This is a genomic window from Thermodesulfovibrio hydrogeniphilus, assembly GCF_054657355.1.
Genome location: NZ_BAAHYW010000001.1, coordinates 1 through 57,671, shown reverse-complemented (window position 1 = coordinate 57,671; position 57,671 = coordinate 1). Strand labels below are relative to the sequence as shown.

Annotated in this window: 57 protein-coding genes, 1 tRNA gene and 2 pseudogenes; 25 read left to right on the top strand and 35 right to left on the bottom strand. The window is 35.6% G+C overall.

The window, feature by feature from the left end; genetic code table 11:
• Positions 1-170: 170 nt before the first annotated feature.
• The 3 genes and pseudogenes from ACYQ3P_RS00300 to ACYQ3P_RS00290 all read left to right on the top strand — a co-directional run bounded on the left by ACYQ3P_RS00300 (position 171) and on the right by ACYQ3P_RS00290 (position 740).
• Positions 171-323, top strand: coding sequence for a hypothetical protein (locus tag ACYQ3P_RS00300; protein WP_460175970.1), 153 nt, complete (start codon positions 171-173; stop codon positions 321-323).
• Between the two features lie 7 nt (positions 324-330).
• A pseudogene (locus ACYQ3P_RS00295) lies at positions 331-507 on the top strand (IS1634 family transposase); the annotation flags it as partial.
• Between the two features lie 98 nt (positions 508-605).
• Positions 606-740: a hypothetical protein gene (locus tag ACYQ3P_RS00290; protein WP_460175969.1), complete on the top strand. Its 135-nt coding sequence runs from the start codon at positions 606-608 to the stop codon at positions 738-740.
• Between the two features lie 295 nt (positions 741-1,035).
• Here the strand turns inward: ACYQ3P_RS00290 and ACYQ3P_RS00285 are convergent, their stop codons facing one another.
• The 3 genes from ACYQ3P_RS00285 to ACYQ3P_RS00275 form a co-directional block, all read right to left on the bottom strand.
• Positions 1,036-1,566: a hypothetical protein gene (locus tag ACYQ3P_RS00285; RefSeq protein ID WP_460175968.1), complete on the bottom strand. Its 531-nt coding sequence runs from the start codon at positions 1,564-1,566 to the stop codon at positions 1,036-1,038.
• A 117-nt stretch (positions 1,567-1,683) separates the two neighbouring features.
• Entirely contained in the window at positions 1,684-2,253 is a 570-nt protein-coding gene (locus ACYQ3P_RS00280) for a transposase (protein ID WP_460175967.1), read from the bottom strand.
• Positions 2,180-2,791 carry an IS4 family transposase gene (locus ACYQ3P_RS00275; protein ID WP_460175966.1) on the bottom strand — a complete coding sequence of 204 codons (612 nt, stop codon included), beginning with the start codon at positions 2,789-2,791 and terminating at the stop codon, positions 2,180-2,182. The genes ACYQ3P_RS00280 and ACYQ3P_RS00275 overlap by 74 nt, the downstream gene beginning before the upstream one ends.
• Before the next feature lie 413 nt (positions 2,792-3,204).
• Between ACYQ3P_RS00275 and rpsB the strand changes: the two genes are divergently transcribed.
• From rpsB to ACYQ3P_RS00250, 5 genes are read left to right on the top strand one after another with little or no spacing between them, the layout of a single operon-like run.
• On the top strand, positions 3,205-3,990 hold the full coding sequence (gene rpsB / locus ACYQ3P_RS00270) for a 30S ribosomal protein S2 (protein WP_460175965.1): 786 nt from the start codon (positions 3,205-3,207) through the stop codon (positions 3,988-3,990).
• 12 nt (positions 3,991-4,002) lie between these two features.
• The gene (gene tsf / locus ACYQ3P_RS00265; RefSeq protein WP_460175964.1) at positions 4,003-4,596 is read left to right on the top strand and encodes a translation elongation factor Ts; all 594 of its coding nucleotides are present in this window, start codon (positions 4,003-4,005) and stop codon (positions 4,594-4,596) included.
• A complete protein-coding gene (gene pyrH / locus ACYQ3P_RS00260; protein ID WP_460175963.1) occupies positions 4,589-5,341 on the top strand; it encodes a UMP kinase in 753 nt (250 codons plus the stop codon). Before tsf ends, pyrH begins: the two co-directional genes overlap by 8 nt.
• A gap of 7 nt (positions 5,342-5,348) precedes the next feature.
• A complete protein-coding gene (gene frr / locus ACYQ3P_RS00255; protein WP_460178021.1) occupies positions 5,349-5,870 on the top strand; it encodes a ribosome recycling factor in 522 nt (173 codons plus the stop codon).
• A gap of 5 nt (positions 5,871-5,875) precedes the next feature.
• Positions 5,876-6,265 carry a TraR/DksA family transcriptional regulator gene (locus ACYQ3P_RS00250; RefSeq protein ID WP_460175962.1) on the top strand — a complete coding sequence of 130 codons (390 nt, stop codon included), beginning with the start codon at positions 5,876-5,878 and terminating at the stop codon, positions 6,263-6,265.
• Here the strand turns inward: ACYQ3P_RS00250 and truA are convergent.
• From truA to ACYQ3P_RS00225, 5 genes are all read right to left on the bottom strand, one after another.
• Positions 6,262-7,026: a tRNA pseudouridine(38-40) synthase TruA gene (truA, locus tag ACYQ3P_RS00245; protein ID WP_460175961.1), complete on the bottom strand. Its 765-nt coding sequence runs from the start codon at positions 7,024-7,026 to the stop codon at positions 6,262-6,264. The genes ACYQ3P_RS00250 and truA overlap by 4 nt on opposite strands.
• A 40-nt stretch (positions 7,027-7,066) precedes the next feature.
• A complete protein-coding gene (locus ACYQ3P_RS00240; RefSeq protein WP_460175960.1) occupies positions 7,067-8,671 on the bottom strand; it encodes a (Fe-S)-binding protein in 1,605 nt (534 codons plus the stop codon).
• Between the two features lie 10 nt (positions 8,672-8,681).
• Positions 8,682-9,560, bottom strand: a complete 879-nt coding sequence (locus tag ACYQ3P_RS00235) for a respiratory nitrate reductase subunit gamma (protein WP_460175959.1) — start codon at positions 9,558-9,560, stop codon at positions 8,682-8,684.
• A gap of 565 nt (positions 9,561-10,125) precedes the next feature.
• Positions 10,126-10,296 (bottom strand): hypothetical protein, encoded by a 171-nt coding sequence (locus ACYQ3P_RS00230; RefSeq protein ID WP_460175958.1) that lies wholly within the window; start codon positions 10,294-10,296, stop codon positions 10,126-10,128.
• Positions 10,297-10,309: 13 nt separating this feature from the next.
• Entirely contained in the window at positions 10,310-12,052 is a 1,743-nt protein-coding gene (locus ACYQ3P_RS00225; protein WP_460175957.1) for a putative sulfate exporter family transporter, read from the bottom strand.
• A gap of 659 nt (positions 12,053-12,711) precedes the next feature.
• Between ACYQ3P_RS00225 and ACYQ3P_RS00220 the strand changes: the two genes are divergently transcribed.
• Positions 12,712-13,791 (top strand): IS4 family transposase, encoded by a 1,080-nt coding sequence (locus tag ACYQ3P_RS00220; RefSeq protein ID WP_460175956.1) that lies wholly within the window; start codon positions 12,712-12,714, stop codon positions 13,789-13,791.
• Between the two features lie 34 nt (positions 13,792-13,825).
• On the opposite strand, the gene ACYQ3P_RS00215 is transcribed toward ACYQ3P_RS00220, so the two are convergent.
• The gene (locus ACYQ3P_RS00215) at positions 13,826-14,569 is read right to left on the bottom strand and encodes an IS1634 family transposase (RefSeq protein WP_460175955.1); all 744 of its coding nucleotides are present in this window, start codon (positions 14,567-14,569) and stop codon (positions 13,826-13,828) included.
• 192 nt (positions 14,570-14,761) lie between these two features.
• Here ACYQ3P_RS00215 and ACYQ3P_RS00210 point away from each other — a divergent pair.
• Positions 14,762-15,743: pseudogene (locus ACYQ3P_RS00210) on the top strand (IS256 family transposase); the annotation flags it as partial.
• 40 nt (positions 15,744-15,783) lie between these two features.
• On the opposite strand, the gene ACYQ3P_RS00205 reads toward ACYQ3P_RS00210, so the two are convergent.
• Together ACYQ3P_RS00205 and ACYQ3P_RS00200 are read right to left on the bottom strand one after the other, a co-directional pair.
• Complete coding sequence (locus ACYQ3P_RS00205; protein WP_460175954.1) at positions 15,784-16,929, bottom strand: IS1634 family transposase; 1,146 nt, start codon at positions 16,927-16,929, stop codon at positions 15,784-15,786.
• 148 nt (positions 16,930-17,077) lie between these two features.
• Positions 17,078-18,235, bottom strand: a complete 1,158-nt coding sequence (locus ACYQ3P_RS00200) for an IS1380 family transposase (RefSeq protein WP_460175953.1) — start codon at positions 18,233-18,235, stop codon at positions 17,078-17,080.
• Positions 18,236-18,375: 140 nt separating this feature from the next.
• Between ACYQ3P_RS00200 and ACYQ3P_RS00195 the strand changes: the two genes are divergently transcribed.
• Positions 18,376-19,053 (top strand): ATP-binding protein, encoded by a 678-nt coding sequence (locus ACYQ3P_RS00195; protein WP_460175952.1) that lies wholly within the window; start codon positions 18,376-18,378, stop codon positions 19,051-19,053.
• A 17-nt stretch (positions 19,054-19,070) separates the two neighbouring features.
• On the opposite strand, the gene ACYQ3P_RS00190 is transcribed toward ACYQ3P_RS00195, so the two are convergent.
• From ACYQ3P_RS00190 to ACYQ3P_RS00130, 13 genes are all read right to left on the bottom strand, one after another.
• Positions 19,071-20,219 (bottom strand): MFS transporter, encoded by a 1,149-nt coding sequence (locus ACYQ3P_RS00190; RefSeq protein WP_460175951.1) that lies wholly within the window; start codon positions 20,217-20,219, stop codon positions 19,071-19,073.
• Between the two features lie 66 nt (positions 20,220-20,285).
• A complete protein-coding gene (locus ACYQ3P_RS00185; protein ID WP_460175950.1) occupies positions 20,286-22,409 on the bottom strand; it encodes a glycoside hydrolase family 57 protein in 2,124 nt (707 codons plus the stop codon).
• On the bottom strand, positions 22,406-22,735 hold the full coding sequence (locus ACYQ3P_RS00180; protein ID WP_460175949.1) for an FtsB family cell division protein: 330 nt from the start codon (positions 22,733-22,735) through the stop codon (positions 22,406-22,408). Before ACYQ3P_RS00180 ends, ACYQ3P_RS00185 begins: the two co-directional genes overlap by 4 nt.
• Before the next feature lies 1 nt (position 22,736).
• Positions 22,737-24,017, bottom strand: a complete 1,281-nt coding sequence (gene eno, locus ACYQ3P_RS00175; protein WP_460175948.1) for a phosphopyruvate hydratase — start codon at positions 24,015-24,017, stop codon at positions 22,737-22,739.
• Between the two features lie 23 nt (positions 24,018-24,040).
• On the bottom strand, positions 24,041-25,240 hold the full coding sequence (locus ACYQ3P_RS00170; protein ID WP_460175947.1) for a DUF401 family protein: 1,200 nt from the start codon (positions 25,238-25,240) through the stop codon (positions 24,041-24,043).
• A gap of 19 nt (positions 25,241-25,259) precedes the next feature.
• On the bottom strand, positions 25,260-26,624 hold the full coding sequence (lpdA, locus tag ACYQ3P_RS00165; RefSeq protein ID WP_460175946.1) for a dihydrolipoyl dehydrogenase: 1,365 nt from the start codon (positions 26,622-26,624) through the stop codon (positions 25,260-25,262).
• On the bottom strand, positions 26,621-27,013 hold the full coding sequence (gcvH, locus tag ACYQ3P_RS00160; protein ID WP_460175945.1) for a glycine cleavage system protein GcvH: 393 nt from the start codon (positions 27,011-27,013) through the stop codon (positions 26,621-26,623). Before gcvH ends, lpdA begins: the two co-directional genes overlap by 4 nt.
• Positions 27,014-27,554: 541 nt before the next feature.
• Positions 27,555-28,994 (bottom strand): GTPase HflX, encoded by a 1,440-nt coding sequence (gene hflX / locus ACYQ3P_RS00155; RefSeq protein WP_460175944.1) that lies wholly within the window; start codon positions 28,992-28,994, stop codon positions 27,555-27,557.
• A gap of 215 nt (positions 28,995-29,209) precedes the next feature.
• On the bottom strand, positions 29,210-31,123 hold the full coding sequence (feoB, locus tag ACYQ3P_RS00150; protein WP_460175943.1) for a ferrous iron transport protein B: 1,914 nt from the start codon (positions 31,121-31,123) through the stop codon (positions 29,210-29,212).
• A complete protein-coding gene (locus tag ACYQ3P_RS00145; protein ID WP_460175942.1) occupies positions 31,120-31,350 on the bottom strand; it encodes a FeoA family protein in 231 nt (76 codons plus the stop codon). Before ACYQ3P_RS00145 ends, feoB begins: the two co-directional genes overlap by 4 nt.
• A gap of 168 nt (positions 31,351-31,518) precedes the next feature.
• Positions 31,519-32,820: a B12-binding domain-containing radical SAM protein gene (locus ACYQ3P_RS00140; protein ID WP_460175941.1), complete on the bottom strand. Its 1,302-nt coding sequence runs from the start codon at positions 32,818-32,820 to the stop codon at positions 31,519-31,521.
• Positions 32,817-33,596 (bottom strand): tRNA (adenine-N1)-methyltransferase, encoded by a 780-nt coding sequence (locus ACYQ3P_RS00135; protein WP_460175940.1) that lies wholly within the window; start codon positions 33,594-33,596, stop codon positions 32,817-32,819. The genes ACYQ3P_RS00140 and ACYQ3P_RS00135 overlap by 4 nt, the downstream gene beginning before the upstream one ends.
• Before the next feature lie 19 nt (positions 33,597-33,615).
• A tRNA-Gly gene (locus tag ACYQ3P_RS00130) sits at positions 33,616-33,687 on the bottom strand.
• 156 nt (positions 33,688-33,843) lie between these two features.
• On the opposite strand from ACYQ3P_RS00130, the gene ACYQ3P_RS00125 reads away from it, so the two are divergent.
• The gene (locus tag ACYQ3P_RS00125; protein WP_460175939.1) at positions 33,844-34,143 is read left to right on the top strand and encodes a hypothetical protein; all 300 of its coding nucleotides are present in this window, start codon (positions 33,844-33,846) and stop codon (positions 34,141-34,143) included.
• 348 nt (positions 34,144-34,491) lie between these two features.
• On the opposite strand, the gene ACYQ3P_RS00120 is transcribed toward ACYQ3P_RS00125, so the two are convergent.
• Positions 34,492-35,082 carry an IS4 family transposase gene (locus tag ACYQ3P_RS00120; protein ID WP_460178020.1) on the bottom strand — a complete coding sequence of 197 codons (591 nt, stop codon included), beginning with the start codon at positions 35,080-35,082 and terminating at the stop codon, positions 34,492-34,494.
• Positions 35,063-35,593 carry a DUF4372 domain-containing protein gene (locus tag ACYQ3P_RS00115; RefSeq protein WP_460175938.1) on the bottom strand — a complete coding sequence of 177 codons (531 nt, stop codon included), beginning with the start codon at positions 35,591-35,593 and terminating at the stop codon, positions 35,063-35,065. The genes ACYQ3P_RS00120 and ACYQ3P_RS00115 overlap by 20 nt, the downstream gene beginning before the upstream one ends.
• 299 nt (positions 35,594-35,892) lie before the next feature.
• On the opposite strand from ACYQ3P_RS00115, the gene ACYQ3P_RS00110 reads away from it, so the two are divergent.
• From ACYQ3P_RS00110 to ACYQ3P_RS00100, 3 genes are read left to right on the top strand one after another with little or no spacing between them, the layout of a single operon-like run.
• The gene (locus tag ACYQ3P_RS00110; protein WP_460175937.1) at positions 35,893-36,201 is read left to right on the top strand and encodes a nucleotidyltransferase family protein; all 309 of its coding nucleotides are present in this window, start codon (positions 35,893-35,895) and stop codon (positions 36,199-36,201) included.
• Positions 36,198-36,545 carry a HepT-like ribonuclease domain-containing protein gene (locus ACYQ3P_RS00105; protein ID WP_460175936.1) on the top strand — a complete coding sequence of 116 codons (348 nt, stop codon included), beginning with the start codon at positions 36,198-36,200 and terminating at the stop codon, positions 36,543-36,545. Before ACYQ3P_RS00110 ends, ACYQ3P_RS00105 begins: the two co-directional genes overlap by 4 nt.
• Before the next feature lie 17 nt (positions 36,546-36,562).
• Positions 36,563-37,045, top strand: coding sequence for an adenosine-specific kinase (locus ACYQ3P_RS00100; protein ID WP_460175935.1), 483 nt, complete (start codon positions 36,563-36,565; stop codon positions 37,043-37,045).
• Between the two features lie 23 nt (positions 37,046-37,068).
• Here ACYQ3P_RS00100 and amrS read toward each other — a convergent pair whose 3' ends face one another.
• Both amrS and ACYQ3P_RS00090 read right to left on the bottom strand, forming a co-directional pair.
• Positions 37,069-38,079: an AmmeMemoRadiSam system radical SAM enzyme gene (gene amrS / locus ACYQ3P_RS00095; RefSeq protein ID WP_460175934.1), complete on the bottom strand. Its 1,011-nt coding sequence runs from the start codon at positions 38,077-38,079 to the stop codon at positions 37,069-37,071.
• Positions 38,076-38,351: a DUF2934 domain-containing protein gene (locus tag ACYQ3P_RS00090; RefSeq protein WP_460175933.1), complete on the bottom strand. Its 276-nt coding sequence runs from the start codon at positions 38,349-38,351 to the stop codon at positions 38,076-38,078. The genes amrS and ACYQ3P_RS00090 overlap by 4 nt, the downstream gene beginning before the upstream one ends.
• A gap of 93 nt (positions 38,352-38,444) precedes the next feature.
• On the opposite strand from ACYQ3P_RS00090, the gene ACYQ3P_RS00085 reads away from it, so the two are divergent.
• Both ACYQ3P_RS00085 and sfsA read left to right on the top strand, forming a co-directional pair.
• On the top strand, positions 38,445-39,149 hold the full coding sequence (locus tag ACYQ3P_RS00085; RefSeq protein WP_460175932.1) for a tRNA1(Val) (adenine(37)-N6)-methyltransferase: 705 nt from the start codon (positions 38,445-38,447) through the stop codon (positions 39,147-39,149).
• Positions 39,136-40,272 carry a DNA/RNA nuclease SfsA gene (gene sfsA, locus ACYQ3P_RS00080; protein WP_460175931.1) on the top strand — a complete coding sequence of 379 codons (1,137 nt, stop codon included), beginning with the start codon at positions 39,136-39,138 and terminating at the stop codon, positions 40,270-40,272. Before ACYQ3P_RS00085 ends, sfsA begins: the two co-directional genes overlap by 14 nt.
• 146 nt (positions 40,273-40,418) lie before the next feature.
• Here sfsA and ACYQ3P_RS00075 read toward each other — a convergent pair whose 3' ends face one another.
• The 5 genes from ACYQ3P_RS00075 to ACYQ3P_RS00055 all read right to left on the bottom strand — a co-directional run bounded on the left by ACYQ3P_RS00075 (position 40,419) and on the right by ACYQ3P_RS00055 (position 48,233).
• Positions 40,419-41,633 carry an ArsB/NhaD family transporter gene (locus ACYQ3P_RS00075; RefSeq protein WP_460175930.1) on the bottom strand — a complete coding sequence of 405 codons (1,215 nt, stop codon included), beginning with the start codon at positions 41,631-41,633 and terminating at the stop codon, positions 40,419-40,421.
• 497 nt (positions 41,634-42,130) lie between these two features.
• Positions 42,131-44,068 (bottom strand): hypothetical protein, encoded by a 1,938-nt coding sequence (locus ACYQ3P_RS00070; protein ID WP_460175929.1) that lies wholly within the window; start codon positions 44,066-44,068, stop codon positions 42,131-42,133.
• Between the two features lie 56 nt (positions 44,069-44,124).
• The gene (locus ACYQ3P_RS00065) at positions 44,125-45,660 is read right to left on the bottom strand and encodes a caspase family protein (protein ID WP_460175928.1); all 1,536 of its coding nucleotides are present in this window, start codon (positions 45,658-45,660) and stop codon (positions 44,125-44,127) included.
• An 82-nt stretch (positions 45,661-45,742) separates the two neighbouring features.
• Entirely contained in the window at positions 45,743-46,918 is a 1,176-nt protein-coding gene (locus ACYQ3P_RS00060; RefSeq protein WP_460175927.1) for a radical SAM protein, read from the bottom strand.
• Positions 46,905-48,233, bottom strand: a complete 1,329-nt coding sequence (locus ACYQ3P_RS00055; RefSeq protein WP_460175926.1) for an MBL fold metallo-hydrolase RNA specificity domain-containing protein — start codon at positions 48,231-48,233, stop codon at positions 46,905-46,907. Before ACYQ3P_RS00055 ends, ACYQ3P_RS00060 begins: the two co-directional genes overlap by 14 nt.
• A 35-nt stretch (positions 48,234-48,268) precedes the next feature.
• On the opposite strand from ACYQ3P_RS00055, the gene ACYQ3P_RS00050 reads away from it, so the two are divergent.
• A complete protein-coding gene (locus ACYQ3P_RS00050) occupies positions 48,269-49,384 on the top strand; it encodes a cysteine desulfurase family protein (protein WP_460175925.1) in 1,116 nt (371 codons plus the stop codon).
• Between the two features lie 22 nt (positions 49,385-49,406).
• Here the strand turns inward: ACYQ3P_RS00050 and ACYQ3P_RS00045 are convergent, their stop codons facing one another.
• Positions 49,407-49,874, bottom strand: a complete 468-nt coding sequence (locus ACYQ3P_RS00045; protein WP_460175924.1) for a rhodanese-like domain-containing protein — start codon at positions 49,872-49,874, stop codon at positions 49,407-49,409.
• 308 nt (positions 49,875-50,182) lie between these two features.
• Here ACYQ3P_RS00045 and ACYQ3P_RS00040 point away from each other — a divergent pair, with 308 nt between their 5' ends.
• Complete coding sequence (locus ACYQ3P_RS00040; protein WP_460175923.1) at positions 50,183-50,305, top strand: hypothetical protein; 123 nt, start codon at positions 50,183-50,185, stop codon at positions 50,303-50,305.
• An 11-nt stretch (positions 50,306-50,316) separates the two neighbouring features.
• On the opposite strand, the gene ACYQ3P_RS00035 is transcribed toward ACYQ3P_RS00040, so the two are convergent.
• The gene (locus tag ACYQ3P_RS00035) at positions 50,317-50,460 is read right to left on the bottom strand and encodes a hypothetical protein (RefSeq protein ID WP_460175922.1); all 144 of its coding nucleotides are present in this window, start codon (positions 50,458-50,460) and stop codon (positions 50,317-50,319) included.
• A 547-nt stretch (positions 50,461-51,007) separates the two neighbouring features.
• Between ACYQ3P_RS00035 and ACYQ3P_RS00030 the strand changes: the two genes are divergently transcribed.
• The 6 genes from ACYQ3P_RS00030 to ACYQ3P_RS00005 are packed head-to-tail and all read left to right on the top strand — an operon-like array spanning position 51,008 to position 57,471.
• Complete coding sequence (locus ACYQ3P_RS00030) at positions 51,008-51,298, top strand: hypothetical protein (RefSeq protein ID WP_460175921.1); 291 nt, start codon at positions 51,008-51,010, stop codon at positions 51,296-51,298.
• Positions 51,299-51,305: 7 nt separating this feature from the next.
• Positions 51,306-54,965: a pilus assembly protein gene (locus ACYQ3P_RS00025; RefSeq protein WP_460175920.1), complete on the top strand. Its 3,660-nt coding sequence runs from the start codon at positions 51,306-51,308 to the stop codon at positions 54,963-54,965.
• Positions 54,950-55,420, top strand: coding sequence for a prepilin-type N-terminal cleavage/methylation domain-containing protein (locus ACYQ3P_RS00020; protein WP_460175919.1), 471 nt, complete (start codon positions 54,950-54,952; stop codon positions 55,418-55,420). Before ACYQ3P_RS00025 ends, ACYQ3P_RS00020 begins: the two co-directional genes overlap by 16 nt.
• Entirely contained in the window at positions 55,398-56,042 is a 645-nt protein-coding gene (locus ACYQ3P_RS00015; protein WP_460175918.1) for a type IV pilus modification PilV family protein, read from the top strand. The genes ACYQ3P_RS00020 and ACYQ3P_RS00015 overlap by 23 nt, the downstream gene beginning before the upstream one ends.
• Complete coding sequence (locus ACYQ3P_RS00010) at positions 56,039-56,986, top strand: prepilin-type N-terminal cleavage/methylation domain-containing protein (RefSeq protein ID WP_460175917.1); 948 nt, start codon at positions 56,039-56,041, stop codon at positions 56,984-56,986. Before ACYQ3P_RS00015 ends, ACYQ3P_RS00010 begins: the two co-directional genes overlap by 4 nt.
• Complete coding sequence (locus ACYQ3P_RS00005; RefSeq protein WP_460175916.1) at positions 56,935-57,471, top strand: hypothetical protein; 537 nt, start codon at positions 56,935-56,937, stop codon at positions 57,469-57,471. Before ACYQ3P_RS00010 ends, ACYQ3P_RS00005 begins: the two co-directional genes overlap by 52 nt.
• Positions 57,472-57,671: the final 200 nt, after the last annotated feature.

The window sequence follows — 57,671 nt, the reverse complement described above, 5'->3', positions numbered from 1 at the left end:
TGCTCTCCTCAAGACTTTATCAGTTGAAGCTCAAAAAAATCGGTTTTTAATCTCATAAACCATTGAAAATATTATATCTCATTTTGTATTTCCATTTTTTGTTGTATAACTTTTTTAGTTTTATGTTATTCATATATTGACTTTTTCTGTTTATAGAGTGTAATTGAATTATGTTTCTAAAAGTTATAAAATCATCGCAAGGTATTCCCTATTTCTATGTGGTAGAGGGATATAGAGATGATTATGGGAAGGTAAAGCATAAGTATCTTTTCAGTCTTAGCAAGTTAGAGGCAAAAGATATATTACCTCAAAGGATCAAATAAATTGCAATTGGATATACACAGAATCAAGGAAGATGAAAGATTTGATGGGTACTATGCGATAAAGAGCTCTGAAAAGTGCTTGACTGCTGAGCAAGTGCTTGAGGCATATTATAATCTGTGGAAGATAGAGGACAGTTTCAGAGTAATGAAAAGCACACTTGAAGTAAGAATAGTTTTTCACTGGCTTTTTTACTTATGAGGACACTGTAGCAGTTACTTAAGGGAAGTGGAAAAGACAACATAGAAGCTGACAGAATCAGGGATAAATTGAGGGATATGGTAGTGACAGATGTCAAAATAGCGGAAAGAGATTACTATATAAGGCATAAACTCAGTGAATTACAGAAACTTATTATGAGGAAACTCAAAGCAAAAATTCCAGAGAATCTTACCGCAATAGAAGGCTTTTCCATATAAATATTTCCGTTAAATTCTCTTCACAGAAAAGTTGTTATTCAAAAAAGAGGATTTTAAAAATAAGAATGTTTATTTTTAAATGAGTTAAAAAATTAGGTGATAAAATCGGGGGGTTAATCTTTATGAAAACTTGTACTGATAATCCTATTACTCAAAAATTACGGAGATACGGTTTAACCCAAAAATAGCTCTGTAAAGGTCAAAAAATAGCAAATCATTTTTTCTTAGCTCCCAAAAATAGAGATAGAAATCCAATAATTGGTATAACCATTTGAAAATTAAGTATTTTTTGCTGTCATTGCGAGCATCCGAAGGATGCGAAGCAATCTCTTTGAAGGGGAAAAGGCAAGATTGCTTCCTCCTCGCTTCGCTCGGAGTCGCAATGACGAGTAGAGAGAGACTGCTTCGCCCCAGATTGCCACGCTATCGCTCGCAACAGGGGAGCTCGCAGTGACGAGTGTCTATCGCTATTTTTGGGTAGCTCCACTTGATTGATTTTACCCATAAAAATTTTGTTAGACTTAGCAGATTTAGCAATTTTCAATATTTGCTCAAAGTCTAAATCTTTTGAGAAATTCTCAATCTTCTGTGCATCAATCACTTCAACTGATTTTGATTTTATTAGGGCTGAGACAAACAAATCTGTAATTTCCTTTGCAGTGTCATTAGGAACTCTTGAAATACCGACTTCAAATGGAATAACAAAGATACGAGGTTTTTCATAGGCATGGAGATTTGCAGTAAAAATAAAAAACAGAAATATAAAAATTGTTATCCGTTGCATTTTTAACCTCAAATTTAATTTTGGGCTAATATTTTTTATCATTGCTGTCCAAAATAATCTAAACTCATAAAAAACATCCGCATAAAATAAGACTTTTGGACAAGAAAATTTGCTTTTTCAAAATCAGGTTACCCCCCTTTCTTTTTATTTGCTGTCCAATTAAACAAGTCTAAATTTTAACTGTTCTATTTGAGGCTCAATTTGCGGTGTCTCTGTCGGTTTATTTATCCATTCCCATAAATTCCTATATGTAAATAGGTTTAGTCTCAACAATGCAACCAGATTACTTAATGACCATCCAAATGTTGATAACTCCTTCAGATACTTCAGTATCAGTATCGCTATTAATGCCGTCCATATCTGTATCTTAAGTGCATTCGCTGATGTCCCTACAAAGGTTTTTACTCTTAGATTTTGTTTCAATGTCTTAAAAAATCTGCCCTGCCATCTGTCTTTGTATATCTCTGATATGGTCGTTGCACCAAAGTTCAGTTGGTTCGTGAGTAGCACAACTGTATCTTTTGTTTCCTTATCCATGACCTCTATCCTCCGTAGCTCATATGGACAGTCTTGCTCTGCATAAAAACCCTTAAGCTTGATTATCTCGTCCCGAATTATGTTTCTGTTCTTTGGCACTGGTAGGCTCTTTATCACTTTATAAGAGGCGTTGTCCTTTAACCTTGTTACAAAATATACCCCCCTCCTCTGTCCATCTACCAAATAAAGCATAGTCAACACACCCTCTGTCTATTACTACTATGTCACCAGAACAAAATTGAAGTCTCCTTAATATGTTTACTTCGTGCACTTTACCTTCTGTTATATGCGCATATTCAGGTAAATATCCTGAGTGGTCAAGTAGTAAATGCAACTTTACCGCACCTTTAGTCTTTCTGAATTTTGCCCAGTCAAATACTGTTGCACACAACTCTATTACAGATGCATCAAAGCTCATTAGCTTGTTCTTAAATCTGAATTTCCTCTTGCCAGTAAATTTAGACTGACATCTCTGAAGAAGCATATAAAATACTGCTTGAAAGAGTTCCCACGGTCTGTGTTCATTTGCATAGGCAAGGGTAGAGCTCTTTGGAGCTTCTTTTATACCAAGATGCCTTAACTTGCCAACGCAACTGGCAAGTCCATTACATATCTCTCTTAGAGAATGCGCCTGCCCAAGTTGACAAAATAACATAGCTACAAATTGCCCCCAACTCGTAAACCCTTTTGCTCTACGCTCAGCTTCTGTCTGCTTTGACTGACTTCTCAAATTCTAATCTTGGAAAAAGGGATAGAATTTGACTGAAAATACTGCTATACTTATTCATATACACCTCCGATCTGGGTCTTTAATTTTTAAGCTAAATGTTTATCTATTTTACCCAGATCGGAGCTTTTTAAAAAATTTATTTTGGACAAGAGTGTTAACAGTTACATTTTTAACCTCAAATTCAATTTCAGGCTTATGTTTTTTATCTAATTTAAACCATTTTTCTAACACTGTTCAAGAAATTTGATATTTTTGTTGAAATAATGTTGAAACAAATTGGTGAAATATGATAAATTTTAAACTTAATGCAGGAGGTCTTTGACCTCCTAAAACACACGCCCATAAATTTCTCCGATGGTGCCTAAAAGGTTAAGGAGAAAGGGCGGAGGAAATAACCATTTAGGGAGGAAAATATGTCAGTTATCACAATGAAAGAGCTTCTTGAAGCAGGAGCTCATTTCGGGCATCAGGTCAAACGTTGGAATCCTAAGATGAAAAAGTATATCTTCGCAGAGCGTAACGGGATTCACATCATTGACCTTCAAAAAACAGTAAAGGCAGTTGAGGAAGCCTATGAATTTCTTAAAGACATTGCCTCACGGGGCGAAGGAATTCTCTTTGTAGGAACTAAAAAGCAGGCACAAGAAGCAATAGCAGAGGAGGCAAAAAGAGCAGGAGTTTTTTATATTAATCATCGCTGGCTGGGTGGAATGTTGACAAATTTCTCTACAGTTAGAAAAAGCGTAGAAAAGTGGCAGAGAATTGAACAGATGAAAGAGGATGGAAGTATATATTATCACACTAAGAAAGAAATTACTAAGCTTGAGAAAGAAAGACAGAGACTTGAAGCTAATCTTGCTGGCATAAAAGATATGATGGAACTTCCAAATGCAATATACATGGTTGATATAAAAAAGGAGAAAATAGCTGTTGCAGAGGCAAATAAACTTGGTATTCCTATTGTGGCTATTGTAGATACTAACTGTGACCCTGATGTTGTTGATTATGTAATTCCCGGAAATGACGATGCAATAAGAGCTATAAAGCTCATAACATCAAAAATGGCAGATGCGGTTATAGAAGGGCGAGAGTTGTTTATCAAAAAATTAGAAGAGGAAGCTGAAAAATCAGCAATTAAAGAAAAAATACTCCAAGAAGAGGAGTATCAAAAATCATCTGAAGATTACATAGAACAGTAAAGGAGGAGAAAAATGGCAATAACTGCTCAAATGGTTAAGGAACTTAGAGAAAAAACAGGGGCTGGCATGATGGAATGCAAAAAAGCCCTTGAATCATCTGGTGGAGATTTTAATAAAGCAATAGAGTATTTAAGGCAGAAAGGGCTTGCAACAGCCCAGAAAAAGGCTGGAAGAACAGCTTCAGAGGGAATAATCGCTTCTTATATTCATATGGATAAAATCGGAGTTATGATTGAGCTTAATTGCGAAACAGACTTTGTTGCAAGAAATGAGGAGTTCCGTCAGCTTGCAAAGGATATAGCAATGCATATCGCAGCTGCAAATCCCCAATATGTAAGCAGAGATGATGTTCCTCAGGATGTGATTGAAAAGGAGAAAGAAATATACAAAGCCCAAATAACTGGAAATAAACCTCCACAGGTTGTTGAGAAAATTATTGAAGGAAAACTGGAAAAATTCTTTGAAGAGATGTGTCTTCTTGAACAACCTTTTATTAGGGAGACTGAAAGAAAAATAAAGGATTTGATAACTGAGAAAATCGCAAAATTTGGTGAAAACATTGTGTTGAAAAGATTTGTGCGTTTTCAGGTAGGACAGAGTGAATAAACTTTTTTACAAAAGAGTTCTTTTGAAGCTCAGTGGCGAAGCCCTGATGGGACAGAAGGGCTATGGTATTGATCCCAACACTGTTAATTACATGGCACAGGAGATTAAGAAGGCATATGATTTAGGCGTAGAAATTGCAATTGTGATTGGTGGTGGGAATATTTTCAGAGGTATTGAGGCAGCGGAGCAAGGCATAGAAAGGGCAACAGCCGATTATATGGGTATGCTTGCGACAGTAATGAATGCGTTAGCTTTGCAGAATGCCCTTGAAAAGATAGGAATGAATACAAGAGTTCAGTCAGCCATTGAGATGAGAGAACTTGCAGAGCCTTATATAAGAAGAAAAGCAATAAGGCATCTTGAGAAGGGAAGAGTTGTGATTTTTGCAGCTGGCACAGGAAATCCCTATTTTACTACTGATACAGCAGCTGCTTTAAGGGCAATTGAGATAGGTGCTGATGTAATTTTGAAAGGAACAAAGGTAGATGGTATATATTCTTCAGACCCTGTTAAAGACCCTAAGGCTAAAAAATTTGAAACCCTTACTTATATGGATGTTATAAGAAACTCTTTGAAAGTAATGGACTCTACCGCGATAACTCTTTGCATGGATAATAATCTTCCTATTGTTGTGTTCAATATCCGAAATCCAGATAGTTTACAAAAAATAATTTTGGGAGAAAAAATAGGAAGTATTGTTTTAAGAGAGGTGAAAGATGATACAGGAGTTCAAGAAGAAGGCTAATGAAAAAATGAATTTGGCGTTAGAAGTGTTTAAAAAGGACCTATCCACTTTCAGAACAGGTAGAGCCTCCCTTTCAATTCTTGACAACATCAGGGTTGAATATTATGGAAACAAAGTTCCCTTAAATCAGGTTGCAACATTAGGAATTCCAGAGCCGAGGTTAATTACTATTCAGCCGTGGGAACAAAGAATGATTGGTGAAATTGAAAAAGCCATAATGAAGTCTGACCTTGGACTAACTCCTATGAACGATGGAAAAACAATTAAGCTTAATATCCCTCCGCTCACAGAAGAAACGAGAAAGCAGCTTGTAAAAGTAGTGAGAAAAAGAGCTGAAGAGGCAAGGGTTGCTGTAAGAAACATAAGGCGTGATATTATTGAGGAAATAAAGAAAGCTGAAAAAGATAAAAAGCTAAGTGAAGATGATTCCCGCAGAGCTCAGGAAGAGATACAGAAAATAACAAATTCTTTCATTGAAAAGATAGACAAGGCACTTGAGCAAAAAGAGAAAGAAATAATGGAGGTTTAAATCTAATGAAAATTGACAGTGAAAGAAAGGACAGATTAAAAAAGATGCTCAATAAAATGAAAGAGCAGATACTGCAGGAAGCAAAAGAGGAGATGAAGAAGTTCCAGAGTGCTGAGAAAAGGCAGGTTATAGAAACAGTATTGGATGATGCCGATTTAAGTGCAATAGATATCTCTGAAGATATAAGCCTTAAGCAATTAAGCACGCACAGGGATATTCTAAAAAAAATAGAAGAGGCTTTAAGAAAGCTTGATGAAGGAACTTATGGACTCTGCGAAATGTGTGGAGAGGAGATACCTGAGGAGAGACTTAAAATACTGCCATTTGCAATTTATTGCAGGGACTGTCAAGAAAAGATTGAAATAATGGAAAAATTTGAATCAGAAGAGGGTTAATAGGTAATTTTCTCAAGAAAAAGACCTTGGGGAGGAGCTGTTCTTAAAGGGTTAGGTCTCTTCCCCGTATTTATGGCTTCTTGAATATTGTCCATTGATAGTCCGCCTCTTCCAACTTCAACTAAACATCCCACAATGTTTCTTGCCATATATTTTAAAAATCCATCAGCCTCAATCCTGAATTTTAAAAAAGAACCTCTTATTTCCATGTCGAGAAAACAAAGTGACTCAACAGGTTCTACACTTAAATCATAAATGGTTCTCACTTTATCTTTTACATCAGTGCTTCCTGAAAAGGCTGTAAAATCATGACATCCAATGAATAGCCTTGCAGCATCCTGCATGGCTGAAAGGTTTAGCTTTCTTTTGTAGTGCCATACATATCTTTGAATAAAACATGAGCATTCTTCATCATTGTAAAGATAGTATATGTAAGATTTTCTTTTTGCGGAGAATCTGGGATGGAAAGTGTCATCAACCTCTTGTATGTTTATCACCCTTATATCCGATGGAAGCAGGGAATTTACAGCCTTTTTTAGAATATAAAGGGGTAACTTTAAAGCTTCTTTAAACGATGCGACTTGAGATAGAGCATGAACGCCTGCATCAGTTCTTCCTGCTCCACGAATTTTAATTTCTTTTTTAAAAATTTCACTCAAAGCCTCTTCAATCTTAGCCTGAACAGCATTGCCCTTTTTTTGTCTTTGCCATCCCAGATAATTTGTTCCATCATACTGAATTGTCATCATAATATTTGCCATAGATTAAAATTTTAACATATTTACTAAAATTTTAACATATTTACTCTGGCAACTCCTCAAGATTTAAAAATGGTGGCAATTCAGCTATAGCATTGACAATTACCTCTGCTAACCCTGAATAGTTAATTTTAAATTTATCAAACAATCCATATGTATGAATCATATCCCTTAACGTTCCCTTACAATTAGAACAAGTAGCAACTACAAGTTTTGGAGTGTCTTTTTCCAAAACATCATTGAAAGTTTCAAGAATCTGCTTTGTTTTCATTCTTAGAGAAACTTTGTTTCTCCAAATTGGAAAATTAAGAGAACGAATTATTGCAAACCCGCTTCCTCCACCACAACAATAATTATAAGAACGATTTGGAGTCATTTCTCTGAATGTCCCAGGTGTTAAAGCTTTTAAAATTTGTCTTTGGGGATTAACAATACCCATGAGTCTAACAATATTACATGAATCATGCATTGTAATTGGGAAGTTGTTTCTATTTGGGTCAAATTTAATCTTTCCACTTTTGACTATTTCCCACATCAGAGGCAAACAAGACTCTCTTTGTATATTCCACAAAGGTGAGCTTGCAGGAAGTATCCTGTCAAAAATAACTGTATAAACTTTATGAGAGTGTCCACACTCACCAATTACAAGTTTTTTTACTCCCAAATCATGGGCAATCTGAAGATGCCTTAAACCAACTCTTGCGAGCTCTACATCATCATACCATGCACCGTAATTTACTCCATCATAACCAAGAGTTTCACTGCTTAAGGTATAATTAACTCCAGCTAAGTCAAATAGTATTGCAAAGGCTGCTATGTGGTCTGGCCATGCAAGATACTCACCACCGTTGTGAAGCAAGAGAATATCAGCTCCCTTTTTATCAACAGGAATTTTTATTTTTCTTCCTGTTTTTTCACCTATCTCTTCTTCAATGAATTTTATTATGTCCTTAAATGCATTAGGACCCATTCCAGTAGATGAACCTACTTTAAGGTGAAGTCTAGTTCCTTTCTTGTAAACCTCAACAGGAGCCATGCCAAGTTCCTGACTAAATAATTTTCTTATCTCTCTTGCTATTAAGCCATTGTCTATTCCTACTGGACAATAAAGGACGCATCTTCTACAAAGCGTGCAACGATATGCAAGCTCCAAGAGTCTCCTTATTGCTGTATATGTAGCTTCTATATCAGCACCTACAAAAGATTTCAGTAGTTTTCCGCTTGCGGTGAAATATCTTTTATATATTCTTCTTAAAATTTCAGAGCGAAAATTTGGCCTGTATATTTCCTTTTTTCCGCTTCCTACATAAACATGACAGGCTTCTGCGCAAGTATTACACTTCACGCAATACTTTAGAGAAAGAGAGAAGGGCTTTAAAAATGTCCAGTTGGATTCAGGATTTAAAAGTTTTTCTACTGCAGAGAGAAATTTTTTCACTATTTTTTCCTTTTCTTCTTCCGATGGCTCAGGAAATGGAAACCCAGAAAAACCGTCAAGGGAGAAATTATACTTTTCTTTTAACTCATTGGATAAATCTTTTAATCCGTCCTCTTCATTAATATAAGGAGATAGAGATACTAAATCCTGTAGTTTTATCTCAACTAAAGGGTCCTTTGTTTCTCGTGAAAAATCTCTTAGAGCTTTCATGGTTTCCTCCTTATTTTTCATGAAGATTTGTATTTTTTGCATTATCAAGCCATGATTGTTCTGGCAAAATATGCGGTCCTGCCCACTTTACTTTGGAATTTAGCTGCTGCATAATTTTCCTCTCTTCAGATGATGCTTTTTTCTGGTATTCATCGTTCCACAATATTTTATGAAAAGTAAAGAATTTTACAGGTCCATGAAAAAATCTTGAAAATGGGATATAAATGAGAAAAATTTCAAAGAGGACAAAATGAATTATAGTAATTATTGAAATTTCTGATAATGCAAGATTCAGATTTGCTATTCCGTTCACATAAGCAAAGTTTTCATTGACAAAATTTTCTTTAGTTGCCATTAAAAATCCTGTGCTGAAAATTGAAAGAAGGAAAAAAAGATTGAAATAATCAATTCCAGAGGTGTACAGTTTTAATTCCCTGTTTAATAGTCTTTTAAGAATAAGTCCTGTAGAGCCTATAATGCCTAAAAAGTATGCAAAATATGGCACGAAAGCAAAATTTGATAGATTAAAACTTTCAGTAAACTGAGCAATTATAATGAAGAAAATCCATAAAAACATCAACCACAATCCCCAATGAAGAGCCATTGACCAGAGCCATAAACCATAAGTATTAAACTTTTTAACTCTATGCAGGTAAAAAATTTCTTTCAATGGTTCTGTAATTTCTGCAATAGTGTTTTTTTTATGTTCCTTAGATATCCAGTCTGTTTCCTCAAGATATGAACCACCATCTTTTTTCCCGTGTGGTACAGGATAGATTTCCCAACGAACATTGAGAGGCATTTTAGAGATTTGATAGAATTTAAAAATAACTCCAGCTATCAGAATCACAGGAGAAAAAAGCGCCAATAAAATAATTAATTTTTCCATACCTGCCTCCATATGTTTTTTTTATGAATTTATAACTTAAATTAATACTAAAATAATTTTAACGAAAAAATCAATAATATATAAAAGGGTGAAAGATGCATATAGAAAGTCAATTTGACCTTTGATACGAAGTGATTGGTGGATGGTGAATTTTGGATTGTTTGTCTTTCCTATTATTGCGAATTCTTTCCTTGTAAGTGGGAAGTACTTTAGTCCCGAGGCAATCTCTTCTTTTATGAGATTGCCTCGCCTCACCTTTGGTGAGGCTCGCAATGACGGAAAAAAACAGGCGGTCAGGCTCGCAATGACACCCTCATCGTCATTGCGATAGGTCGCCACGCCTTCGGCTCTCGACAGGCTTCGCGACGAAGCAATCCCATTTTTTGATATTGCCAAGCATCACTTTCGTGAAGACCACAATGACAAAAAATAAAAGGCAAACTGATAACGAATGGATTGTAAATCAGCACTCAGGGTGTTTACAATTAAGATAAAAAGTTGCTATTTGAAGAGCAAAAGGAAAGTGTTAATAAGAGGGGGAGCGGTGTGCTCCCCCTTTTGCTTTTTATCCGTGGGATGCAGGGAAGAAAGTGTAGCTTACCCATACTAAGATGATGAGTAAGATTAAACCAAGAGCAACACTCCAAACAATGAGTTTCTTTTCAATAGGAAGCAGGGGTTCATATTCTGCTTCCATTTTTTGAAGCTCTTCTACAAGTTTTGGTTCTTCTGCCATAGTTTACCTCCTTTTATCCTGTTATTATCGGAGGTTTAACTCCGTGGAAGAATATGTAAGAAATTATCAAACCAATCCAGAGTATGAATCCGAATAGACATATCAGATAAACAACAGCAAGTCTTCCGATTCCCTCTTCCCAAAGTTTTCTGAAGTCAGACATTACTCCTATGGTAAAGAATGTTATTAAGAAGAAAAGCACTCTTAGAGCATTTGTTCCTGCTGTCGCAACTTTTGTATCGTTTGTCACTTTCTTTGAATCTTTAATGCTTGCTTCAAGTTCTTTGATTTTGGCTTTCTTTTCATCAATCTGAGCGGTTAATTGAGCTTGCTGTGCAGGTTCAGTGACTGTTGCAAGTTGTTTTTCAACGGATGTAATCTCTTTCTTAATTTTGTCTATCTGAGTTTCTACGGGCTTAACTTTAGGAGCATGTGGTGCTGAAATAAGAAGAATTACGATAAATGTTACTGCATAAGCCATGACAAATTTTGGAAATCTTCTCCAAATTTCTTTTGCAGATACCTTCTCTCCGGGTTTGCACTCAATCTTTGCACACCAGATGTAGGCAAGGATGAATGCCCAAATGCTGATGAATATATCAATAAACAGCTTTGTTGTTGATGCTGCCATCAACATCCATCCGGGCTCATATTTTATTCCTGCAGCTGTTTCAGCCTTAGCTCTTATTAATGCATCAACAACTGCACCAGATGCGAATGCTGCTCCATCTGTTTTAACTGCAAGTCCCATCCATGCACCTGCAACCATTGGCTCTTTCCATAAGAATGCCTGTGCGAAGAATGGAAGAATTATAAGCTCAACAACTGCGAATATAACAACAAGTGAGCTGACCATAATAGGAACAACCGGTCTTGCTTTTATTGCTCCACCTGTTGCAATTGCTGCTGAGACACCGCATATTGAAATTCCTGATGCAAGTGGGGCAGCCCATTCCTTGCTGAATTTAAACCACTTCCTTGCTATGAAGTAAACAAGTGCCCAGTAAATAAGATATGCTTCAATAATTGCACAAAGTCCTCTGAAGAGAACTGCTGAAGCCAATCCAAATGCTTCAGCAGATTTCAGTCCGAGTAAAGCACCCATGAGTCCGATTGCTGTTTTAATGTAAAACTCTGGCTTAAGGGCTTCACCAATGAATTTTGCAAAGGGTCTAAAGAAGTTACCAATGATAAGTCCGAGTAAGAGAGCAAAGATAAAACCACCCTCTCCTGTAAGTTTCAGAGACCAAGGAACTCCTGCCTTTTTTGCATCTGTAGCAGCAAAATAGGCATAATGACCAATGAACCAGCAGAGGTAGCTCAGCCAGAATATAAAGAAAAATCCTATGTTAAACTTCACTATATTCGCTCGCATCAAAGCCGCACCGATTGAGAATATAACTGCCATAAATATGTAGGTAAGCACTAAAGAGGCAAAACCTGAAAGACCTTTTTTCTCATAAATATCCCCAACTTTGTAGGCAGTTGGATCTTTAACTGTTACAGTCTCCTCTTTTCCATCTGCTTTTTTAATTGTGATTTTGTTGCCATCAATTTTTACAATCTCACCCTTAACACTTTGATATACCTTTCCTGTTGGAGCCATTGCTTTACTTGAATCTGTCCATTCTTTAGTGCTTACAACCCAGCCAAGAGGGTCCATGCCAGCATAGGATAGGAGAGAAATCAAAAAGATAACAATAGCAAGCCAAAACGCCAGCCAATCCTCACTTACACCCTTCTTTTTTTCCTCCATACTTCAACCTCCTTTCTTAAGATTGAATTAAGATAAAAATTCAAAAGAATCAGATATGATTTCTTCTCACCTCCTTTTTTAGGATTATTAGCTGAAAAGTCAATTTGTTATATAGCAAAAAATATACCATGATAGAAAATCAAAAAAATCAAGATTTTTATAAATTAATTTGTTACCAAAGGGTAACATTGCTGATTTTGATGTTACTAAAAGGTAACATGCAAGATTAATTTGAATTAAAGAAAAAAGGCATTTCAATGACAATTTTATCTTTCATAGTAAGCCTCACCGTTCAATTTTTTTCGTCATTGCTAACCTGTCAGGCAAGCGTGGTAATCTCTCTTTATGTAAGGAAAAAACAAGATTGCTTTATGCTCTGCGTATCCTCGAAATGACGGAAAAAAGGGGTATTGCGAGGCGTCCGTCAGAATGATTAATCTCAGGGAGTACCTTGTCTTCTTGGTGGAGTCTGTTGTGAAACGAAGATTTTTCAATTATCCACAAGCACTCTTGTCCAAAATAAATTTTTTAAAAAGCTCCGATCTGGGTAAAATAGATAAACATTTAGCTTAAAAATTAAAGACCCAGATCGGAGGTGTATATGAATAAGTATAGCAGTATTTTCAGTCAAATTCTATCCCTTTTTCCAAGATTAGAATTTGAGAAGTCAGTCAAAGCAGACAGAAGCTGAGCGTAGAGCAAAAGGGTTTACGAGTTGGGGGCAATTTGTAGCTATGTTATTTTGTCAACTTGGGCAGGCGCATTCTCTAAGAGAGATATGTAATGGACTTGCCAGTTGCGTTGGCAAGTTAAGGCATCTTGGTATAAAAGAAGCTCCAAAGAGCTCTACCCTTGCCTATGCAAATGAACACAGACCGTGGGAACTTTTTCAAGCAGTATTTTATATGCTTCTTCAGAGATGTCAGTCTAAATTTACTGGCAAGAGGAAATTCAGATTTAAGAACAAGCTAATGAGCTTTGATGCATCTGTAATAGAGTTGTGTGCAACAGTATTTGACTGGGCAAAATTCAGAAAGACTAAAGGTGCGGTAAAGTTGCATTTACTACTTGACCACTCAGGATATTTATCTGAATATGCGCATATAACAGAAGGTAAAGTGCACGAAGTAAACATATTAAGGAGACTTCAATTTTGTTCTGGTGCCATAGTAGTAATAGACAGAGGGTGTGTTGACTATGCTTTATTTGGTAGATGGACAGAGGAGGGGGTATATTTTGTAACAAGGTTAAAGGACAACGCCTCTTATAAAGTGATAAAGAGCCTACCAGTGCCAAAGAACAGAAACATAATTCGGGACGAGATAATCAAGCTTAAGGGTTTTTATGCAGAGCAAGACTGTCCATATGAGCTACGGAGGATAGAGGTCATGGATAAGGAAACAAAAGATACAGTTGTGCTACTCACGAACCAACTGAACTTTGGTGCAACGACCATATCAGAGATATACAAAGACAGATGGCAGGGCAGATTTTTTAAGACATTGAAACAAAATCTAAGAGTAAAAACCTTTGTAGGGACATCAGCGAATGCACTTAAGATACAGATATGGACGGCATTAATAGCGATACTGATACTGAAGTATCTGAAGGAGTTATCAACATTTGGATGGTCATTAAGTAATCTAGTTGCATTGTTGAGACTAAACCTATTTACATATAGGAATTTATGGGAATGGATAAATAAACCGACAGAGACACCCCACTTCATCAACTTTTGAATAAAAAAATTTTAAAATCAATGAGTTATAATTTTTAGATTAGCCTACAAAATTCTCTCGCACTTTCGTAAGTTCTGAAAATCTTATCCCCTACTCCCAATATTCTAAGTATCTTTTTATGTTCCTCCTTAGCTTTGCTCATAATCCTTATTTTCTCCCCCTCTATCTCAAAACCTCCTATCCCTATCTCATAAAATTTGTCCAAACACTTCTTCAGACTGTTTTCTTTGCTCTCCCTTAACCATCCTTTCTCCTTCAACTCATCCATTAGCCTGTTTAACACTGTCTGGGCTACCACACATAAAAATATATGCGTCCTTACTCTCCTGTCTTTATAATGATATATCGGTCTTATCTCTACAAAATCCTTTAACTGCTTGAATGCATCCTCCACTGTCTGTAATTCCTTATACTGCCTCTCTATTTCTTCATCTTCTTCCTTCATTAATGTCGTCTGCAAAATATACTTCCCACACATATCATATGCCTTCTTTATAGCTTCTTGCTTTGCTATTATCTGAAATCTGCCTTCTTTGTATCTGAAATCATAATAATTCTCAGCTCCACTTTTTGTCAGTTTCCTCTGCGCCCTCCTCAGTATTTTCTCCCTGTCTCTTAGCTTTCCTCTTTCTACCATCTGCCTTACTTTTTCCAATGCCTCCCTGCCCCTTTTAAGTATACTTTCCAATGTCTCCCTGTCATGGCTTTCTCTGTATTCAGACCCACATAGTACATATCTGCTCTTTACCCCTTCCTCTTCACTTATATAGATGGTCACTGGCAACTCCTTCTGAGGAGGTTATAATAAAATTGTGTCTATTGTGCAGATATTTTTTGGATTAGAGGAAAATGGGAACTAAAAAGAATAATAGCACAAAAAAAAACAATTTATGGAATAACCTTAAAAAAGAAGGAATGGGAAGTGATAAGGCAGTTTGGGCTTGAAAATTTTATTAAAGAAATTGCAGAGATGCCACCTCAGGAAAGCATTAAAGTTTTAGCTGAGATGCTTTTTAATTTATTGATGAAGAAAGAAAGAGATTTTTTTGTAGAGGCAGACTCTGACAACAAATCAAATGGGTTTTATCAAAGACAGCTCGGATGTATGTTTGGAAATTTAAATTTGTCAGTGCCAAGAGACAGACAGGGAAGATTTCGCTCCGCAGTGCTACCACCTCATTGGAAAAGATTTGACAAAGATTTTGAGGATTTCATCCTAAATCTGATTCTGCAGAGTTACTCTCCATCAAAAATCAAAAGTCTTCCAGAAAAGCATGAATCTTCCATATTCTCCTGAGCAAATAGAGGAGTTAAAAGAGGAGTTATACAGTAAAGCAAAAGAATTAGTAAGCCGAGAACTGCCTTCTGATTGTTTTGCCCTATTTTGTGATGCATATCATACAGAGATGAAGGATGAAAGCAGAAGAATTCGTAAAGCAGTCATCTATACGGTTTTAGGGATAGATATGCAGATGAAGAAAGATTTGTATGGGTATTATGTTTTTATTGGCTCAGAAAACAAAGGAGATTGGCTCAAGATATTTAACAATCTGATTAGCAGGGGATTGAGGAGAGTAATGATAATTGTCTCTGATGATTTTCCAGGGCTTAGTGAGGCTGTAAAGACCTTATTTCCTCAAACTGACCATCAACTTTGCCTTGTTCATATGCAAAGAAATATTTACAAAAATATGTCAAAGGCTGATGCAAGGCAGTTTAGTGAAGAGATTAACAGAATAAAACACATAGGCGATTATGAGGATACTGTCAGGGAATTTGAAGATGTGCTAAAGAGATTTGAAAAGAAATATCCTGCCTATATAAAGATGCTAAATAGCAAGAAGGAGAATTATTTTTGTTACAAGAAATATCCAGAAGAGATAAGAAAGCACATATATACAACGAATGCGGTAGAGAATATAAATAGCAGGCTGGAAGTCTTAAGGGTAAACTCTGGAGGGTATTTTCAATCTGAGAAAACTGCATCAGTGGCTATATATGTGATAGTAGATAAAATAAGAAAAGGCAGATGGAGCAAACCGATGGCTGTATCTCGTGGGGTATTGTATGAACTTCAACAAATGTTTCAGATGAGATTTGCGCATGAGACACAAAATTCTTGACAACTGTCTTAAGTATACTTTCCAATGTCTCCCTGTCATGGCTTTCTCTGTATTCAGACCCACATAGTACATATCTGCTCTTTACCCCTTCCTCTTCACTTATATAGATGGTCACTGGCAACTCCTTCTGAAATATATCTAACTGTATACCCTTCTGCACTACCATTTTCTTTGCTTCCCTAAATCTCATCGCTAATATGTAGTTTATCCCCTCTCTCTCAAGATACTCTATATTCTGTAATGTCACCATCCCCCTGTCTCCTATAAATACTGCCTCCTTGATGTCGTATCTCTTCTTTAACTGACTTATTAGTCCCTTTACTGTCTCCTTATCTGATATGTTGCCTTCTATAACATCAAAATGCACTGGAAATTTATTCTCGTTCAAACATAAACACAACAATACTTGCTTTTTATCAGGCTTCCCATCCCTTGAGTATCCATATCTTGCAAGCCCCAGAGGTCCTTGACCCTCAAAGTATACTGAGGTAATATCATAAAGCAACAACTTTGTCCCTTGTGCTCCCGTCTTATAAAAATCATCTAACACATTATCCATCTTCTCATACAACTTGTCCATTGCCCTGTATATCTCATTTACATGCATATCCTCTTCCCTTAAATCAAACAGTTCCATAAAACCACTTCTTCGTATCCATCCCACTGATGCATACTTACTCCTTGGCTCTATTATCCTGTTAAGCACTACTGCCAAAAGCAAATCTCTTACCTTCTTTGGAAAATGCCTTAACCATCCCAGAAATCCTATCTTCATCATAAATCCTAACAGTAACAGTATATGCCCTACTGAAGTTGCATCCTCAAAAAACTTGTCTTTGTCTACTACAACATTTTTCTCAGGTGACTTAAGCAGTTGCCTTATTTTGGAAATAAGAGGCTCACCTAAGTGAGTGATATTGGCAATTTTTTCATGCCTAACCTTTTTAGTTTTTTTGTCTCTGTAAGCTTTAGATATTTCGTAGGTTTTGTATTTTTTACCTTTTTTGTTGACCAAGATTCTTTTACGAACATAGTTACCTCCTTTTTTATATTAGTATACAAAAATTAGACAAAAAAGTCAATATTTAAGGGAATAAATAGGCAAAAATAATAAAATTAAGTTAGACTACAAAATTGAATGAAAAAAGATATAACTTATTGAATTATAAAGCTTTTGATATTTTTAAAGGCTGAAAATTGATGAAGTTGGGAATAAGCTCCCTCTTCAAAACAAAAACATTATATGCAAGCACTCCAAGACAAAACCACATCGCATTTCCCCCAAATTCTCCGCTGGGTAAACTCTCCATCCCTATCCCGTTCTTTAATTCCTTAATAATATTCTCCATCTGCCCCCGCTTGTTATACTCCCATACAACTTCTTCTGCTGAACTTTCTCTGTCAGTTGCTATCACATGGTAACAATAAGGCTCGCTATCAAATAAATCTATCTGCTCTTTCTTCCACCTCTGCACAACCAGCCTGAATGCCTCTGTGCCCTTCATAACATGCACTGTCTCCCCTATCTGCCTGTTTGTAAGTATCCCTTCCTCTGTCCTCAATTCTCTCCAATGCTTTATTCTCTTTATAGCATCCATCACTGCCCCTGTCTTATCTGCTACTATACTGAATGTTGTGCCTTTGCTTCTGAGAAAATTTATTACTTCTGCTGTGTAAAACTCACTGTCAAGACAGGCATGCTTTATCCTTTTTCCTTCAGGCAACAGTTCATATGCATGTGAAAGTGCTTGAAGTGGAACTCCCGCTACATTCCCATGCCTAAACTCATGATAAACGATAATGGGCAACTCCTTAAATGCGGTAACTATAGGTTTGTACCCCTTCACCCCTTTATAGGTCATCTTTGCATCATACTTTTCAGTCTCTATTATTGTAGGGGCTGACCAAAGAGTATATTCTTTCGCTTCATGTATTTGCAATGCTTTCCTGTTTGCTTCATCTATAACTGTTTTCAATTTAACTATGCCTTCGCCATTGCCACTTCTTCTTATCCAGTCACCTACTGCAGAGCTTGATGGGACTTTTCCCATGCCAGTGCTCTCCCTTAAAGCTTTATCTTCAGCAATTTCTCTTAAATCATCTATGTGTCTTCCTCCTGCAAGTAACATAAGAACGATGGGATGAATATATTGCCAAGCATCATATCCTCTGTTTGAACCCGGAGATGGCATTATCCTCTGAATAAGCTTTTTAACTCCAAAAGCCAACATGAATTCTGTAAAAAGAGTAGCTCCTGCATGGGGAGTTAACTTTTCATCTGTTCTTTTAAACTTGAAATTAAGCAGAGTTTGTTTTATCATATCTTAAGCTCCTTGTGTATAATAGTTCACCCAATGGGTGATTTTGTTGTTTCCATATAAACTATTATACACAAAGGAGCCTCTCTATTTTAGTAGATTTCTATTTCTATTTTAGGGTGTATCGTGAAAGTTGGCGACCTGTGGCAAAACTTTTTAGCACAGAGCGAGTAAATTGTATAAAAATTAATGAATTAATTTCACAAGCCTTATTGTCTAATGAAGATAATAAACCAATTGTTATTATTGATTTGTCAAGAGAACAAATACCAGATTTGTATTGGAACGAAAATATTGAGGCAGCTATTATTTATAAACTTTTACAAAATATTATTCATTTAGGAAGTAAGGCTTACATTGAAAATAAAAATCTTAATACTCTTGTAGTTTTTGATGAAGCCCATAGATTTGCTTCAAAACATAAATATGAAGAAAGTGAATATAAAGAACAACTTCGTCAAACTTTGATAGATGCAGTAAGAACAACTCGTAAATATGGATTAGGATGGTTATTCATAAGTCAAACTCTTTCAAGTCTTCATAAAGACATAGTACATATGATGAGAGTTTACTTTTTTGGCTTTGGACTTGCACTTGGAGATGAGCTGTGGGCTTTACGAGAGATTGCGGGTGGTGATGAAAGTTCAATTAGGCTGTATCAATCTTTTCGTGATCCTCATTCTGCATTAGATTATTCAAATAGAGAATACTCTTTTATGAGTGTTGGACCTGTTTCTCCTTTGTCCTTTTCTGGAAGTCCTTTGTTTTTTACAGCTTTCAACAGTCCAGAAGATTTTATAAAAGTTAACAAGCTTTTATAGACATTTTAATGAAAAAATCACTTCATCAAAAATTTAACTTTCACCAACAAAGGAACTGCGGAAAGCTGAAGGATTACAGAGATAATTATAAGTGTTGGGATAGAGAAGTCATAGAGAAGTCCTAAAAGTGCACTTCCTAAGAACCAGAAGACTCCATATCCTGTGTTGAATATGCCGTAGCCAGTTCCTCTTTTTTCTTTAGGAACGAGCATTGCCACAGCTGCTCTCATTATTGACTCCTGAGCTCCCATTCCTATTCCCCAAAGAATCATTCCAAATAGGCTTAAGTAAAATCCTCCGAGAAAAACCAAAGGAGCAAAAAATGAAGAAAGCATTACAGAGATGGCGAGCACGCTTAATCCCTTTTTATCAAAAAGTTTACCAAAAACAAGGGCAGAGAGTGCATCCACTCCCATTGCTATTGCATAAAATACTGGAATCCATTCTTCAGAAACTGTGGCTACTTTTTTGAAGTGATATGCAATAAGAGGAAAGTCTGCATATCCTGCACCATTTAGTGCAACCGCAGCTAAATAAATCCAGTAAACTTTGCTTAATCCCTTTGTCTCAAGCTGTGGAACTTTTATTTCAAGGTCTCTTGGTGATGGATAAAGCAATCTTGCTGTAAATAAAACTGTCATTGCAAGGATAGCAGGAATTAATAAAACTCCAAAGGCTGTTTTATAACTTCCATTAAAGTAAAATACTGCTGCCACAATCATTGGACCAAGCATCGCACCAATCTGATCCATTGCTTCATGAAGTCCAAAGCCCCATCCCCTTCCAATTTCTACTGTTGCATGGGATAGCATCGCATCTCTTGCAGGAGTTCTCAAAGCTTTTCCAGCTCTTTCTACTATTATCAACAAAACAGCCAATTGCCAATGTCCAACAAGTGCAAGGGCAGGCACAGCAAAGAGATTTATGAAATATCCAACTATGGTTATAGTCCAGTATTTTCCAGTTTTGTCTGCAATGTATCCTGAGACAAGTCTGAGTCCGTAGCCAATGAGTTCTCCAAATCCAGCAACAAAACCAACAACTGCACCAGAGGCACCTAAAAATGCAAGAAAAGGTCCAGTAATGCTTCTTGCACCTTCATATGTCATGTCAGAAAATAGACTAACAATACCAAGAAGAATGATAAATAATGTTGATTTTTTCATTATATTTCTCCAAGAGAGTTTGTTTTATGTAACTGTTGTTACAATATGAGGTTATTTTTGTCAAGTCTAAAGCCACATTAGTTTATCAAAATCTGGATGAGGCACATGGACTTTAATAAATCCAGTAAAAGGTGCTCTCTCTACTACAAAACCATTTTTTAGTATTTCTATGAAGAAACATATATCCTCTTCATGATTTATTTCAATTATATTAAATGGCAATTCTATTTCAAATATTTCTTTTAATGCAATACTGTCTATTACAGCCTTTTTTAGCCATGAATCATTTTGCTGAATAAAAACTTCTGCATGTGTAAAGTCTTCAGATATAACTTTTATTCTTTTCGGATTCAAAATATGTATATGAATTTTCAGATTTTCAATATTTTGTATTGGAATGCGACTGTCAACTCTTATGAAAAAACTTTCTTTGTTAAATCCGTAGTAAAGATATTTAAGAATGCTTTCAGCTTTATGCATGCTTCCGCCCATTTTCTCCAGATTAAATCTTCCAGCATCAAGCCATTCAAAGTAACTTGTAACTTTGCCATCTATTTTAGGATAAATAAATCCTTTTGGTTCAGTGTCGGACTTAATTTCTCTCATTGTTTTACTTATGGGGATATAGAGAAAATCAGGTGGTTCTTTCTCAATATTTAAGTAAACACTCATCAAATGATGTCTATAAATCTCATCAAAAACGTCCTTTGTTTCTGTGTAATGTTCATCACCATACCACCAGTTCCAGTCGCTTCCTTCTGAAATGTATATTTCCTCCCATGCTTTAGATAAATCTTTGTCAGGGTTTTCTTTCTGATAATTAAGCAAATCCTCTCTAACTCTGTATAAATATTCCCAAGAAACATTGTCTTCTTCATGCCCTATCCATATTGAAAAATTTGCATTAATCCACGAACCGGGAAATACTCTTTTTAAGGATTCAATTTCATGGTAATTTGAGAGGTATTCAGAAAATGTTACTGTTTTTATTTCTTTTTCTTCTGATAACCTTTTGTAGAGTTCACTCAAAAAATCAATTCCATCATTTTTATAATATTCCCAAGCATTTTCTCCATCAAGAATTACTGATACGAGGGAATTTTTAGGGGCTTTTTTTATTCGGTTTATAAAATCACTCACAGCCTTTTTACTGTCCCACCTTGAATAGACAAATCCTATAAGGTCTGAAAGCACCTTGTCTCGAAAGAAAATCTTCAAACCTCCAAATTCATAGGGTTTATATAAAATTTCTGGACTGAGAAGATGTTCACCCTCTCTAAGTTTTTTGTCTAAAGATTTCCCTAAAATTTCTTCATCCGTTGCAATCCAATTAATTTTGTTTTTAGCAATTAAACCCAAGACCTCTTCGCTTACAGAGCCTTCAGAGGGCCACATGCCAGAAGGCTTGAAACCAAAAGTGCTTTCAAAGAAATTTATTGCCCTTGAGATTTGAGTTTCAGCATCCTCTGGTGCTCTAAAATTATATTTTGGTAGTTGAGCCCATGGCATACATTCCTTTGCTTTGTAATTGTCATAAATTAAAGGAAGAATAGGATGATAAAAGGGTGTTACAGAAAGCTCAATCTGGCCTGATTTTGCCATCTCTGTGTAAGTAGGAATGATTTTTTTTAAAATTTCTATGTGTTTGTTTAAAATATAAATCTTTTCTTCTTCAGTAAAATTTTTGCCCTTTTTCTGAATTTTTTTTAGTTCAGGGTCTTTATCTCTATGCAAAGGATCAATCCATACAAGATTGAAAAGAACTTGAATATCTCTGATATCTTGATGTGTAAATTTTTTTGATATCTTTTCCATATCTCCAAAGATTCTACCTCTTTTTTCAAGAAGTTCAGCATAGCGAGGGAATTGTCTAATCATTGTATCCCAGTTTGCAAGAAAGAAGTTTTCAAGGATAAAGACTATTTGCTTTTGATTAAGCTCCTCAGCTGGAATTAGACTATAATCATAGAAAATGTCTGTAGTTCCATTTTCATATTCAATAATCTGCCTTAAAAGAGAAGGAACAACATTAAAAGTAGCTTTAACCTCAGGAAAGTTTTTCAAAAGAAGCATCATATCAAGATAATCCTTTGTGCCATGAAGTCTTACCCAAGGAAGCATGAACTTATTTTTTAGTGGGTCAAGATAATAGGGCTGATGCATGTGCCAAAGAATGGCAAGATATATCATTTTTCCTCGTTTTTAAATTGAAATACCATTTCTCCCGGCTTTACAAGCCCATATTGTTCTCTTGCGTATTTTTCCAAATATAATGGATCATTTTTTAACAATTCTATTTCCTTTTTTATTGCAGCATTTTCAGCGGAAAGATTGTTAATTTCATTTACTAATTTCAGCTCATTATTCTTTAATTGCCTGTATTTTATGTATCCCATGTCCCCAAAGAAGAAATTATAAACAAGAAAGCCAGAAATAATTAGAAGAACAAGGAGCAAAGTCTTGCTCCTTGCCTTTCTCTCTTTTATTACTTGTTCTCTTAAAACATGCCTTCCCATATTAAAGCCCGAGATTGTAAAATGCAGACATTCCTCTGTATTGGGCTATATCACCAAGCTCTTCTTCAATCTGAAGAAGTCTATTGTATTTTGCTATCCTCTCACCCCTGCAAAGGGAACCTGTTTTGATAAACCCTGTATTACATCCAACTGCAAGGTCTGCTATCATAGTATCTTCTGTCTCACCAGAGCGATGTGATACCACAGCGGTGTATTTATTATTTTTTGTAAGCTCAATTGCCTCAAGTGTTTCTGAGACAGTTCCAATTTGATTGAGTTTGATAAGTATTGAATTAGCAATGCCCCTTTTCATTGCCTCTTTTATTATTTTTGGATTTGTAACAACAAGGTCATCAGCAACAAGCTGAATCTTACTGCCAAGTCTTTCTGTAATCATTTCCCATCCATCCCAGTCTTCCTCACTCATTCCGTCTTCAATTGAGATAATCGGATACTTTTCAACAAGAGCCTCATAGTAATCAACTATATCCTTTGATTTCAACTTTTTACCCTCTACTAAATAAGCTCCATCTTTGTAAAACTCTGAAGCCGCTGCATCAATAGCAATATAAATATCTTTACCGGGTGCATAACCAGCTTTTTTGATAGCTTTAAGGATTAGTTTTATTGCCTCTTCATTGTTCTTGAGCATAGGAGCAAAACCGCCTTCATCACCAACAGAGACATTTAGTCCGTCCTTCTTTAAAATTGCCTTTAATGTATGAAATGTCTCAACAGCTGCTTGGAGTGCTTCTGAAAAAGTTTGAAAACCTGCAGGCACTATCATAAACTCTTGAATATCAAGATTGTTGTCAGCATGAACTCCGCCATTAATGATGTTCATCATGGGAAGCGGAAGCACCTTTGCATGTGTTCCACCTAAATATCTATAAAGTGGCAAACCGCATTCAAGCGCAGATGCTTTACATACAGCCATTGATATTGCTAATATTGCATTTGCTCCTAATTTGCTTTTATTCTCTGTCCCATCCATTTCAATGAGAAAGTTATCTATTCCTACCTGATCAGTAGATTCCATACCAATTATGTTTGGAGCAATTTCTTTCATAATATTTTCAACTGCCTTGAGAACTCCCTTGCCCATAAATCTTTTTTTGTCACCATCTCTTAACTCAAGGGCTTCTTTGCTACCTGTTGATGCACCAGAGGGAACAGTAGCAACTCCAACAGCTCCTGAATCAAGAAGAACTTCTGCCTGAACAGTAGGATTGCCACGGGAGTCAAGAACTTCTCTTGCTATTACATCAATAATTTCTCCCATAATTGCCTCCTTTTTTATGAAGTTTAACTATAATATCTCAAAATTGCAAATTCAATCAATGCTGAAAAAAATATTATCAATGTTGCTGGAATAATTTTCTTGTAAATGCCTAATATGTCAGCTTTAAAATATTCTTTTGTGAGTATTAAACAAAGATGAAGAGGAGAAAGAAGAACACCTGCATATCCAGAAACAAAAGCAATAGAGATTTCGTAAGGAACTATGTTTTTAATATGCATAAGTATTGGAAAAGTGCTTCCAACAAATCCCACACTTAAGCCTGTGATAAGTCCGGTGATAAAAGGAAGAAATACAAAGACAAAGAGATAAGGAATTTTAGATTGAGTAATTACTTCAGCTAATCCTTGCACTGCTCCTGAAATCTGAAGTATTTCCTTAAAAATTATCACTCCTATGACAAGTATTATCACATCCCATGTAAAGCCGTATTTGATTATTTCATAAAATCTTCTAAAGCCTGTTTTAAACCATACACTCAGTAGAATGATATTTGCAAACAAAGCAATATAAAGGTCAATCTTAAAAATGATTACTGGCAGAAGCACTAAAACAATAGGGACAAAGCTGTAAAGATTTTTAATTATTCCTTGCTTGATAGTTTTTCTTTCAGAGTTTTTTACACCTTTCATGCTAAATAAAAATCCTGTAATGAAAAATATAATAACTATTGGTAAATGAATGAGCATCAGCTCTCCCAGAGGAACACCAGATATCGCAGATGCAAGAACAATACCGGGATAAAGAGGAAGAATAAGCTCCCATGGATGTCTGTACCAATAATTTACAAAAGCTTTTTCCTCCTTTGACATCTTTGTATTCTTTGTAGCAGAGTCAACCATAGGTGCGGAAAGATAAGCTCCACCAAGCGATGGCAACATTCCAATTATCATGGGCATTGATATTATTGAGAATTTTTTGCTGTTTAAAAGACTCTGTGATGCTTCTGTCATTTTTTGCATTAAGCCTACCTGTCTTAGTGAAAATTCAAAGGATTTAATCAATGTAAGGGAAAGAAGAAGATTTAAGAAAGTATGTGAGGTTAGGCTTTTTGCAAAGGTGTTGGGAATTTTATATAAAGTATGAGGATAAAAAACAATAAACATTAATGAGCCTGCAAGCATTGCGTATCCGACATTTATCTTTTTCCTAAGCAGAAAAAGAATAAAAAGAAAAACAATTGTGACCTTTAATAAATCCAACATAAAATTTTAATCCTCAAAACTAAATTTTATGAATTGCTTCTCCGTAAATGTCTGCACATGCTTCCTTAATACCTTCAGAAAGGGTAGGGTGGGAATGAATTAGTTCTGCAACATCTTTTGCTTTTGCCTTAAGTTTTATTGCAAGGGCAAGTTCATGAATAATCTCAGATGCCTTTGCACCTATTATATGAGCTCCAATTATCACATCTGTGTCTTTTTCCGCCAATACTTTTATAATTCCGTCAATTTCACCAATTGCATGAGCCTTGCCAATTGCTCTGTAAGGAAAAGTTCCTTTTTTGATAGCTATTCCCTTTTGAAGAGCTCCATTCTCTCTCAGTCCTACTGAGGAGACTTCCAAGGCAGTAAAAATTGTTGATAGAATGATGGTGTAGTCCATTATTTCTTTTTCTCCAAGAATATTTTTTGCAGCAATTTCTCCTTCTTTATATGCTACATGAGCAAGTAGCCATTTTCCATTTACATCTCCAACAGCATAAACACCTTCTAAATTAGTTTTTAAATATTCATCAACTAAAATTTCTCCTTTTTTTCCAAGCTTAATTTCAGAGCTCTTTAAAAATTCAGTATTGTAAGCCCTTCCAACTGAGACAAGAACAACTTCTGAAGAAATTTTTTTTGAATTTGAAAGAAGAATTTCAACTGCTTCATCAGTTTTTTTCAACTCCTCTATTTTTACGCCTGTATAAAATTCTATCTTTCTTTTTTTAAAAGCCCTCTCCAATGTTTTAGAAATTTCTTCATCCTCCATTGGTAAAACTCTTGGCATTAGTTCTATTAGTGTTACCTTGCTTCCAAGAAGATGGAAAATCCAAGCAAATTCACAACCAATTGCACCAGCACCAACTATTGTTATTGATTTTGGTATTTCTTTCATACTCCATAAATCATCACTTGAGAGGATTTGTTTTCCATCAAAGCTAAGCATTGGAAGTTCTGCTGGTCTTGAGCCTGTTGCAATTATTATATTGTCTGCAGTGATTTTTTCAGATGAATTTTTTAAGAGTACTGTTTTTGGATTGATTAATTCAGCTTCATCTTTGATAATTTTAACTCCTGACTGTTTCAGTAACATGTAGAGACCCTTTCGCTGGGTCTCTACAACATAGTCTTTTTTTTCCATCAATTCTGAAAAATTAGGTGTTATATCAAGATTTGGCTTATCAGTGCCATGCTTAAGCTCTTTTAATTTGTTAAAGGTTTCAAGGTAATGAATGATAGTTTTAGTTGGGATACATCCTTTATTAAGGCATGTGCCTCCTAATTCATCTTTTTCAATAAGCGTTACTTCAGCACCTGCTCTTTTGGCAGTCAATGCTGCTACATATCCTGCAGGACCACCTCCAATAACAATTAATTTCATTCTCTTTCTTCCTCAATATATGCTTCATATTCATCGTAGTCCATTAAATCATCAAGTTCATCAGGATTGTCCATTTCTATTACTGCTATCCAGCCTTTTCCATAAGGGTCTTCATTAATAAGTTCTGGATGGTCAATAAGCTCTTCATTAATTTGAACAACTATTCCACTTACAGGAGCTATAACTGGGGATGAAGTTTTTGTTGATTCAATTTCTGCCATTTCTGAGCCTGCATCTACATGAGTGTCAACTTCAGGAAGTTCAATATAAACAATATCACCTAATTGTTCTTGTGCATAATCAGTGATTCCAACTTTGACTTTTGTACTTTTTCCAGATATTTTTACCCATGTGTGTTCTTTGTGAAACTTATAATTTTCTAAACCCATCTCTCCTCCATTTAAAAATATAATTGATTATTTAAATTGACAGAGCTAAATTTGTCAAGCTTACAAATATTTTGTGCTAAGATGTTGTATATTTTATCAGTGTAACCAATTAACCCTTTAAGAATCAAATTTATTTTTTTAAACTTAAATTTTGCTATTGTCAAATCTCATAGCTAAAGCTCGCCACACCTTCGGCTCGGGACAGGCTTCCCTCCTCGTCATTACAAGGAGCGTCAGCGACGAAGCAATCTCACTTTTTTCTCATGGAATGATAGAAGAGATTGCTTCGCTTCGCTCGCAATGACGCTTTTTTAAGATTGTTTCGGCATCCTATCGGATGCCTCGCAATGACAAAGGAAGGGGTCATTGCGAGCCTGCCGACAGGCAGGCGAAGCAATCTCATAAAAAGAAAGTGTAGCCTCAAAAATAAAATCTCTCGCAATGTCCATATATCTAACATCCGATGACGAAAAGGGAATAGCTCAAACGTCCATATATATAACATACAATGACTGATAGAGGAGAAAGTAACCGCAAGAAACTATTGCAGAATGCTGTATGAAACCTTTTCTTCCCAAAGCCTTCTTTTGAGCTCCTCAATCAAAGGAAGAAGCGTTTCTTTTTGTTTTGCTGAGATTCCTATTGCATTGTATCTTTTACAAATAACATCAGCGTCTGATAGGTTGATTTTATCTATTTTGTTGAAAACAAGCATAACAGGCTTTTTATCAAGGTTCAATTCTTTAAGAATATTTTTTACTGACTCTATATGATTCTCAAATTGAGGATTTGATATGTCCACAAGATGAATGAGTAAGGTGGCATCTTCCAACTCCTCTAACGTTGATTTAAATGCAGCAACAAGGTCTTCTGGTAAATCCCTAATAAAGCCGACTGTGTCTGTGATGATTAGTTCCCTTTCTTCTGGAAATTTCAGTTTTCTTGATGATGTATCAAGAGTGGCAAACATTTTATCTTCAACAAAAACTTCACTTTTGGTAAGAGCATTTAGAAGTGTTGATTTTCCCGCATTTGTATATCCTATTATTGATACAATCGGAATTTCAAGCTCCTTTCTTCTTTTCTTTCTCTGCTGTCTGGCAACCTGTATTTTTTTAAGCTCATTCTCAAGCCGATGAATTCTCTCTTTTATTCTTCTTCTGTCTATTTCAAGTTTTGTCTCTCCTGGACCCCTTCCTCCAATTCCTCCTGCAAGACGAGACATGGCAGTTCCTTTACCTGTTAATCTTGGCAGAGTATAACGAAGTTGGGCAAGTTCTACCTGAACCTTTCCTTCCATTGAATGAGCACGCTTTGCAAATATATCAAGAATCAATTGGCTACGGTCTATAACTTTGAGTTCTGTCATCTCCGCTATTGTTCTCATTTGCGAAGGCGTAAGATCTTGGTCAAACAACAGAAGTGTGGCACCTATATCCATTGCCCTAATTATCAATTCCTTCAGTTTACCTTCACCAAGAAGATATTTTGGATTTAGTTCTTTTACTCTTTGAATAATTTTATCAAGCACAACTACATCAGCAGATTGGGCAAGTTCTTCCAATTCTTCCATATGCTCTTGTAAAACATATTTAGGTGAGGTTGAAACGCTTATTAAAATAGCCCTTTCCCTTGTGTCAGAAGTATCAATGGCTCTTATTCTGTCCATTTCTTCTTCAAGAGACTTTATGAAGTCCTTAAAGTTGAATTTCAAATCATGAAAACTCGTAGATAAAATCTCATACTGCTTCTCACTTCCAAATGGCAGAAGATGAACTATGTGTATGTCTTGCGGAATGCCCTCCTTTTGAGTAATAACAGCGAGCAAATCAAATCTTAGAAGTCTTAGGTCTGCTATGTCTTCTCTGTCAGGAGGCTCATTTTTAAGATGCGTATGTATGTATCTAAGCCCCCTTAAAGGCTTTTTACCAATAGGAAAATTATCAAGTTCGGGAATAAGTATTGAATTGGCTGTACCCACAATTACATGGGTGATACTACCAAATCGGTCTATTAAAAGTCCTATTTGTCTGTTTATCTCAAAGGAGAGCGCACAAAGAGTTTTTGCTAAATCTGAAGAAATAATAAAATCTACTGGCTGTTTTTTCCTATAGAGTCTCTCTAAAATATTAATCTGACTTCTTTTAAGCCCTGTTATTTCTCCGTAAATTCTGATACTTAACTAACCCCCTTAGCTTACATTAGCATAGAAAATAAAAATCTTGCCAGTAAAGCCAAAACTGAAGCCATAGCTATGGTAAGAAGTGTAACAAAAATCGTTTTTCTGATTCCCAGTTCCCTAATTAAAGCTCCCATTGTTCCTACACATGGCATGTAAAATACAGTGAAAATGGTAAAGACAATGAGTTGGACTTTAGTCATAACTGTAATTAAATCGGTTGTATGTAATGCCTGAAAAAGCATGATCATAGAAAGCTCTTTTCTCAATATGCCAAAAAGCAGTGTAATCCCTGTCTGTTCAGGCAATCCGAGAATCCAGCTGACAATAGGTTTTAAAATCTGATTAAGTATTTCGTCAATTTTAAAATATTCAAGAAGACTTAAAGATATACTGCTAATGATAAGCAATGGCCATGCAACTACTATAAAATCTTTAAGTCTTAGCCATGTTTTCATATAAACATTTTTAAATGTAGGAATACGAAGAGGCGGTATTTCCATAATCAATCCCGGAGTTACTTCAGGAATAAATTTTGTGAGAACAGCACCTAAAATCATGACTACGAAAAGATTGAAAAGAAATATTCCAGCCACAGCAAATCCGCCAATATAAGCGCCAACAATTCCAAATATTATTGTGGTTCTCGCAGCACATGGGATAAAAACAGAGACTGTTGCAGTAATAAATCTATCTCTTGGCGATTCAAGTATCCTTGAAGCCATTACTCCCGGAACATTACATCCATATGAGACAATAAGCGGCAGAACACTTTTTCCATGCAATCCAATTTTATGCATAATAGAATCCATTAGAAAAGCAATTCTTGGTAAATATCCAATGTCTTCAAGAACAGTCAATCCGACAAAAAAGGGTATAAGATAAGGAATGGCAACTCCAATGCCTCCCGAAAATCCTTCAAGTAATCCTTTCAGTATGAAGTAAGCAAAACTTCCTTCACTGACAAAATTAGGAAGTTTTTGAATTAAAATATCAAAGAAATCAGTTAGAGGCTCTTCTATGAAGCTTCCTACCTCAAAAACAGTGAAAAAGATTCCAAAAAGAATAAAAAACAGTAGGGGATAACCAAGATACCTATTAGTAAGCAAGTCATCAATTTTTTCTCTTAAGGATTTTTGTGGTTCTCCGATTTTTGTAACTTCCTCAAAAATATTCATTGTTAGAGCATGTCTTTCAGAGGAAATAACTGTGTCAGCATGTTTCCCATGAGAAATTTTTATTTCTTCCCGAAGTTTGTTGACCATTGCGAGAATTTCAGGATATTGTTTTATTTTTTCAAACAATTCAGCATCGCCTTCTAAAAGTTTTACAGCTATGTATCTTCGTGGAATATTCGTCAGGAAATCAGCGGGTATGATTTTCTCAATTTCACTGATTTTTTCCTCTATGTCTTTGTGAAAATGTTGGATTTGTGGGATTAACTTTTTATTGAAGGCTTCTTTTGCGGATTTAAAAATTTTGTCAATTCCGATTCCTTTATTTGCAATTGTTTCTATTACAGGAACTCCAAAAATTTTTGATAGTCTTGCTAAATCTATTTCAAGGCCCTTTCTTTTTGCCTCATCAATCATATTTAGACATATAACCATTGGAACTTGAAGCTCTGCCAATTGAAGAGTCAGTTCAAGACTTCTTGATAGGGTTGAGGCATCTATAACATTTATAATGACATCTGCCTGTCCTGATAGAATGTATTTTCTTGATTCAAGCTCAGCCTTATCTAATGCTGTGAGGGAATAAATTCCGGGCAAGTCAACTATCTCAAATGTTTCGTTCCCAACAGTAACTTTGCTTATAGTATAATGGACTGTTTGACCGGGAAAATTAGCTGTTACTGTTTTGTAACCTGCAAGTCCGTTAAATATAGTGCTTTTTCCCGCATTAGGTTGCCCAGTAAAGGCTATTTTCATTCAACTTCCTCAACCTCTATTTTTGAGGCAACCCCTTTACCTAATGCGACCTGAGAGCCGTTTACTTCTAAAAGTATTGGACCACCCAAGAAAGATGTCTTTTTTAAAGTGACAATATCTCCTATGTGGATTCCAAGACACTGTAGATGCTGACGTATTCCTCTACCACCTGAAATCTTTATAATTTTTACCCTTTTGCCATCATTTATGTTAAGCAATGTTTTCATTTTCTCTCCAAATAACAGAAACTATTGTTAATAATAAAACTTTTTTATAATCTCATGCAACACTATATTGCTTAGGGCTGAAAATAGATAAATACTCATTAATACGAGCTTCTGTTGCGAGCGATATCGGACAAGGCAGACTTTTCTTTTATATCAGAGTCTTTGCTATTACAATTGCATATTGTAATTATTGACATCATTTTTTAGCTTTTCTATTTCTTCTCTTGGATAACAGAATATTTCTGAAAAAACAGTGTTGTTGGTTAAAAGAGGGTCTAAATCATCTGTTATTACTCCCTTCTCAATCAGCTTTTGCCAGTAAAAAGTGCCTCTGATAGGAGAAAACTCTGTGAGATGAATTCTTACTTTGAGTTTTTTAAGGAATTCTGCACCAGCCCAAACTTCATCAATTGTTTGCTCAGGTAATCCATACATGATGTAAACACCTATTTCCTGAGATGAAAATCCTGATTCTCTGAGATTGTAAACAGCCTTTTCGAGTTCCTCATTGGTGACCTTTCCTCCAGTTGCAATTTGTCTTTTTATGTCCACTGTTTCAAGGCTGAGTCTCAAAGTCTTAAATCCCGCAAGTTTCATAAGACGGGCAATTTCTTTGTCAACGAAGCGAGCATGTAGCCCGTTTGGGGTATGAAATCGGATTTTTAAGTCTTGGCGAATAATTTCCCAAAGAATAGGCTTTATATGGGATTTAGATTCATAAAGCAGAGCATCATCATAAAAGGCAAAGTCTTTTACTCCAAGTCTGTAAAGCCCTGTGATTTCTTCAATTACGTCCTCAACATTGCTTTGCTGAAATCCATTATATAGGAGCGAAGAGGCGCAATAAGCACATCTAAAAGGACAACCCGTTGATGTAAGTATTGGAGCATATGGAAGCTCTTTGTAAAAACCCATCTGCCACCAGTATATGGGTTTTTCTCTTATTCTTTTTAAATGGATTCCAAAGTTATCAAGACACTGAATCAGTCTGATGTCAGCTTGTCCTTCATAAACAAAGTCTGCTCCAATATTTTTTTCAGCATGCTCTTTGTAGAGGGTTGCATAGATTCCACCAAGAATTATCGGAGTGTTTGGATAAAAATCTCTTAGAATTTCAACAACTCTTTTTACACCAAGCCACCAGTAAGCCATAATAGATGTGACTAAAATGATATCAATTTGTCCGATTTGTTTTAGCTTTCCAATAAACTGCTCTTCTGAAATCCCGTATTTTTTGAATTTTCTCGGAATGTTTTTAAGAATGTCAGGCTTTTTTACAACTTCAGAGGAGTATTTTCCTGTGCCAAATTTTTTTATTTTAAAACTGTTGCAACAGTCAATAAGTTGAAGGGATACATTAAACAGACTTAAAAACTCGGCAACTTTAAGAATTCCTAAGGGTCTTGCCCAAAAATTATAGGCAGCGAAATCATAAATCCACGGATTTATGAGAAGGATTTTATAGCTCATTCAAGCTTTCTGAAGACAACTATAAATCCTGTGTGAGCTACCATTCTTAATGAAGGTCTAAGACTTAAGCCTTCTTTTTCCCAACTTCTTTCAAGAAGCTCAAAGATGCCAACCTTATAAAGTCTGTTTGAAAAGTTTTTTTCAACTTCTTCAATTAAGCTATAAATCTGAAGCACTGTAGTGACATAGCATCCGAGCAATCCGCCTGATTTTAATACTTCTATTACTTTGTCTAAAAAAAGCCACGGCTCAGTAAGGTCAAGGACAGCCCTGTCAAACTCCTTTTCATCAATCCCTTCACCTATGTCTTTGTTTTTGAGGACGAGATTATCTGGATTTGGCATAAATCTTTCAATATTAGTTTTTGCAGTCTCATAAAATTCTTTTCTTTTTTCGTAAGATACAACTTGTCCATTGTGTCCAACAGCTCTCAAAAGATAAAGAGTTAAAGCACCAGAACCTGTTCCAGCTTCAAAGACTTTAGAGCCGGGAAAGATATCAAGCAAAGTTATTATTCTTGAGATATCCTTTGGATAAATTATTTGCGCACCCCTTTTCATTTTTAGGATGTAATCTTCAAGGGTAGGACGGAAGACAAGAAGTTTTTCTCCTTTTGTTGAGGAAACCTTTATTCCTTCAGGCTTTCCGATGATTTCATTAAAATTGACATTTCCTTTGTGAAATGAAAAGAAACCATCATTTTTGAGATTTATAAGATATTTTCTTCCCTTTGAGTCTATTAAAAGAGCGAGGTCTCCTACTTTGAATTCTACCAAACTTGCCTCCAATAAAAAAAGCGGGCGACGGGATTTGAACCCGCGACCTTCAGCTTGGGAAGCTGACACTCTACCGCTGAGTTACGCCCGCATAAATTAATTATTTTTCATTTTATAATTACCAGAAAAAATATGTCAATTTGTTTATTTTCCCCAAAAATAATCTATCCGAAAAAGTATTGTTTCCTCACAATTGACAATAAAGGCGACCATCTGATATTCCTTTTATTTTTAGCCAATACACTAGATGAAAGGAGGAATACCCTATGCCCTCCCCTATTCCAAAGGAGGTCTTCAGTATGAAGAGCAGATATTTTATTATCCAAAAAATGCTACGAAATATCAAAAAATGCCCAAAAAATTAAATGCTCAGATGCTTAATGACCTAACATCAGTAACTCAGCTTAACAGAAAATACTTGGGATGGTTGCTACGAAATAATGGCAAAGTTGTATTCATCAAAGACAAAACACGAATAATTGCTGAACCCACAGTCTCTTATACATACAAAGAGGTACAAAGACTTTATATACAGATGAGGGAATAGAAGCTCTTAAGTGGTTATTGACGGCCATACCGTTTAATAGGATTTAAAGTTACTGGATGAAGAAAGCAGGGAAAGTTTGATAGAAATTAGAAATCGGATTGATACAGTGAGATTATCAAGAAAAATAGAAGAAATAAGTGAGCTGTTAGCTGAGGGATATGAGAAAAAACTAAGGGAGGTCAACCATAAGAACTTTTCATATCTGTTCAGGAAGATTTTATTTTGAGTCATTGCTGTCCAAAATAATCTAAACTCATAAAAAACATCCGCATAAAATAAGACTTTTGGACAAGAAAATTTGCTTTTTCAAAATCAGGTTACCCCCCTTTCTTTTTATTTGCTGTCCAATTAAACAAGTCTAAATTTTAACTGTTCTATTTGAGGCTCAATTTGCGGTGTCTCTGTCGGTTTATTTATCCATTCCCATAAATTCCTATATGTAAATAGGTTTAGTCTCAACAATGCAACTAGATTACTTAATGACCATCCAAATGTTGATAACTCCTTCAGATACTTCAGTATCAGTATCGCTATTAATGCCGTCCATATCTGTATCTTAAGTGCATTCGCTGATGTCCCTACAAAGGTTTTTACTCTTAGATTTTGTTTCAATGTCTTAAAAAATCTGCCCTGCCATCTGTCTTTGTATATCTCTGATATGGTCGTTGCACCAAAGTTCAGTTGGTTCGTGAGTAGCACAACTGTATCTTTTGTTTCCTTATCCATGACCTCTATCCTCCGTAGCTCATATGGACAGTCTTGCTCTGCATAAAAACCCTTAAGCTTGATTATCTCATCCCGAATTATGTTTCTGTTCTTTGGCACTGGTAGGCTCTTTATCACTTTATAAGAGGCGTTGTCCTTTAACCTTGTTACAAAATATACCCCCTCCTCTGTCCATCTACCAAATAAAGCATAGTCAACACACCCTCTGTCTATTTATAGCACCAGAACAAAATTGAAGTCTCCTTAATATGTTTACTTCGTGCACTTTACCTTCTGTTATATGCGCATATTCAGGTAAATATCCTGAGTGGTCAAGTAGTAAATGCAACTTTACCGCACCTTTAGTCTTTCTGAATTTTGCCCAGTCAAATACTGTTGCACACAACTCTATTACAGATGCATCAAAGCTCTTTAGCTTGTTCTTAAATCTGAATTTCCTCTTGCCAGTAAATTTAGACTGACATCTCTGAAGAAGCATATAAAATACTGCTTGAAAGAGTTCCCACGGTCTGTGTTCATTTGCATAGGCAAGGGTAGACCTCTTTGGAGCTTCTTTTATACCAAGATGCCTTAACTTGCCAATACAACTGGCAAGTCCATTACATATCTCTCTTAGAGAATGCGCCTGCCCAAGTTGACAAAATAACATAGCTACAAATTGCCCCCAACTCGTAAACCCTTTTGCTCTACGCTCAGCTTCTGTCTGCTTTGACTGACTTCTCAAATTCTAATCTTGGAAAAAGGGATAGAATTTGACTGAAAATACCGCTATACTTATTCATATACACCTCCAATCTGGGTCTTTAATTTTAAGCTAAATGTTTATCTATTTTACCCAGATCGGAGCTTTTTAAAAAATTTATTTTGGACAAGAGTGATTTTGAGTAAATACGGGGCAATTTAATTTTTAATTTGTAATGACAGCAAAAACAATTAATTTTCAAATATCTATCGTAATCTTAAGATTTGACTTGCTATTTGTTGTCACAAAAATCAAAAAGCTTAATTGTGATATAATTTTATATGAGCAAAAAGTCTGTGCAGAGTCTTGATGATATAATAAGAGTTCTTCGGGAACATAAAGAGGAAATTAAGCAGAAGTATAAAGTAAAGGAGATTGGCGTTTTTGGCTCTTTTGTCCGAGGAGAGCAAAATAAAAGAAGCGATGTAGATATTCTGGTTGAATACACTGAAGTGCCGGACCTTTTAAAATTTATTGAGTTGGAAAATTTTTTAAGGCATATTTTAGGTAAAAAAGTTGATTTAGTCAGAAAAAAGGGAATTAGGAAAGAATTGAGAGAGAGAATATTAGAAGAGGTAGTTTATGTATGAAAAGGGATTATAAATTGTTTATTAAGGACATATTAGAGGCAATTGAGAGGATAGAAAAGTTTACTAAAAATATGGATTATCAAGCATTTTTTGAAGATGAAAAAACAAATAGTGCAGTAGTATGGCAAATTCTCATTATAGGAGAAGCCACAAAAAATATTCCGAAAGTCATAAAGGAAAAATATAAAGACATACCGTGGAAAGAAATGGCAGGCATGAGAGATAAAATCAGTCATGCTTATTTTGGAATAGATTTTGAAATTGTTTGGAAAGTCATTCAAGATAGATTGCCAGAAATAAAGCCTAAAATAGAAAAGATTTTAAAAGAGCTTAAACAAAAATAAGCCATTGGAGGTGTAAGATGGAAATTAAGGCAGTAAAAGTAGAGATACCAGAGGGATGCAATATTATACTTGGACAAACTCATTTTATTAAGACTGCAGAAGACCTTTATGAAATTCTCGCAACCCATATTTCACATGCAAAGTTTGCAGTTGCATTTACAGAGGCATCTGGTCCTTGTTTGATTCGTTCAGAAGGAAATGATGAAGAGTTAAGACAAACATGCATTCGTAATCTTCAAAACATTGGAGCAGGACATGTATTCTGCATTTTAATGCGAGGTGCTTTCCCGATAAGTGTTTTAAATGCTATAAAAATGTGTCAGGAAGTATGCAATATTTATTGCGCAACAGCAAATCCACTTGAGGTAATAGTTGCAGAAACAGAGCAGGGAAGGGGAATTCTTGGAGTTGTTGATGGTTCTTCACCAAAGGGAGTTGAAACAGAAGAAGACCGTAAGCATAGGAAGGATTTTTTAAGAAAAATTAACTATAAACTTTAAGTTTTTGATTTAACTTATTGATTTTAAGGCAATCCAACTCCATCTACTAAACTCCCGCAGTTTGTGCAGCGGGAGTTTTTTATATTGATTTTGTTTATGAAATAACCAAATCTTTCAATTAAAAGATTTTTGCAGTTAGGGCAATATGTGTTTTCACCGCCTTCACCGGGAATATTTCCAGTGTATACGAATTTTAAACCTTCCTCAAAGCCAATATTTCTTGCTTTTCTGAGGGTTTCAACAGGTGTTCTTGGTTTGTCCAAAAGCTGATATGTTGGATAAAACTGTGTTACATGCCAAGGGATTGCAGTGTCAATAGAACACAGAAAGCGAGCAATTCTCCTTAAAAATTCCTCTGAATCATTAAGCTCAGGAATTATTAGAGTAGTTACCTCTACCCAAACTCCAAGTTCTTTGAGCAGTTTAATATTATTCATAACAGGCTCAAGCCTTGCTCCACAGACTTTTTTGTAAAAATTTTCATCTCCTTTAAGGTCAACATTAATTGCGTCAAGATATGGAGCAACAAATCTTAAAGCCTCTTCACTTGTGTATCCATTGCTTACAAATACATTTTTAATCCCTTCTTTGTGCGCCACAACCATGCAGTCATAAGCAAATTCAAGGAATATAGTTGGCTCTGTGTAAGTGTAGGATATGCTTTTGCATCCTGTTGCCATTGCTTCTTTGACCACTTCCTCTGGAGTGAAATCTTCACCGGGAATATCCTTATGATATCTTCCGTATTGGGAAATAGTAAAGTTCTGACAGTGCAAGCAACGAAAATTACAACCTACTGTCGCGATTGAATATGAAGTAGAGCCGGGATAAAAGTGAAATAGCGGTTTTTTTTCAATAGGATCAACATGATATGCGATAATCTTTCCATACACGAGGCTATAAAGAGTTCCATTTACATTTTCTCTTACTCCGCAAACTCCTCTTGCACCATCAGAAATGGTGCAGTTATGGTGACAAAGTTTGCATTGTACCTTATTGTCGGAAAGCTTCTCGTAAAACAATGCTTCTTTCATTCCTTTTTCCTTCTGCCTCTTGCCTTTGATGTTGATTTTGACTTCGCAGAAGAGGTTCTCTTGCAAGCTCTCGTTCTTTTAGTCTTTGGTTTCTCGGGCTCTTCTTTTACCTCCTCTGGTTGCTCTTCTTTGATTAAATTATATTTTCTCAGAACAATTCTTTCTGCCTCAAGCCAGTTGTCTATATCTCTTCCAGCAATGCATCCACTTTTTACATAAAGTTCATATGCAACTTGTCTAATTTCCTCTTCAAGCCTTTCTCTGTCAACCATGTTAAACCTCCTTATAAGGCTTTTTTTTAAGTATAACATAAAAAATATGATTTGCCTATTGATTTTTTTTGCAGATTATGGCAAAAAATTAAGGTGAATTACACAATTGATTCAATAGGAAGTTTAAAAATATGTCAGCCAAGGGAAGGTTACAGATTTAGCGTAGATGCTATACTTGTTGCAAGTTTTGTAAATCTGAAAAGGGTTGACAGAATTGCTGACATTGGAGCAGGAACCGGTATAATTGGGCTTATTCTTGCAAAAAAATATCCTGATGCTGATGTCATTATGATAGAGATTCAACCAGAACTTGCAGAACTTGCAAAAATTAGCGTTGAGCTAAATAATTGTCAGGAAAAAGTAAAAATCATATGCGCTGATGCAAGAAATTTCAGTGATAATGATTTTGATTTAATTGTCTCAAATCCGCCTTTCAGAAGACCCGGCACGGGTAAAATGAGCCCATCAGATAAAAAAGCATTAGCAAGGCATGAGCTGAGTCTAACAATATCGGATTTGGCAAAAATTGGACAAAGACTACTCAGACACAAGGGAAGACTTTGCATGATTCATCTTCCGGAGAGACTTACAGAGATTATCCGTGTAATGGGAAAGTATCAGCTTGAGGTAAAAAGAATTCGTTTTATACATTCAAAAATGAATACAGAGGCAAAAATGGTGCTTATAGAGGCAGTAAAAGGGGGTAGGGTAGGGCTTAAGGTAGAACCTCCTCTTTTTATTTACAAAGAAAATGGCGAGTATACAGAGGAGATGCAGAAAATTTATGATGAAATTTGATTTCAAAGACCTTAAACAGGCAACATTAATTAAAAGAGTGAACAGATTTGTGGTTGAATGTAATATTAATGGAAAAAAGATATATGCTCATCTTCCAAATTCCGGAAGTCTTATGGAGTATATGATACCCGGTGAAAAAATTTATCTTAAACAAAACAATGGACTCAATAGGGCAACCCAATGGAGTACAGTTGCAATAGAAAAAGATGGTTTTCCTGTTTTTATTCAATCAGCAATGACAAATTCAATTGTGGAGCAACTTTTAAATGAGTCAAAAATTGAGGAGTTTAAAGTATGGAAAGTTTTAAAAAGGGAGATTAAATACGGTAGTAGCAGATTTGATTTACTTTTATCAAATAGAAAAGAAAAATTGTTAATTGAGGTTAAATCATGCACCCGCTGGGGCAGTAAAATTGCAATGTTTCCAGATGCAATAACAGAAAGAGGCAGAAAACAAATAATTGAATTGTCTATGGCTGACTATGCTGGAGGCGTTTTCTTCATTGTGCACACACCTAAGGTTGATTATTTTTTGCCTGATTATCACACTGATTTAAGCTTTTCAGAAACTCTTTTTAACTTAAAAGATAAGCTTATAATTAGGGCATATAGCATCATATGGAGTAAACATCTTACTTTTTCTGGGATAAAAGAAATAAATATACCGTGGCATATTTTAAATAGAGAGATGAAGGACAGTGGCAGTTATCTTTTAATTGTGAAGCTTGAAAAGGACTTAAAAATAAATGTGGGAAATCTTGGTGAAGTATATTTCAGAAAAGGTTATTATGTTTATGTTGGCTCAGCAATGAAGGCGTTGTCAAAAAGAATCCAGAGGCATAGAATTCGCAGAAAAAAGCTTTTTTGGCATGTTGATTATTTAAGAGAAGAGGCAAATTTTATTGATGTATTGCCGATAAGAACTCATGACAGGCTTGAGTGTGAGATTGCAAGAAGAGTTGAAAAAATATCTGAATGGTCTGTTTCAGGATTTGGAGCATCAGATTGTAAATGTAAGAGTCATCTTTATGGTTTTAGTGAAAATCCTTTGATAAATAAAAATTTTATTGATTTACTTTTTTACTTTCGCATTGACAGATTAAATGAAAAATACAGTCTTTAAAAATATGACGCACATGAGATTAATTGAGATTGTGAGAGAAGGAGGAAAAGTGAAGAAGAGTTATGAAGTGGACATACCGTTTAATAGTGCTTTAAAGTTACTGGATGAATAAAACAAGGAGCGTTTGATAGATATTAGAAAAACGATTATCTTAAAAACCACTCAAGCCAGATGCTACCTAAAAGAATCGTTAATAGAGTCACCAAAGAGCCGACTTTCAAAAATTCAAAGAAACCAATGCGAACTCCGCTTAATTTAGCAGTTTCAACAACAATTATATTTGCCACTGAACCAATGATTGTAAGATTGCCAGCAAAAGTAGAAGACATGGCTACAACAATCCAGTAAGCTTCAGGATTCTGTGCGAGATTAATAAATGGAGATAAAATCATAACCGCAGGCACATTTGATACAATATTACTAAGAATGGCAGTGAAAAAGGATAAAGTGATGTAGTTTTGAAAAATAATGTTTTCAAAAACAGAAAAAAGTTTTTTGTCAATTCCCGTATGCACAATTGCTCCTGTTATTACAAATAAAGAGGAAAAAAATAGAAGAAGTGCCCAATCTATCTCTTTGAAAACTCTTTCAGGCTTAATTCTCCTTGTAACTAAAAGTATTGAAGCCCCTAAAAGAGCAGAAAGAGAGATATCAAACTCCATCAAAGATAAAGCAAGCACTATGCCCATAGCTATTACTGACTTAATAAGGAGCGGTTTATATATTCTGAAATTAATTTTACCTTCTATGGTAAATTTTGAGCTGTCAAACTCTTTTCTGTAAAATGCAATTATAGTAAAGTATGTTATGAAGAGGGAGAAGGTAGAAACTAAAAAAAGAGGTTTCAGGAAGTTTATAAAACTTATTCCAGAGTATCCAGCAATCAGTATGTTTTGTGGATTCCCTATGGGAGTCATTGCAGAGCCTATATTTGCAGAAAGTCCCAGAGCAATTAGATAGGGTATAGGATTTCTTTTGACTAAAAGTAACATTTGAAGCACAATTGGCGTAAACATTATCGCTACCGTGTCATTTAGCAATAAAGCAGATAGATAACCTGATGTGAAAATTATCAGAAACAGAAGCTTTTTTGGAGTATCTGCGATTTCTAAAATTTTTGATGATACGAGGTCAAAGAAGCCTGAGACACTGAAGTTAGCATTAATTATCATCATTGAAAGAAGAAGAGCCAAAGTGTGAAGCTCTATTGATTTGAGTGCATCTTCGTAATGCAGGATACCAGTTCCAATTAGTAAAACTGCTCCTACAAATGCAATTGTTGTTCTGTTCATTCTAAGTGTTGGAATGTGACCAAAGGCTATAGCTATGAGTATTAGTGCTATTAAAATACCAGCAAGCATAAGAAATATTTAAACATGTAAGATATGAATAAAGGCAAGTTAAATAATGTTTGGAAAAATAGAGATAGACAAGCGTCACTGCGAGCCTCCGAAGGAGGCGAAGCAGTCTCTAATTCGTGGATGGTGGTTGGTGCATGGTGAACCCCTCTTCGTCAATGGATGGTACCCCCTCTTCGTCATTGCGAGGGTGCGTAAGCACCCGAAGCAATCTCTAAAAATCGTAAAAAGTAATGCATAAGAAGTGAGACGTAAAAGAAAAAAGAGGGATTGCCACGCCTCACCTTCGGTGAGGCTCGCAATGACAGAAAAAATAAACGGTGAGGCTCGCAATGACCCCTTCCTTTGTCATTGCGAACCTGCCGAAAGGCAGGCGAAGCAATCTCATAAAAAGAAAGTATAGCCTCAGAAATAAAATCTTTTCCAATGTCAGCGAAAATACTTAATTTTCATATGGTTAGAGTAATTTTTGGATTTCTATCTTTTTTGAGATGGTAGATTTACTTCCAGTTTTTACCGGGTTTAGCCCAGTCGTATTTATCAAATGTGCCAATTTGGTACTCATAGGTAGAGCTTAGGGTAAGAAGTTCCTCATCATCACTGTAATATATTACTTCAAAGGGATTGAGAACATCATTAGTCGGTTTTATTTCCATCAACATATCCTGCCAGTAGGAAAGCTTCTTTTTTGGGTCAAGACCTAATTCAGGCTCAACTCTGTCAGGAATACTGTCTCCGTCTCTGTCAAAAATAGGGTCATATCCTGTGGTCCAGAAGTTGTGATTGTTAAGAAAATGAGTGAATTCGTGCATCACAATTATAGCAAAAGTGTCAATGTAGGTATAAGTAAAGAAGTTTCTCTCCTGCAAAGTTTTTGGTAATGAAAGTTTGATTGCTGGTATGGTTATCTGAAAAGTTTGAGGATTGTCTGTATTTTTGCTTAAATTGCATACATTTATAGTTTTGTACTGTGAAACTTCGTAATTATAAAAACCTGTCGCATTTGTTCTTTTGCCACCTTTGATGCAGGCGCATTTATTGAGTGGAACGCCTTCACACTCGTAATTCAGCCTTACATTTTGTCCAAAAGGTTTGGCTGCAGGAGTTTGCTTCCAGTAGTAAAACCAGTTGGGATATTTTCCTTCAGGATTATTTTTCGCATCCCGAGGATAGAAAATCATTATCTCCTTTTTATCTTCTGCAATGCAATTGTCAACATTTACTCTTGCTGTAATTGTCTTTTTACCAAATGCATCGTTATATAGGGGTAAGTCCTGATACATAACCATTATCTTTGAGCCCTTAGGAATAGAAGAGCCTGACTGAGGATAAATAATCTTCATTGTAGAGCCTTCCAGCTCAGGAATATCCCATTCAACATAATCAGCGTATTTTGCAGGTGTTGTCTTTGCTTCTAATTCAAGCATCAGGTTGCCTGTAACAGTCATATCACTGAATACGAATTTGCTTTTATCAGCGGGTTTTATAATTTCAACTATTATTTTTTCCTTGCTCTTACATATTGCCTCTGGTTTTTTAATCTGCATATAGAGCGTCATCGTTGAGCCGGGTCTGCAGCCGGGAGTTGCTTGTGATTTTGTACCTATATGTTGTTTTAGTAAAAGTGAGCCCTTTGTCATTAAGTTTTCAAAGTCTGCCTTATTGAGTGTCCATTTTGAGCCAAAACATCCAGCTTTTGCAGGAATTCTCTTTAAGCCATCATTGGCAAAAAATGTGATCTGTGGTGTCGAAGCCTCTATTGTAACTTGTCCGGAATTAGAATCTATGCTTACAACTCCTGAATAAAAGTTAGGATAGTATTCATTTTTATCAATTTCATAGATTGAATAAGAAACATGGTGAATGCAAGTTTTTGGACTACCGTGACTCCACTGTGCACAGGTTTTACCTATCAGTTTTTCAACTTTAATTTCTGTGGATAAAGTGTCCAATTCATAATCCTTTTCCTTTTCAAAAGCACCTTTCACGGGATCATAGGTATGAAGGACCACAAGATTACCAACAAACCTTTCTCTTATGGAATATGCTAAATCTTTTTCTATTTCACCACCCCACATTACCAACTCTCCACCTTCAACAATAATATATCCCTCAACAGAGATAGCCTCTCCTACCTGAGGTTTGTCATCACTATCCTCGGATTTAAGGGAAGAGAGATTGCTCTTCATCATATTAAACTGACTGTTAATTATCTCTTTGCGACGACTGATTTCTTTTTCAGGAGTAGTATCAGGTTTGGCAGATATCAAATTATCTGTTCCCATAATACTTCCTGCTTCCCTGTTTGCTCTGTCAATAGCCTCAATAAGCTCTCTTTGCTTGTCCAAAAGCTCGCTCATGTTCATAACCACTTGAGCAGGCTCGTTTTGTTGAATATCTGAACCATTGGTAGATTGTGCGAAAAATAATGCGAACATTATGAAAGACAGCGCTAATTTGAGCAAAAAGTTATTATAAGCTTTGTGTTTCATCTTTATTCAATAAAAGTATTGGCACCAAGATAGCCTTCTGAGGAGGGGTCGTTCCCGGGAACCCATCCAGTTAAAGCAGGAGATTGATTATTGTCTTCATAATGGGGAGTATCATCTGTTTTATGTAATCTTCTTGCCCAATTAAAGGCTTCTTGCATACTTATTTTCCCATCTTCATTAAAGTCAAATTCCTGAGGTGAGACTTCTTTTCCTTCCCTATCCAAAATTCTGTCTCCATCAGGAGTTCGTCCCATTAATACAGTAAAGAACCAGTATGTGAATTCATTGTATTTAGCAACCCCGCCATTTCTGGGCCACCTTGCCCTTGATATCTGATTTGGTCCAGCTGCAGACATAATGATTCTGTTTGGACCTCTTAAATCATTAATAAATCCACCACTGAAGCACTGCTCCATTACAATAATCATTGATGCATAGTTTCTTATTTTATTGACTTCTTCAGCAAATTCATCGTCATACATCTGTCCTTTATATGGACCAAGAATAAAGGACTCGTCCACTCTGAGAAGGTCATTTTTATCTTTATCATTATTGTAATCTTCTCTGTAAGTTGCTTCAGATATTAAGTCCTCTGTTAACTCATTATCTTCATCAAACCTTCCGCCATGAAGTCCGGGTTCTAAATATCCATGCTTTTTAAGGAGTAATCCACCACCATGATTGTTAATCATGATAAAAAGCTTATCCCTGCCGGTCATTGTAGATGCAAGCTCGTCAAAAACTCTTCTGATATTTTCCTTTGTGGCTTCAAAGTCAATTGGCATATCACCTTTTATTTTTCCATCTACTGTATTTTCAGGCTTAAAACCATCGTGATAAATAACTCTTATGTTTTGGGCAGGATAGCCTTTTTCTCTTAGAATCTGATACATGGTTAGAAGGTCATTCCAGTAACGAATATGATTGTCTGAATAGTCACCACCACCAGCAATGAGTACAGCAAATTTTCTTCCGGGAACAGCTTCTTGAGGAGATATTTTTTCAAGTTGTTTTATCACCGAGTCTTTTTTTATACCTTTTTTGATCTTCTCAGCAGGAGATTCTCCAAATGGGAATGGCTGTATCTTAGGAATATCTTTATACTTATCAAAAGCAGTAACTTTTTCTGCACTTAATATTTTTTGCACGCTAACTGCCTGTATTACAACTGATTCATTGATGACAGTTTTGGAGTCTCCTTGCTGAGGCTTCCGCAGAATTCCTTTCAAAGATATCCTGTCTCCAGACTTTATATCATTTGAAATCTTTCCGACAATCGGAATGTATGAATGTTTTGGAAGAATCATATTGTCATAGGTTCTTTCAATATCATCAATAATCATAGGAATAGAGCCTGCGTAATAATAGCCTTCAACTTTAACTTCCTTGTTTAGAGATTTCATGAGTTCTGAAGATCTAAGCTGTTTTTTGATTGTGGTTGATGAGTCAGATACATAACTTGGCTGAGCATTTACAGAGATTATTGATAAAAAGAAGCAAAATGTGGCAATAAATGAGGCTAAAATTTTTCTTTGCATATTTTTTCTCCTGAGATTTTCTTGTGGCATTATACAGGAAAGCGTATTAAATAGTCAAAGTTTTTTTTGTCAACATTATCAATTATGGCTTTAGGGTTTCAAACTGGTGGCACTTAAAAAGGTCTCGTGAATCTTTCTTTCCTGAAAGCGTCATTGCCCTTGCTCTGCATCCCCCAAAGCATTCATCTATAAATTGACAACCAATTCTGCTACATTCAAGCTCTTTAAGAAGAACATGTTTTTTCTTTTTCCATAGATTCTCAAGTCCCTCATCAATGTTTCCTAAGGGATTATCTTCAAAGAATGAGCAAAAAGCAGCCTCACCTGTCGCAAGTACTGCAAGAAGATGGACTCCACAGCCAAATCCCTCTGCTCTTGGATGTTGCTCCTTTGTAAATCCATATCTTTTCATTATTTTTCCTGCAATTTCAGGTGAAACCCAAAATTCCTGATTATTTTTAAGATTTCCAAAGACTGTTAATGCATCAACAGTCCATTCACGAATTCCTAAACTTTTAAGCAAATTCTCAAGCTCATCAAATTCATTTAAATTTTCCTTATGAATAACTGTTGCAACTGATACATCAAATCCGTGCTCCAAAGCCCTTTTTACTGCATCAATTGCTTTTTGAAATGTTCCTTTTCCCCTTAAACTTTCATGACCATGAGCCATTCCATCAATGCTTATTTGAATTTCATGAAAATTAAGCTTTTTGAGTATTTCATCATCAAGAAGAACTCCGTTGGTAAAAAGTATTCTTCTTAAGGCAAAATCAGGCATAATATCATTTATTTTTTCAAATTCTGGATGAAGAATTGGCTCTCCACCTGTAACAAGTACCCTAAGTCCTTGCATCTGCTCAAATTCCCTCAAAACTTTTTTAATTTTTTCAAATGGAAGGTCAACCGGTTTAGCATCTCCAACAAAGCAGTGCTTACATCTTAGATTGCATCTCTTTGTAATCTGAAGCTCAATATATCTTAAAGAAGGAAATGGTGCCTGTTTAATAGGTGGATTAAGTCTTTGAACAGGTTTTTCAGTAAGTATTCCCTCTTTTAAGCAAAAATCAATAAGCTCCTTTAGCTCTTTTTCATCAATATTAATGGATGAAAAATCTCTATCATGAATATGTTTAAGTACTGAAAGGGCTTTTTCATCAAGGCAGTAGAGTTCATCTGTTTTAATATTGTAAAGTGCTGGAAATTCAATTAGTTTTATGAAAAAGTTTTCATTAAGATAAAACTTATGCAAGTTCATATTCTGAGAGTCTTTCAGGAATTCTGCAGTTTAGTCCAAATTTTTGCTCAATGCTTTGTTTGAAAGCTTCAATTATGTTTTCTTCACCATGCACAAGAAAGACTTTAGGCTCAGTTTTTATGCTTACAATCCAGTTTAAGAGCTCCTGCTGGTCAGCATGGGCTGAGAATCCACCGATTGTATAAATTTTTGCCCTGACAGGAAGCATTTTCCCAAGAATTGGTACTTCTTTTTCTCCATCAACGATTCTTCTTCCAAGAGTTCCCTTTGCTTGAAATCCAACAAAAACAATGCTACATTCTTCCCTTGAAATATTATGATAAAGATGATATGCGATTCTTCCTCCCTGACACATTCCACTTCCAGCAATAATTACTGCATGGGATTTAATGTTGTTAAGTTTTTTAGAATCATCAACAGTTTTTACAAAGTGAAGTTTATTTGAAGTTCTTGACGGATTTCTGAATTCTCTTAATGCCTCATCATCAAATACTTCTGGATGGGAAAGATATATTTTTGTTGCCTCCTCTGCAAGGGGACTGTCAAGATAAATGTTTATTGGCTCAAGAAGTCCCTGTTTTGTTGCACGATTAAGAATATAAAGTAAATCTTGAGTTCTTCCAACTGCAAAAGATGGTATAACAACATTTCCACCGCGATTGAATGTTTCCTTTATTGCTTGAATAAGCTCTTTAATGCTTTCATCAAGGCTTTTATGAAGTCTGTTTCCGTAAGTGGACTCCATAACAAGATAATGAGCCTCTGGTGGTGGCTCAGGATCTCTGAGAATTGGATATCCAGTTCTTCCAACATCTCCTGAAAAAGCAATTTTCACTCCGTTGTATTCAATTAAAATTGAGGCAGAACCAAGAATGTGTCCTGCATCATAAAAAGTTATTCCAATTCCATCAAAGTTATATGTTTTTCTGTAAGATAGCGTTTCCGTAATCTTTAATGCTTTAATAATGCTTTCTTCGTCAAATAGTTGAATTTTGTATTGCTCATTTTTCTGAACCTTTAAGGCATCAAAAAGCATTATTCCAATCAAGTCCTTTGTTGGATGGGTTGTTAATATCTTTCCCTTAAATCCTTCCCTTACAAGTTTTGGAATTAGTGCTGAATGGTCAAGATGGGCATGGGTGAGCAAAAGAAGATGAATTTTTTTGGGATTAAATGGAAATGGCTCGTAATTTAAGTATTCCTTTTCATATTCCTGAAAAAATCCGCAGTCAACAAGAATGTTTTTGCTGTTCAATGAAAGAAGAAAACATGAACCTGTAACAGTTTTTGTTGCACCAAAAAACTGAATTTTCATTACAACAATGATACCATAAAATGGTAAAATATTTCATGATTTACCTTGACTACAATGCAACAACACCGCTTGAACCAAGAGTAAAGGATGAAATAATTAAAGTATTTGATGAATTTGGAAATCCATCAAGTTCCCATGCGTTTGGAAAAAAGGCAAGAGAGATTATTGAAAAGGCAAGGCTTAAGGTTGCAGAGCTTATTGATGCTAAGTCTGAAGAAATCATATTTACATCAGGTGGAACAGAGTCAAACAATCTTGCAATATTTGGAAGAGCCCTTTGCTTTGACAGAGGACACATAATAACTTCATCAATTGAACATCCATCTGTTCTTAATCCATGCAGGCAACTTATGAGAATGGGATATGATGTTACATTTCTTCCTGTTGACTCTTGTGGATTGGTTGATCCAGATGATTTAAAAAATGCAATAAGAAAAGACACAATACTTGTAACAATTATGCATTCAAACAATGAAACTGGAGTTCTACAGCCTATAAAGGAAATTTCTGAGATTTTACTTGAAATGGATATTCCTTTTCATACAGACTGTGCACAAAGCATTGGGAAGTTACCTGTTTCAGTTAAAAAACTTGGTGTTACAATGCTTTCTTTGGCAGGACATAAATTTTATGCTCCAAAAGGTATAGGAGCACTTTATATTAAGGAAGGTTTTATGATTAAGCCAGTTCTTTTGGGAGCATCCCATGAAAAGGGATTAAGACCAGGAACTGAAAACACTCCATACATTGCAGGATTTGCAAAGGCATGCGAGATTGTAAAAAAAGAATTTAATGTGATTAATGAGCATTTGAATAAAGTAACAAATGCTTTACTTGAAGGATTGCTTGAGATTGATGCAGTAAAGCTTAACACAAAGGGAGCACCAAAGCTTCCAAATACTTTAAATATAAGAATTAAGGGAATTTTAGCAGATGAATTTGTTGAAAAAATTGGTGACAGGGTTGCAATTTCAGCAGGTTCAGCATGCCATGCAGGAGTAAGAAAACCAAGTCATGTCCTTATGGCAATGGGATTAAGTGAAGAGGATGCTTTATCTTCTGTAAGAATTAGCACAGGAAAGTTTACTACTTTAGATGAAGTTGAGGAAGCAGTAAGGATCATTAAAGAAGAATTAGAGAGAAGGGCATAGCCCTCCCCTCTATTAATAGTATTTATTTCTTAACTCCTTTTCCAATTCCTTGAGGTTCACCTTTTTCTACTGGCTCTCCTGCTTTTGTCCATGCATCAAATCCACCTTTTAAATTATAAACATTTTTGTAGCCAATCTTTTTTAAGTCACAGCTTGATATGATTCCTCTTCCACCTGTTTTGCAGTAGATTAAATAAGTTTTTTCTTTGTCAGGTAACCACTCATCAGCCTTGAAATCTAATGTTCCTCTTGGTGTCCATAAAGCACCCGGAATATGTCCTGCAACATACTCAGTATACTCTCTAACATCCAAAACTACTGCACCCTTTGCAATTAATTCTTTAGCCTTAGCAACATCAACCTCTTGAACTCCGCATTGCTTTGCTTCCTTAACCCTTTCATCACTAAGAGGAGTTGCAGCGAGGGTATAGCTACTAAGAATTAATAAGATTAGGCTTAAAATCGCTAAACTCTGACTTACCTTTCTCATTCTTTCCCTCCTAAATCTAATTTTGCCTACAAAGTAGGCTATAGCTTAATCCAGTATACTATAAAGTTCTATAGCTAATCAAGGCTACGATTTTCTAAGAAATTTTTATACCTAATTTTTTAATTTTATAGCCTTTCATTGCGAGCCTGCCCTTATATTTTTTCTGCCATTGTTGTACAAAAAATGAGGATTTTAAAATTAAGAATGTTTATTTTTCAATGAGTTAAAAAAAATTAAGTGATAAAGTCGGGAAAAAGAATATACCCCAAATTGCTAAGATTATTGCAGTAAGTGATGTTTATCCTGAATTGACTACTGATAGACCCTATAGGCTTCATTTTGATAAAGATGTTGCAATTACATATATTTCTTCAAAGGCAGGAGAATTGTTTGCTCTTGAGGTCGTAGAGACTTTTAAAAAGATTGTATAAATAATTTTTGCCTAATTGTGCTCTTCTTTTTGAATTTCCTTGAAAACTCTTTTTGAGAACTCTTCAAATAAACGAGAATATTTCTTAATTTTCTCTAAAGTCTCTTTTTTAAGTGGAGCTTTTACAAAGTCTCTTTTTTCTATTTTTTTAACCATTTTTTGAGCTTTTCAATCTCTTCCTTGTTTCCCAAAAATAGAGATAGACACTCGTCACTGCGAGCCCCCCTGTTGCGAGCGATAGCGTGGCAATCTGGGGCGAAGCAGTCTCTAATTGGTAACTGGTGAATGGTGATTCGTGGATGGTGGATGGTGAACACCTCTCCTTAATTGCGAGGATACCCTCTCTCCGTCATTGCGACTCCGAGCGAAGCGAGGAGGAAGCAATCTCGCCTTTTCCCCTTCAAAGAGATTGCTTCGCATGCTTCGGATGCTCGCAATGACAGCAAAAAATACTTAATTTTCAAATGGTTATACCAATTATTGGATTTCTATCGCTATTTTTGGGAAGTATCCAGAAAAATTGATGAGACAAACAAAAGAATTGATAAATTATTTTTGTATTTCCAACTCTTGTAAGATCAAATGGTTCTTTACTTGGAATAATTCTCTCTTTTTTATTAAATAATTTCCCTCACATAACTTTCACGATTTTTTGAAGAGAAGGTGATAAAATATAATAGATGAGTTTAACGGAGGTAATTAAATGATTATATTGAAAATTCTGCTCATAGTATCAGTTTTAGTTTTCGTTTTTGTTTCTTCTTATGCAGTAGATGAGCTATATTTAACAGGTAAGGTTTTAGCCTATGAGCCTGAAACAGGTAAGATAAAGGTTGAAGTATATAGTGAATCATGTAAAGGAATTAGAGAATTTATGACAGAAAAGGGATTGTCAAAGGATTTACTAATAAACAAAACTATAGATTTTGGTATTGACTCAGACCACTGTGATAGAGATAGAACACACAGAATAACCACACCTCTTTTGAAGTGAGGTGAATATGAAAAGGTTATTATTATTCATTATCATAGTCTTAACTTTATTTTTAATCAAAGACACTCAAACTGTTGAATCAATTGATATGGGCCCCTACTGTCATGTGCCTCCAGGTGTTGGAGAAATTGCTGCTCCAAATGTTTTACTTGTAATAGATGTAAGCGGTTCTATGGGATGGCGTGCTTATGGTACGTACAACGAAGATGAGGAGGGCTATTTTATACCGGATAAAGTGTATGAGTATTATTATGACTCTCAGGCCAAAAAGCGTTATTGGAAAGAAATAGAAAGCTCTGAAATTCCTGAAAGTTGTCCAAACACAGCAGCTGATATAGATAGATCAAAAAAATACAAAGGAAGTTGTCTTAATTTTTTATTTATGAGAAGAGTGGATCTTGTCCGATGGGCGTTGACGGGTGGAAAACCGGACAGTTGTGATTCCAATAATCTCCATCAATGTGATCCAGAACTTTATCCGAATCCTCAGCTATCCTGCTATAGCGATGGATGTATTTTAGAATCATATTCTGGCGAAAAAGTAAAGGTTCCATGGAGTCGAATAACAGGAAGTGAAGGAGGACTTCTTTTTCAGGTGAAAAACTATGAATTAAAGCCAAGATTTGGTGTAATGTTTTACTCTGGAGATGGCGTAAGAGGTAATAAGGCATATATTGGAGATTTTACATCTTCAGCCAATTATGACGGAGTAAATCCCTATAAAAATACTATCACACTTATAAACTATGAATCACCCTCTGGTGCAACTCCAACAGGACCAGCAATGTGGGATGCATATAATTATTTTGCACAGAAAAACCCTCAATATGGAGGTTTTAATCCTCAATCTGGTCAGGGAGATGTATGGAAAAACCCTTTATACCAATGTTTTGATGAAAACGGTGATGGAAACTGTCAGGGAAATGAGCTAAAGCCTGTCCCCTGTGCTAAAAATTTTGTCATTCTTCTTACTGATGGACAGTGGAATACGCCTTCTTGTAGTGGCGAAGTTTCAGATCCTGTTTATCCAGCATACAAAATGCACAAAGAGGGTTTTACAAATCCTGTTGGAAGAGGAACTTACTATGTAGAGTCTGTATATGGTATAGGACTATGGCTTGGTGGTACAGGAGAACGATCACTTAAAAATATAGCAATGTATGGTTCTTTTTCCATATCTAAAACATGGCCTGATAATCTTACAGGTTATCCATCCAACTCCTGCACGATGGATGATTGTGGATCGGGAAGTGGAAGCGGATGCACTCCCTTGCCATCTTCTTCACCAGACTGGGATAAAGACGGAGATGGACAGCCTGATACATTTGCATCTGCATCTGATGCAAAGGAGATTAAAAATGCACTCAGTAATGCTATAAGCTCTATTTTAAGTAAATCTTCTTCTGGTGCTACTGTTGCAACGCTATCATCAAGAGGTGGAATTTCTTCTGTCATTCTTCAACCTTATTATTATCCAAAAGTTCCTGATACAGAAGTTCAATGGATAGGTATGCTAAGAGCTTTTTGGGTTGATTTGACAGGAAATTTAAGAGAAGACAGCATAGTCAATAAAATTCTTGACCTTGCTTCTGGAAGTTTTGACAGAATTATTCAGTTTTTTGTAGATACTACTGGAGATACGAGGATTGCAAGACTTCAAGATTATAGTACTTGTACTGCATATGATACAGTTTCAATTAATGGTGCTATATCACTATTTAATAGCGGATGTCAGCTTACAGATGTTAATGCAAGCAGTAGAGTGATTAAATTTAACAACAACGGAACTATCACAGATCTTACAACATCACAATCTGCTACATTACAGACTATTTGGAACAAGATAGACAGTAGTATTGATACAACGAAAGCTGGTTGTATAATCAGATACTTAAGAGGTGAAAATCTATCAAATGATAATACCTGTAAAAACATTGATTATATTAAAAGACCAAGAGAGTTGAATGTCAATCAGTTCTGTGGTTCAAATGTAACAAAAACATGGAAGCTTGGAGATATAATTCACTCAACTCCTTCTGTAAGTTCTGACAAGCCTTTGAATTTTTATCATTTAAGATATGGAGATGTAACATATAGGTCTTATATCCAGACTACTACTTATAAAAATCGTCCATCAATAGCATATGTTGGGGCAAATGACGGGATGCTTCATGCATTCAGAGTAGGAACTATAATAATAAACCAGTCTGATCCTGAGCATCCTGCAAAACTTCAAAATGCACCAAATGATACAGGTCAAGACAAAATAGGTCGTGAAGAATGGGCATTCATACCAAAAAATGCTCTACCCTATCTACTGTGGTATGGACATTATGATTACTGTCATATTCCAACAGTTGACTATAGAACACTAATATTTGATGCATCAATACAGGACTCTGCCACCTCTTCAAAAACACCTTCAAGCTGGAGGACCATATTAGTGGGAGTTATGGGATTTGGTGGTAAGAAGATTGACTTAGGAACAGGAGGAATATATAGTTCCTCAATATTTGCTCTTGATTTAACTGATTGGCTCAATGGTACAGCTACATATCCTACGCTTTTATGGGAAGCAACTCTACCTGATAACACTCTTACACTATCTTTCCCTTCAATTGTAAGACTTGGAGACAAAAACAATAATGGAGAATGGTATGTAGTTATTGGAACAGGTCCTACAGGTCCTGAAGGAGCAACATTTGCAAATTCAGGTAAAGTTTATTTTTATGATTTAAGAACAGGCAATATGGTTAAAAGCCTGACTATAAACACAAGTTCTGCTTCGCTCGCAGTTGGAGATATATATAATGTTGATGTTGATGATGATTATCAAGACGATGTAATTTACTTTGGAGTTTATGGAAAAACTTCAAATAATTATGTATGGGGTAATTTTTACAGACTCTCTTTAAGAAGTGGTAATAGTTATAAAAGCATAAGTAGTCTGCATGATAATGACATACAATTAGCAGTAAATTTATCAACTTTTAAGACAGGCAATCATCAGCCACCTGTATTTGCCGCACCTGCATTTACACTTGATGAGTCTAATAATCTTTGGGTATTCTTTGGAACAGGTAAGTTTTTGAACAATGATGATAAAAGCATTCCTTATACAAACTATTTAATTGGTTATAAAGACCCTTTTTGGAACTCATCAGGTTCTGCTTTTGAAAAAGGACAATTAGAGAATGTGAGAGACATATTAAGTGATACCACTATACCCTATTTAACTGAAACCGAGTGTATCTGTGATACTTCAGGATGTAGCAATAGGTCTATCACTTATAATAAAATACAACTTCAAGGCAACGTTACTGTTACACACGGTTGGTATTACTCTCTTTCTGGTGAGGCGATAATCTCTCAACCTTTTCTTTATGGAGAAATGGTAAATTCGTTGGTATTCGTTCCACCGGGAGAAATATGTGAATACTCAGGTAAAACAAGATACATTGCTTTGCATTATAAACTTTTATATGAGCCAAATTATACCATAGTTATTGATCAAATTATTGGCTCAGGAGTTCCACCACTTGGACAACCCTTCCAGGCATTACCAAGCGGAAGACTTATAGTTCAAACTTCAGCTGGTACAATTATTAAACTGCCAACTCCTACATTCTTAGCACAGGGTAAGTTTGTAACATGGATAGAAAAATAGCAGGATTCAGTTTAATGGAAGTTCTTATAATAATTGCTATAATGAGTATACTTATGGCTTTTTCAGTTGACTGGTATATAAAGTATCAGGCACAGAGAGCTTTGCAGACATCAGCAAATAACCTTGCAAATGAGATTCAATGGCTTAAAGCTCAGTCTATTGGAGGAAATCCTTATGGTATAGCAATTTTGTCTGCTGATGCAACTTCCTATATAGTTTTCAGGGATAATGATCTGGATTGTAAAAGAAATAGTGATGGAAGTGAGGATTTAAGAACTGTATCTTTTATTAGTCCAGTGAGAGCATCTGAACCAGTTTCCTTTATCATTGACAGAAGAGGATATCCATTGAGTTTTACTTGTGCACTTGGAATGCAAACCATTATACTAAAAGGAAACTATGGAAATCAAAAAAATGTTATTATTGACAAATATGGAAGAGTCAGAATTCAATAGCAGGGGTTTTACTTTAATTGAATTAATTGTAGCCATTGTAATAATGATGGTTATAATGCTTGGGCTACTGAAGGGGATTCTTGAATATAATAAATTTACAATTAGGGCGAAAATGAAGGACAGGGCAACAGAGATTGCAAAAACCTTTTCAGCCGAGCTTGAAAGAATGCCATATGTAAGGGATGAAAGCGGAACTCCATCAATTTTTTATGCAAATAACTCTTATTGGAATAATGTAACATGTTCAACAAGTTGTAGTTTTGAGAATCATAACTCAGATGGAGATTCTGTTTTAGATTTTTATGATCCCTACAATGGCTCTGGAAATGTCTCAAATCCATTAGGCAATCTCAATAATCTAAGACTTTTACCAAGTAGTAATGTTGCTGGCGCAAATTGTAGTTGTAATGGTAATCACTGTCCCTCTTCTTCTTCTCTTCCTGTATGCACATATGAGGGTTTTTCAGGTAGAAGAATATACGCTGGTGTAAATATAGCAAGAATTATTGATGCATATGGAAGAGAATCAGGTAAGGCTGCTTCTGTTGTTGTATGGTATTTTGAACCTTTTACAGATAGATTGCAACAGATAAATACTATAGTATTCAAGGAAAATAAATGAGAAACAAAGGTTACTCAATAATTGAAATATTGATTGTAATAGCCATTATTGGAATACTTGCAGGTGGTATGTTTTCAGCCTATAACTTTATGGCAAGAGAGAATGTACAAAGGCATCTTGTTGCTAAACAGGAACAGGATGTAGCAATAGTAGTTGCTCAGCTTGTAAAAGATATAGAGACTGCTGGATTTGGAGTAGACAGGCTTAACTTAGCAAGTCTTACTGTTGGAAGCTCAGGCATTTCCTTTATAAGTCTTGCATCAAGGGAAGAAAATCTTTCTGGATGCTGGGCAATGGTAAAGTCAGATAGAACATTGGATATAAAAAGTAAAAACTATTTGGGGGGAAATTGTAATTTAAATCCAAAAGACTACTGGTATGTTATACTTGATCCTGTGGGTAAAAATAATAGATGTCCTTCTTCAACAGATTATCTCTGTCAGTGCGGAAATCATCTTACATATTGTGATGAAGACTTTAAAAATAAAATGATTTTTTATGCAACCAATAGAGATGATTATGCTTATCCTAGAGAATTCTTTGTTCGGTATTTTCTAAGTAGTTCTAACCCCCCTAAAGAGTGTGCTTCAGGAAGTTTTAACCTCATGAAGCAACTTGCCCGGGATGACTCACCTTACCGTATAGAGTCGCCCGTAGTATCCTGTGTTTTGTCTTTTAAAACTAGAGCATACGTTGGAAATGAGTATAATCCCACATTAGCTGATACAATAACTGACTTATCAGAATTCAGAAATATGATACGCCTCTGCATGGTGCTTCAAGTTGGAGGAAGACAATCAACCCCTACAGAGCAACCACAGTTTAGCAATGACTGCGGTGGTGGACCAGCAATAGATGGTAACTGGTGGAATAATACAGGAAGGTGGTACAGATGGAAAGTAATAGAACAAGACATAGTTTTGAGAAACTATCAGGCAAGATGATATTTAGATGGTTAAGTACTGACAAAGGAATAGCACTCCCTGCTGCATTGCTAATTGGTGTTTTGTCTTTGCTTATCATTGCAGGTATTTATTTTGCTCTTACAAAACTTTTTGGGACTTCTCACGCCATAAAAACCTATTCCTCTGTTCGAGAAGCAGCTGCAGGTGGTGTTCATTATGCAGTGGCGACAAAAGTCAGAGAGATCTATGAGGATGCAATATATGGAAGGATAGCTGCGGGAGAGTGTGAGCCTCCTATAACGCTTAATTTTCGCTTACAAAACATAAGCGGTACTTTTAATAATACAATCACGGTTTGCTTCACAGGTAGAGGAGAATTTAAAAGGGGCTTTGGAAAAGAAAGAGTAATAGGAAGTGGAACTGGTGGAGGAGAATTTGAATACTGGCTTTTATTTACCATCATCTCCGAAGCAACAGGACCGCAAGGCACTCGCTCCCGCGTAGAAGCTGTTTATGCAAAGTAGTATAGATTGTCAAAAATGACTTCTTCCTAAAAACATAGATAGACAGGATATTTGTTTTTAATCCGTAACTCCGCAATTTTTAAGTAATAGGATTATAAATATTAAAATCTCATTGCTTTTTTGATAAAAATCTATTCTTTTTAGCATTACTTATTTAAGTAATATGAAAAACAAATTTTTTGATTAAGAGCTGAAACATT

Bases quoted from the DNA above. Each gene is read 5' to 3' on its own strand.
- frr (WP_460178021.1), top strand. From the start codon at position 5,349: ATGAATTTGGCGTTAGAAGTGTTTAAAAAGGACCTATCCACTTTCAGA.
- ACYQ3P_RS00230 (WP_460175958.1), bottom strand. From the start codon at position 10,296: ATGGCAGAAGAACCAAAACTTGTAGAAGAGCTTCAAAAAATGGAAGCA.
- truA (WP_460175961.1), bottom strand. From the start codon at position 7,026: ATGGCAAATATTATGATGACAATTCAGTATGATGGAACAAATTATCTG.
- sfsA (WP_460175931.1), top strand. From the start codon at position 39,136: ATGATGAAATTTGATTTCAAAGACCTTAAACAGGCAACATTAATTAAA.
- ACYQ3P_RS00045 (WP_460175924.1), bottom strand. From the start codon at position 49,874: ATGAGAAAGGTAAGTCAGAGTTTAGCGATTTTAAGCCTAATCTTATTA.
- ACYQ3P_RS00005 (WP_460175916.1), top strand. From the start codon at position 56,935: ATGGAAAGTAATAGAACAAGACATAGTTTTGAGAAACTATCAGGCAAG.
- ACYQ3P_RS00125 (WP_460175939.1), top strand. From the start codon at position 33,844: ATGAAAGGAGGAATACCCTATGCCCTCCCCTATTCCAAAGGAGGTCTT.
- feoB (WP_460175943.1), bottom strand. From the start codon at position 31,123: ATGAAAATAGCCTTTACTGGGCAACCTAATGCGGGAAAAAGCACTATA.
- ACYQ3P_RS00055 (WP_460175926.1), bottom strand. From the start codon at position 48,233: ATGAAAATTCAGTTTTTTGGTGCAACAAAAACTGTTACAGGTTCATGT.
- tsf (WP_460175964.1), top strand. From the start codon at position 4,003: ATGGCAATAACTGCTCAAATGGTTAAGGAACTTAGAGAAAAAACAGGG.
- ACYQ3P_RS00020 (WP_460175919.1), top strand. From the start codon at position 54,950: ATGGATAGAAAAATAGCAGGATTCAGTTTAATGGAAGTTCTTATAATA.
- ACYQ3P_RS00050 (WP_460175925.1), top strand. From the start codon at position 48,269: ATGATTTACCTTGACTACAATGCAACAACACCGCTTGAACCAAGAGTA.
- ACYQ3P_RS00235 (WP_460175959.1), bottom strand. From the start codon at position 9,560: ATGGAAAAATTAATTATTTTATTGGCGCTTTTTTCTCCTGTGATTCTG.
- amrS (WP_460175934.1), bottom strand. From the start codon at position 38,079: ATGAAAGAAGCATTGTTTTACGAGAAGCTTTCCGACAATAAGGTACAA.
- ACYQ3P_RS00180 (WP_460175949.1), bottom strand. From the start codon at position 22,735: ATGGGAAGGCATGTTTTAAGAGAACAAGTAATAAAAGAGAGAAAGGCA.
- ACYQ3P_RS00190 (WP_460175951.1), bottom strand. From the start codon at position 20,219: ATGAAAAAATCAACATTATTTATCATTCTTCTTGGTATTGTTAGTCTA.
- ACYQ3P_RS00170 (WP_460175947.1), bottom strand. From the start codon at position 25,240: ATGTTGGATTTATTAAAGGTCACAATTGTTTTTCTTTTTATTCTTTTT.
- ACYQ3P_RS00285 (WP_460175968.1), bottom strand. From the start codon at position 1,566: ATGATAAAAAATATTAGCCCAAAATTAAATTTGAGGTTAAAAATGCAA.
- ACYQ3P_RS00105 (WP_460175936.1), top strand. From the start codon at position 36,198: ATGAAAAGGGATTATAAATTGTTTATTAAGGACATATTAGAGGCAATT.
- ACYQ3P_RS00065 (WP_460175928.1), bottom strand. From the start codon at position 45,660: ATGCAAAGAAAAATTTTAGCCTCATTTATTGCCACATTTTGCTTCTTT.
- ACYQ3P_RS00035 (WP_460175922.1), bottom strand. From the start codon at position 50,460: ATGGTTAAAAAAATAGAAAAAAGAGACTTTGTAAAAGCTCCACTTAAA.
- eno (WP_460175948.1), bottom strand. From the start codon at position 24,017: ATGGGAGAAATTATTGATGTAATAGCAAGAGAAGTTCTTGACTCCCGT.
- lpdA (WP_460175946.1), bottom strand. From the start codon at position 26,624: ATGAAATTAATTGTTATTGGAGGTGGTCCTGCAGGATATGTAGCAGCA.
- ACYQ3P_RS00110 (WP_460175937.1), top strand. From the start codon at position 35,893: ATGAGCAAAAAGTCTGTGCAGAGTCTTGATGATATAATAAGAGTTCTT.
- ACYQ3P_RS00185 (WP_460175950.1), bottom strand. From the start codon at position 22,409: ATGATATATCTTGCCATTCTTTGGCACATGCATCAGCCCTATTATCTT.
- ACYQ3P_RS00090 (WP_460175933.1), bottom strand. From the start codon at position 38,351: ATGGTTGACAGAGAAAGGCTTGAAGAGGAAATTAGACAAGTTGCATAT.
- ACYQ3P_RS00075 (WP_460175930.1), bottom strand. From the start codon at position 41,633: ATGCTTGCTGGTATTTTAATAGCACTAATACTCATAGCTATAGCCTTT.
- ACYQ3P_RS00300 (WP_460175970.1), top strand. From the start codon at position 171: ATGTTTCTAAAAGTTATAAAATCATCGCAAGGTATTCCCTATTTCTAT.
- ACYQ3P_RS00030 (WP_460175921.1), top strand. From the start codon at position 51,008: ATGATTATATTGAAAATTCTGCTCATAGTATCAGTTTTAGTTTTCGTT.
- ACYQ3P_RS00070 (WP_460175929.1), bottom strand. From the start codon at position 44,068: ATGTTCGCATTATTTTTCGCACAATCTACCAATGGTTCAGATATTCAA.
- ACYQ3P_RS00140 (WP_460175941.1), bottom strand. From the start codon at position 32,820: ATGAGCTATAAAATCCTTCTCATAAATCCGTGGATTTATGATTTCGCT.
- ACYQ3P_RS00060 (WP_460175927.1), bottom strand. From the start codon at position 46,918: ATGAACTTGCATAAGTTTTATCTTAATGAAAACTTTTTCATAAAACTA.
- ACYQ3P_RS00100 (WP_460175935.1), top strand. From the start codon at position 36,563: ATGGAAATTAAGGCAGTAAAAGTAGAGATACCAGAGGGATGCAATATT.
- ACYQ3P_RS00025 (WP_460175920.1), top strand. From the start codon at position 51,306: ATGAAAAGGTTATTATTATTCATTATCATAGTCTTAACTTTATTTTTA.
- ACYQ3P_RS00240 (WP_460175960.1), bottom strand. From the start codon at position 8,671: ATGAAAGCTCTAAGAGATTTTTCACGAGAAACAAAGGACCCTTTAGTT.
- ACYQ3P_RS00015 (WP_460175918.1), top strand. From the start codon at position 55,398: ATGGAAGAGTCAGAATTCAATAGCAGGGGTTTTACTTTAATTGAATTA.
- ACYQ3P_RS00010 (WP_460175917.1), top strand. From the start codon at position 56,039: ATGAGAAACAAAGGTTACTCAATAATTGAAATATTGATTGTAATAGCC.
- ACYQ3P_RS00225 (WP_460175957.1), bottom strand. From the start codon at position 12,052: ATGGAGGAAAAAAAGAAGGGTGTAAGTGAGGATTGGCTGGCGTTTTGG.
- ACYQ3P_RS00200 (WP_460175953.1), bottom strand. From the start codon at position 18,235: ATGATAAAACAAACTCTGCTTAATTTCAAGTTTAAAAGAACAGATGAA.
- rpsB (WP_460175965.1), top strand. From the start codon at position 3,205: ATGTCAGTTATCACAATGAAAGAGCTTCTTGAAGCAGGAGCTCATTTC.
- ACYQ3P_RS00280 (WP_460175967.1), bottom strand. From the start codon at position 2,253: ATGCTTTATTTGGTAGATGGACAGAGGAGGGGGGTATATTTTGTAACA.
- gcvH (WP_460175945.1), bottom strand. From the start codon at position 27,013: ATGGGTTTAGAAAATTATAAGTTTCACAAAGAACACACATGGGTAAAA.
- ACYQ3P_RS00145 (WP_460175942.1), bottom strand. From the start codon at position 31,350: ATGAAAACATTGCTTAACATAAATGATGGCAAAAGGGTAAAAATTATA.
- ACYQ3P_RS00250 (WP_460175962.1), top strand. From the start codon at position 5,876: ATGAAAATTGACAGTGAAAGAAAGGACAGATTAAAAAAGATGCTCAAT.